Raw genomic sequence first — 55477 nt, 5'->3', positions numbered from 1 at the left:
CATTCGTTTGGACATGGAGCACACCAACTGGACGCCTATTCGCTCCACCCTTGGGGTGAGCCGTTTGGTGAGTTTTGGCAATCGCCCTGCACCCATGTCGGACGATTTAATCCAAGCCTTGCGCAACATGCCTGAACGGGCACCAGAAAAACTTTTGCAACCCGGCCAAGCGGTGCGCATGATTGATGGCCCCCTCAAAGGCTTGGACGCTGTCTATCAACAATCCGATGGCGAGTTACGCGCCATGGTGCTGGTGGATCTGATGAGCAAACAGCATTTGGTTAGCGTGGACTCGCAGCATTTGTTCCCTGTGACCATCTGAGCATGAACACGCATCCACAGCATATTGCGATCATCATGGACGGCAATGGCCGCTGGGCCAAAAAGCGTTTGATGCCGCGTACTGTTGGCCATGCGCGGGGTGCCGCCAATGTTCGCCATATCGTCAAGGCCGCCCACGCCATGGGTTTACCTTACCTCACCTTGTTTGCGTTTAGCTCGGAAAACTGGCGTCGCCCGCCAAATGAGGTGTCGGCCTTGATGGGCTTGTTTTTGCAATACCTTGAGTCTGAAGTGGCTGAAATGAAAGCGGCAGGTATTCGTCTTCGCGTGATTGGCGACCGCAGCGCGTTTGCGCCACTGTTGCAATCTCGCATCGACCAAGCCGAGCAAGATACTGCCCACAACACAGGTTTGAACTTAACGATTGCAGCCAATTACGGAGGGCAATGGGATGTTTTGACGGCAGTACGCGCATGGCAAGCAGCCCATCCCGATCGATCGCTGCAAGACTTAGACCCCGCGGGCCTTGCTGCGCACTTGAGCACTTCTGAATTACCCGACCCCGAGTTGCTCATACGCACAGGTGGGGAGTCGCGCATCAGCAACTTCTTGCTTTGGCAAACCGCTTATACAGAGCTTTATTTCACCGACCTGCATTGGCCCGATTTTGATGACGCTGCTTTGGCCAAAGCCTTGAAATGGTATGGCCAGCGTGTGCGCCGTTTTGGGCGCACAGATGAGCAGGTGCAGCAGCACCCCAGTCTGACTGAGCATACCCCCACCCAAGACCTTGTTATCCAAAGCAACATCAAGATAGGCTAATATTGCGTCTGCAGGCAATTAGCCACATTAGTTTCGAGCGCCTGCAGCTCGTCCGGGCATTGTGTATGCCCCACTTCCTTAGTTTTAAACACATCACCGACAGGTACTCCTAGATGAAGAATGAAAACCGCGCAACGCATCCCCGCAAGGACCATGCTCTGACCCGCAGTGGTCGCTGTATCGCCTTGATCGACAGTAACTACATGGCGTGGTTGCTTAAACAAAGCACCGACAGCGATGCCGAGCCAGAGGCCTATAACCGCCAAGCCCTGATCCCCACCTTGGTGCAGACCTTGAAACAAGCAGGTTTGGGCTTGGATGTTCAACGTGTTTATTGGTATAGCGACAACCCCGACAGCCAATTTGCACAAGACCAAATCGTGCGTGTGCTCGACGTCACCAGCGGCGAACCCAGTGAAGTGGCTTTCAGCGCCATGTCCGCTGACATCGCCCGTTTGTCAGAACGCAAAGCCTGCGAACACCTGTTGATCGCCAGCGATGACGACCGCTTGACCGCCAGCATCGATGAAGCCCAATTGCATGGCCTGAATGTTTACCTGTTGGCCGACGAGTCAGCCCGCCACATGGACCAGTTGATCAACGAAGACCCCGCATGGTGCCGTTTGTTGGCGCAGGCCGATCGCCGTGTGTTGCTCATTGCCCAAGCCGCGCGTGAATTAAGCGCCCAGCCTCGTGCTGCTGCCGCGCCTGCTGCGCCGCAAGACCCTGAACTGGTGCGTACCAAGTTGCAGGAAGTGGTCGATGGTTGGTGGGACGACGAGCCCGAAGACCTGCGCGAAGACTTGCGTGACGAGTTGCGCGGCAGCCATGGCATCCCACAAGAAGTAGATCGTCATATGCTGCTGCGTGTGCGTCGCGCTTTAGACCGTCCTTTGAGCTTTCCCGAGAAAAAAATCTTGCGTGAAATGGTTCGCAACAAAGTCTTGGGTGTTACTGAAGAAAGCTTGCCCGCATGACCGTTTTGGTGACCGGCGGTGCCGGTTTCATCGGGAGCAACTTTGTCCACGCGTGGTTGGCGCACCAAGAGGAAGTGCTGGTCAACCTCGACAAGCTCACCTACGCTGGCAATTTGCGCAATCTCCATGCTTTGGCGGGTGACAGCCGACACCATTTTGTGCAAGGCGACATAGGTGACACCACCTTGGTGAGCCAGTTGTTGGCGACGCACCAACCCCGCGCCGTACTGCATTTCGCCGCCGAGTCTCATGTGGACCGCTCTATCCACGGCCCCATGGATTTCATACAAACCAATGTGGTCGGCACCTTTCAGCTGCTCGAGTCGGTGCGGGCTTATTGGGCGGGGTTGGATGCTCAGGCCAAGCAGGCGTTTCGTTTTTTGCATGTCAGCACCGACGAGGTGTACGGCAGTTTGGCAGCCGATGCACCCGCCTTTAGCGAAACCCACCCCTACGAGCCCAACAGCCCTTACTCGGCCAGCAAAGCCGCTTCTGACCATTTGGTGCGTGCTTGGCACCACACTTACGGCTTGCCGGTGCTTACCACGAATTGCAGCAACAACTACGGCCCCTACCATTTCCCTGAAAAACTCATTCCCTTGGTGATACACAACGCCTTGGCGGGTAAGCCACTGCCCATTTACGGCGACGGTCAGCAGGTGCGCGATTGGTTGTACGTGGAGGACCACTGCAAAGCCATCATGCGGGTGCTGCAAGACGGCCGCTTGGGTGAAACCTACAACGTGGGCGGCTGGAACGAGAAACCCAATATCGAGGTGGTGCGCACCCTGTGTGCTTTGCTTGACGAATTGAAACCCCGTGCCGATGGCCAGTCCTACGCCACGCAGATGACGTTTGTGAAAGACCGCCCCGGGCACGACCGACGCTATGCCATTGATGCGCGTAAATTGGAGCGTGAACTCGGCTGGCGCCCCGAAGAGACCTTCGAAACAGGCTTGCGCAAAACTGTTCAATGGTATTTAAACCATGGCGATTGGGTGCAAGAAGTCACCAGCGGCAGTTACCGCGCTTGGATAGGCCAAAACTATGGCAGCTGATAGCGTTTTGCTCTTCGGGGCGAACGGTCAGTTAGGATACGCTTTGCAGGCAGAGTTGTCCGTTTTAGGGCGCTTGATCCCGCTTACTTTGGTTGATGTGGACATTGGCGACGCAAAGGCTTTGCAAGCGGTGATTCGCCACCACGCGCCGCGCTACATCGTCAATGCGGCTGCCTACACCGCTGTTGATAAAGCCGAGCAAGAGCCTGACTTGGCGCAGGCAATCAATGCCACGGCACCTGGCATCATGGCCGCCGAGGCCAAAGCCTTGGGCGCCACCATGGTGCACTACTCCACCGACTATGTTTTCAATGGACGCTCTCCCAGCCCCTACAAGGAAAGCGACGCCACCGACCCTTTGTCGGTCTATGGACGAAGCAAGCGCGATGGCGATGAGCAAGTGATGGCGCAAGCGGGTACTTTTTTCATCTTCCGAAGTTCTTGGGTGGTGGGTGCACATGGCGGCAATTTTTTGAAAACCATGCTGCGCTTGGCGCAAGAGCGCGACAGCTTGAGCGTGGTGGCCGATCAATACGGTGTGCCCACTTCGGCGCGTTGGATGGCGCAGGTCACCTGTCAGGCCTTGCAAAACCCCCAACACGCGGGTGTGAGTGGGCTTTACCACCTCAGCAATGCTGGGCGCACCACTTGGCATGGTTATGCGCAATATGTGCTGTCGCGAGCCGCGCAAATGGGTTGGCAGCTCAAAATCAAGCCCGAGGATGTCAGGGCGATTGCCACTTCCGATTACCCTTTGCCAGCGCCGCGACCTGCCAACTCCGTGCTTGACACCGGCTTGGTGCAGCAAAGTTTGGGTTTGGTCATTCCCGCTTGGGAGTTTGGCGTGGACGAGGTTTTATCGACTTTAAGAGCGCAAGGCGCTTAAAAGTTTATCAACCGCCGAATAAAAAAATAATATCGGCGGTCAATAAAACTTATTCTGCTGCAGGGATTAGAGCTGACGCCAATGTGCCGGCTGTATTTAAAGCTTGTACCCATTGGGGCATGCGACCGCGACCGGTCCAGGTATTGGCGGAATTAGCAGGGTCACGGTATTTAGGCGCTACTTTTTTACCCGCAGTTGCACGTTTGGCCTTGGGTGCCTTGGCTGCGGTGGTTTTAGAAGTAACTTTTTTGCCTTTGGTTTTGCTGCCCAAAGCAGCGGCAATGTCGGCGGCGCTCAAACCAGCACTGTGGGCGATTTGAACAATTTGTGCCAACGCTTTGGCGTGACCACGCGACATCAAGCGCTGTTCTTCTTTTTCCAGTTTGATTCTGGCGGCGCGGATTTTTTCAAGTTGGTTAATAGGGCTGGTTCGTGCCATTGAATATCTCCAAATAATTCATTAATCAAACTTTATTATAATACAAATATTAATACGAGTATATATTTTTATATCTCTTAATAATAAAAAATATATTGAGCAGATTATCAATTTATTCAAAATACTTTATTCCTTAAGAGGCAGGCTAGCATTAGCCAAGGCAACACGAATGCGGCACAATAGGTCTAACTTATTCAACAACTGCCATGTCCAGTCCACACCCTTTTGCCACAGCCAACAGCGACAAAGCCGACATACTGGCCCGAGCTTTGCCCTATATCCGCAAGTTCCATGGCAAAACCTTGGTGATTAAATACGGTGGCAACGCCATGACTGACCCGCAGTTGCAAGCCGGCTTTGCCCAAGATGTGGTGCTTCTCAAGCTGGTGGGCATGAACCCTGTGGTGGTGCACGGGGGCGGGCCACAAATTGAAAACGCGTTGCAGCGCTTGGGCAAAAAGGGCGAGTTCGTTCAAGGTATGCGGGTGACTGACGCCGAAACCATGGAAGTGGTGGAGTGGGTGTTGGCGGGTGAGGTGCAGCAAGACATCGTGGGCTTGATCAACCAAGCGGGTGGCAAGGCCGTGGGCCTCACAGGGCGTGACGGCGGCATGATCCGAGCGCGTCAATTGAAGATGCAAGACAGCACAGACCCCAGCAAAGAAGTCGATGTAGGGCAGGTAGGCGATATCGTCAGCGTCGACCCCAGCGTGGTCAAGGCACTGCAAGACGACGCCTTCATTCCCGTCATCAGCCCGATTGGCTTTGGTGAAAGTAACGAGAGCTACAACATCAACGCCGATTTGGTGGCTTCCAAACTTGCCACGGTGTTGAAGGCTGAAAAGTTGGTGTTGTTGACCAATACCGAGGGTGTGTTGGACAAAGCTGGCAACCTCTTGCGTGACCTAAGCGCTCGCCAAATTGACGCTTTATTTGCCGACGGCACCCTGAGCGGCGGCATGTTGCCCAAAATCAGCGGTGCGTTGGACGCTGCCAAAAGCGGGGTCAATTCGGTGCATATCATTGATGGACGGGTGCCCCACGCCTTGTTGTTGGAAATCCTCACCGATCAAGCTTTTGGTACCCTGATTCGTTCGCACTGACTTTCAAGGAGTCTTCGATGGCCACAGAGCAGACCAGCAGTTCATCCTCTGATGCACAGGCCACACCACGCAAGCGGCCCAAGCCTGGTGAGCGGCGCATTCAAATCCTGCAAACACTGGCGGCCATGCTCGAGCAGCCAGGGGCTGAGCGCATCACCACCGCCGCACTGGCCGCTCGCTTAGAGGTAAGCGAAGCCGCGCTGTACCGTCATTTCGCCAGCAAGGCGCAGATGTTTGAAGGACTGATCGAATTCATTGAAACCAGCATCTTCAGTTTGCTCAACCAAATCGCTGAGCGAAGCGACGCCTCTGCCGTGAAAGCACGTCACATGGTGACGGTGTTGCTGCAGTTTGCCCAGCGAAACCCCGGCATGGCAAGGGTGATGGTGGGTGACGCCTTGGTGTTTGAAAACGACCGCCTTGAGCAGCGCATGAACCAGTTCTTTGAACGCTTTGAATCCAGCTTGCGCCAAGTCTTGCGAGACCAAGCGCAGTCGCAGTCCTCATTGACACCTACGGTAGAGGCCAATGTGCAGGCCTCGGTTTTGGTGTCATTTGTGGTGGGGCGCTTGCAGCGTTTTGCCCGAAGCGGCTACAAACGCTTGCCCACAGAGCATATGGACGCCAGCTTGGCGCTTCTTACATAACCGCGCCCAGCTGCCACGGCACAAACTCGTTTTGCCCATAGCCGTGCTGCTCGCTTTTGCTGGCCTCACCTGAAGCGCAGGCAATGATGCGCTGAAAAATTTCCTCGCCTTTGGCTTGCACCGTGCTGCCGCCATCGACCACGTCGCCGCAGTTGATGTCCATGTCATCGGTTTGGCGTTGCCACAACGCGGTGTTGGTGGAAAGTTTGAGTGACGGTGAGGGCGCGCAGCCATAGGCCGATCCGCGACCTGTGGTGAAGCAAATCAGGTTGGCGCCGCCCGCGACTTGACCGGTGGCGCTGACGGGATCGTAGCCGGGTGTGTCCATGTAGACAAAGCCATGCGCCTTGACCTTCTCGGCGTACTCGTACACCGCTTGCAAATTGCTGGTGCCGCCTTTGGCCACTGCGCCGAGGGACTTCTCCAAAATGGTGGTCAAGCCCCCCGCTTTGTTGCCAGGGGAGGGGTTGTTGTTCATCTCGCCTTGGTGCATGGCGGTGTAATGCTCCCACCAGCGGATGCGCTCGACCAATTTTTCGCCCACCTCGCGGCGCACTGCGCGGCGCGTCAGCAGGTGCTCGGCACCATAAATTTCAGGCGTTTCGCTCAGAATGGCGGTGCCGCCGTGCGCCACCAGCAAGTCGACCGCCGCGCCCAAGGCTGGGTTGGCGCTGATGCCCGAATAACCGTCTGAGCCGCCACACTGCAGCCCCACGGTGATGTGCGCCACGCTGCACGGCACACGCTGGGACTGGTTCACCGTGGGCAGCATGGCCTTGACCAACTCGATGCCCTTGGCCACCGTCAAACGGGTGCCTCCACTGTCTTGGATGTTGAAGGTTTGCAGCGTGCTGCCCTCGGCCAAGCCGCTGTGCGACATCCACGATTTGAGTTGATTGGCCTCGCAGCCCAAGCCGATGGCCAACACACCCGCGAAATTGGGGTGGGTGGCGTAGCCCGCCATGGTGCGCTCCAGCACCTGCATCCCTAAGCCTTCGGTGTCCATGCCGCAGCCTGTGCCGTGGGTCAGGGCGATGACACCATCCACGTTGGGAAAGTCGGCCAAAGCAGCGGGGTGAATGGTCTTGGAGAAATGGTCAGCGATGGCGCGGGCGACGGTGGCCGAGCAATTCACGCTGGAGAGGATGCCAATGTAGTTGCGCGTGGCCACGCGGCCGTCCGCACGCACATAGCCCATGAACTCGGCGTGGCGAGCCGGGGCCTCGGGTTTGACATCGGCGCAAAACGCATAGTCGCGTGCAAAGTCGCCCTTGTTGGGGCCCATGTCAAGGTTGTGGGTATGCACATGCTCGCCGGGCGCGATGTCTTTGGAGGCAAAGCCAATGATTTGGTTGTAACGGCGCACTGGCGCACCCGTGGCGACGGCGCGGGTGGCGATTTTGTGACCCGGCGGGATCAGGCCACGCACGGCCATGCCCTCCACCATAGCGCCCGAGAGCAGTTGTTGGCGGCTGATGACCACGTCATCGGCGGGATGGAGGCGAATAAAAGTACTCATGAAAAAACCGATATCAAGAAGCCATCAAACGGGGCAGCCAAAGGGAAATACTGGGTACATAGGTGATCAAAATCAAGCTGCCAATCAGCGGCACCAACCACGGCAAGATCGCCATGGTGGTGCGTTCCACACTCAAGTTGGCCACCCGTGCCAGCACGAACAGCACCATGCCCATGGGCGGGTGCAACAAACCAATCATCAGGTTCAAAACCATGACCAATCCGAAGTGAACCAAGTCAATGCCGAGTTGCTGGCAGATGGGAACCAAAATAGGAACCAAAATGGTGATGGCGGCAGTGGGTTCCAAAAAACAACCGACAAACAGCATGAGCAAATTGGCCAGCAACAAAAACTGCCAAGGCTGGTCGGTCACGCCTAAGACCCATTGGCCAATGGCCGCGGTTACGCCAGTGGCTGTCAGCAACCAACCAAAAATGCTGGCAGCTGCCACGATAAAGAGCACTGTGGCGGTGGTCTCTACGGTGTCGAGGCAGATCTTGACAAACAGCTTGAAATGCAAAGTGCGGTACCACAGAAAACCCAAGATCAGTGCCCACACACAGGCGGCAATTGCACCCTCCGTGGGTGTAAAAACGCCCGTGGTCATGCCGCCAATCAGCAGCACAGGCGTCATGATGGGCAGCACCGCTTGAAAGTTAAAGAGCTTGTCCGCGGCAAACAGCAGCACCAAACCGACCAGCACCGTGAGTTGCGCTTGGGTACCGACTTCGGTGACCAACAACCAAATGACCAACGGCCAACTGATGACCACCAAGGTTTCACCCAAGGCTTTCAATAACTTGGGCCACTCAAACTTCACATCGCCACCCCAGCCGTTTTTATGGGCGAAGTAAGCTACGGTAAGCATCATTAACAAGGCCATGACCACGCCTGGAACGATACCGGCCAAAAACAGCGAACCCACCGACACATTGGCCATCATGCCGTAGATGACAAACGGCAGGCTGGGTGGAATGATGGGGCCCAAAGTGGCAGACGCAGCGGTCACACCCACGGCAAATTCGGGGTCGTAGCCATGGTCGGTCATGGCTTTGATTTCGATGGTGCCCAAACCTGCTGCGTCAGCGATTGCCGTGCCACTCATGCCAGCAAACACCACCGAGCCCACCACGTTCACATGGCCCAAACCGCCTTTGAGCCAGCCCACCAATGCCAGCGCATAGCTGTAAATGCGGTGGGTGATACCCGCAGTGTTCATGAGGTTGCCGGCCAAGATGAAAAACGGCACAGCCAGTAAAGGAAAGCTGTCAATGCCGGAGACCATGCGGTGAACCACCACAAAGGGTGGCGAGCTGGGAACAAACAACAAATAGATGAGGGAGGCGGCCGCCATGGCCATGGCCACGGGCAAGCCACCACTGAGTAAAAACAAAAAAATAATTTTTAACATGCTGGCCTTAAAGGTTTTCGGGGCGTTCAAGCACGCTATGGCCTTGTTGCCAGTGACGCCGCATGACCCACACGCTGCGCCATGTCATCAGCACAAACGCCAGTAACACCACGCCGTAGACGATGTTCATGGGCAGGTTGACGATGGTCATTTGGTAGTTACCCATTTTTTGCATCAGCAACCAAGTGAGGTAGCTCGCCGTTGCCAAAAACGCCACCCGCAACACATCAGTCAGCAAAGACAAACTGCGTGCCAAACCACGGGGCATGAAGCGGTAGAAAAAATCAACTTGAATATGGTTGTTTTTGGCCACCCCAATGACCGCGCCCACGAACACCGTGGCAATCAATAGGTAGCGGGCGATTTCTTCGGTCCATGCAGCAGAATCGTTGAACACATAGCGGGTGATGAACTGGTAGAGCACCGTCAAACCTAATGCCCAGAAAAAAAACAATGCAAGCCAAGCTTCGGCAATGGTGCCTGAAAGATCAACCGATTCATCCGCATCGCCAAAGGAGGCGGCCAGCTTATCAAGGTCGGCGCTCATTTGGCTGCTTGAACGCGGTCGTAGTCGGCGCGGGACAAACCCATGCTTTCAACAGGTTTGTTTTTCAGCACGGCGTCTTGAAAACTTTTGCGGTTGACTTCCACCACCTGCAAGCCTTTTTTCTTGAAAGTGTCGATCAATTCGACTTCGCGTTTTTTGATTTTGGCTGTGGCTCTGGCGGCAGCTTCTTGCATTACTTCGGTAAACATTTTTTGCTCAGCAGGGCTGAGTGTGCTCCACACATGGGGCGCAACCATGGTCACCAAGCCGTCAACAATATGCCCCGTCAGCATGATGGCTTTTTGCACTTCAAAGAACTTTTTGGCCTCAATGGTGGTGAGGGGGTTTTCTTGAGCATCCACCGTGCCGTTTTGCAGTGCCAAGTAAACCTCGGCAAAAGCGATGGGCGTGGGGTTGGCGCCGCAGGCTTGCCACGTCGCGGTGTAGGCGGGAGCGTCGGGAACGCGGATTTTCAAACCCTTGATGTCCGCACATTGGCCAAAGGTTTTTTGGGCGGTGGTATGTCTGGCGCCATAGTAGGTGTAGGCGGTGACTTGAATGCCAGTTTTGTTGCGAAATTCGTTGACCATCTCTTGGAATAAAGCGCTTTTGGAGTAAGCCAGCAAATGGTCGCCATCGCGGAAGATGAAGGGGTAGTAGGCGATGCCAAAGCGGGGGTAGCTACGCGCAGCAAAAGAGGGGCCGCTGATGATGATGTCAACCGATCCCAAGGTCAGGCCTTGGTTCAAATCGGTTTCTTTGCCCAAACTAGACGCAGGAAACACCTGAATATCAAACTTGCCATTGCTGCGTTTTTTGATTTCTTCTGCTGCCCAAACCGACTCGGTGTGGTAGGGCTCTGAGGACTCATACACATGGGCCCATTTGAGTTTTTGTTGAGCCAAAGACACGCAAGGCAGGCCAGCACACACGGCCAGCAACACCAAACAAAAGCGGTAAAAAGAGATGAAACGCATGGCGAAAGGCTTTCTGGGGAATTGGGAATACTTGCATGCACCATACCGCTGCGTCAAGTCTTGCCTCATCCGCATAAACCCGTAGCCAAGGGCTTGACTGCGAAGCCCTATCATCCTTGGTTACGCCATGAACCCTATCAATTCAGGAAACCCCATGCGATTACAAGGCAAGCACATACTCATTACCGCCGCTGGGCAGGGCATTGGCAAGGCGACGGTTTTGGCCATGGCAGCCGAGGGCGCAACCGTTTGGGCCACCGACGTTAACCCCGGTTTGCTTGAAGGGTTCAAGGGCATGGCACAGGTGCACACCGCTGTGCTGGACGTGATGGACAAAGCCGCCATCCAAGCGCAGATTGGCGCCATGGACCGTATCGATGGATTGTTCAACTGCGCTGGCTATGTGCACAGTGGTACCGCCTTGACCGCCACCGATGACGACTGGAACTTGGCATTCAACCTGAATGTGCGCTCGCAATTTTGGGCGATTCAAGCAGCCTTGCCCAAGATGATTGCTCAAGGCGGTGGCAGCATCATCAACATGGCCAGTGTGGCCTCTAGCTTGAAAGGCCTGCCCAACCGCTTTGTGTATGGCGCCAGTAAAGCTGCTGTCATTGGTTTGACCAAAGCAGTGGCCGCCGACCATGTGCGCCAAGGAATACGTTGCAATGCAATTTGCCCAGGCACAGTGGATACACCCTCTTTGCAAGACCGCATCGACAGCCAAGCCGATCCGGTGCAAGCTCGCAAAGACTTCATCGCTCGACAACCCATGGGCCGTTTAGCGCAAGCCCATGAAATAGCGCCCATTGTGGTGTTTTTGGCCAGCGACGAGTCGCAATTCACCACCGGTCAGGCCTACTCGGTCGACGGCGGCATGACCATTTGATTTTTTAGGAACAAAGATGAATCAACTCGATATGAAAGGTCGCCACGCAGTGGTGACGGGGGGCGCTAGCGGTTTGGGTTTTGCCATGGTCGAGCGCTTGCTGCGCTCGGGTGCACAAGTGACCGTATGGGACTATGACGCTGCCGGCATGGCCAAGGCCGAAGCAGAGTTTAAAAAAGCGGTGCCTGGCGCGGTGGTGCACAGTGTGAAAGTCGATTTAACCCAGCACGCTGAAGTGGTGGCCGCTGTCAAGCAAAGCATTGCATTGGTGCCTGTGGACGCTTTAGTCAACAGCGCGGGCATTTCCGGCCCGAACATGAAATCGTGGGATTACCCGCTGGCCGATTGGCACAAGGTGTTTGACATCAATGTCAACGGCTTGTTCTACTGCTGCCGCGAACTGGCACCCCACATGAAGGCGCGTAACTATGGGCGCATCGTCAACATTGCCTCAGTGGCAGGCAAAGACGGCAACCCCAATGCCAGCGCTTACAGCGCCAGCAAAGCCGCAGTGATTGCATTGACCAAATCGCTGGGCAAAGAATTGGCTGATACGGGTGTGCGCGTGAACTGCGTCACACCCGCCGCAGTCAAAACCCCCATCTTTGACCAACTCACGCCCGAGCACATACAGTTCATGTTGAGCAAAATTCCCATGGGCCGCTTTGGCACCCCTGATGAAATTGCTGCCATGGTGGCATGGTTGTGCACCGAGGACTGCTCCTTTTCAACAGGTGCAGTGTTCGATTTGTCGGGCGGTCGGTCCACCTATTGATTTTTTTACAGGAGCAAAAATGAAACTTGTGCGCTATGGCCAAATGGGCCGCGAAAAACCCGGCCTCATTGATACAGACGGCAAACTGCGTGACTTAAGCCATGTCATCGCCGATGTTACGCCAGAGCACTTGAGCGACAAAGCCTTGGCCAAACTCGCACGCATCAAAACCGCCACACTTCCTTTGGTCAAGGGCAAGCCTCGCATGGGTTGTCCCATCAGCCATGTGGGTAAATTTATTGCCATTGGTTTGAACTACGCAGACCATGCGGCTGAATCCAATCTGCCAGTGCCCAAAGAGCCGGTGGTGTTCATGAAAGCCAACAGTTGTGTACAAGGCCCCAATGACGACATCATGTTGCCCAAAGGCTCGGTCAAGTCAGACTGGGAAGTCGAGCTTGGCGTAGTGATTGGTACTCGTGCCAGCTATGTGTCGCAAGCGCAAGCCCTGAACTATGTCGCTGGCTATTGCACCATCAACGATGTGTCCGAGCGTGAGTACCAGCTCGAGCGTGGCCTCACCTGGGACAAGGGCAAGGGTTGCGACACCTTTGGCCCCATCGGTCCATGGTTGGTCACGCGTGACGAAGTACCTCAACCCCAGCGCTTGGCTATGTGGCTTGACGTGAATGGCGTTCGTATGCAAACTGGCAACACCAAAACCATGGTGTTTAATGTCGCTAAATTGGTCAGCTACGTCAGCCAGTTCATGACCCTGATGCCTGGCGACGTCATCACCACCGGCACTCCTCCAGGTGTGGGCATGGGCATGAAGAAAAACGGCAAGCCTGCACCTGTTTTCCTTAAGGCGGGTGACACCATGTCCTTGGGTATTGCGGGCTTGGGCGAGCAGCACCAAAAGGTTGTGGCTTACAAAAAGCATTGAAAAAGGTGTGATGTGAAAAAAGCGGTCCTTGTCTTTCTGTCCTTGGTGTTATTGCACGGGACCGCTGTCACACAAACCCCCGCTGACAAAACAGTGGTGCCGCAAGAGGTTTACAGACAGCCGGTGGCAGGTTTGACTTCTAAGCAAATGCAAGTCTTCCTCAAGGGGGAGCGGGTCTTCACCAATTTTTGGATGGCGGTAAACAACCCCGTCATTCCGTTGGTGTGGGATTTGTCTCAACCTGGACCTGCTGGCGGCGAGTGGGGCTTGGGCCCTATGTTTTTGGCGACCAACTGTGCTTCTTGCCACCTCAATGCGGGGCGCGGCAGAGCTTTAGACAACAGCGGCAGTTTGGCTATTCAGCATGTGTTGCGCATCTCGGTGCCAGGTGAGGGACCGCATGGCTCGCCCAAGCCGGACCCCAACTATGGGACAGAGATCCAAATGTTTGACACCATCACCCGCAAAGACACCGAGGTGAGAGCTGGCGAAGCCGAGGTGTATATCGACTGGTCTGCCAAGGCCTTCAGCTTCCCCGATGGTGAGACCTTAGAGCTTAGACAACCCAAGGTAAGGGTTGACAAGCTCAACTTTGGTCCGCTTGCTGACGGTGTGATGCTTTCGCTTCGCAACAGCCAAGCCATGGTGGGCATGGGCTACTTGGAAGCCATTGCGGAAAAAGACATTTTGCACGTCGCACAGCAGCAAAAGGGGCAGGGATTGAATGGCCGTCCCAACTATGTGCGCGACGACATCAACAACAAACAGGCCATGGGGCGTTTTGGCTGGAAGGCTAACCAACCCAGTATCCGACAGCAAATTGCCTCGGCCTTTGGTTCAGACATAGGCGTCACCTCTTCTGTTTACCCTTTCACCAACTGCACGCCTGTGCAGCACGAGTGCTTGGCCGCCATCAAAGCCCCTAAGCCAGAGTTGCGCCCCGATATGTGGGACGCCATCACTTTTTGGACGCAGGCCTTAGAGACACCCGAGCGACGAGACGTCGACAAACCCGAAGTCAAGCGTGGTGAAGCTTTGTTTGCATCCTCTGGGTGCGCCATGTGCCATGTGCCCGAGTGGCGCACCGGCAAGTATGCAGCGGTGCCATCCATCTCTAACCAGCGTATTCGCCCCTATACCGACTTGCTGTTGCACGACATGGGCCCCGATTTAGCCGATGGCCGCCCCGACTTCAAAGCCAGCGGCAACGATTGGCGTACCCCGCCGTTGTGGGGTATAGGTTTGTCCAAGCAGGTGAGTGCCAGCACTTCGTTTTTGCACGATGGACGTGCGCGTAATTTGCTTGAGGCCGTGGTGTGGCATGGCGGCGAAGCGAAGCCTTCGCGCGACAAGTTCACGGCTTTACCGGCCGAGCAGCGCAAAGACTTGATAACTTTTTTAGAGTCGCTTTAACTTAGCTGGTCAGGGTGACCGTTTGTATGCCACTCAGGCCAGGTAGCGCAAAACTCTCAGGGTCAAACGCAGTGTCCCCCTCGGGGTCGGGGACGCCGGTGGTTTTCAAGCCCTGAAAGTCAAACAAGCTGTGGTCCAGCAGGTGAGAGGGTGCCACGTGTTGCAGCGAATTGAACATGATGTCCAACCGCCCTGGGTGTTTTTTCTCCCACTCGCGCAGCATATTGCCCACTTGCTGGCGCTGTAAACCGTCTTGGCTGCCGCACAAGGTGCAAGGAATGATGGGAAACGCGCGGTGCGCGGCCCAGCGCTCTAAATCGCGCTCAGCCACAAAAGCCAAGGGCCGAATCACGATATGGTGGCCTGCGTCACTCACCAACTTCGGCGGCATGCTTTTCAACTTGCCAGCGAAAAACATGTTCAGAAAAAAGGTGTGCAAGATGTCATCGCGGTGATGCCCTAAGGCAATTTTGGTCGCGCCAATTTCATCGGCGACGCGGTACAAAATGCCTCGACGCAACCTGCTGCACAGGCTGCACATGGTTTTGCCCTCGGGAATTTTGCTCTTGACGATGGAGTAAGTGTCTTGGGTTTCGATGCGAAAAGGCACGCCAAGCGTGCTGAGGTAGTCAGGCAACACATGCGCTGGGAAACCGGGTTGTTTTTGGTCTAAGTTGACCGCGATGATGTCAAAGTGAATCGGTGCACGCGCTTTGAGTTTGAGCAAAATGTCGAGCATGCCGTAACTGTCTTTGCCGCCCGACATGCAGACCATGACTTTGTCGCCTTCTTCAATCATGTTGTATTGAACAATGGCTTGGCCAACCTGTCGGCACAGGCGTTTTTCCAGTTTTTGGGTTTCACGTTCAATCTGCATGGTGTTCACCATGATCCAGCCTCCATGCGGATAGCGACTTCGCAGTCGTCAAAAATTTCAAGCTTGGTGATTTTCACCCTGACCGCCTTCACCCCCTGCAGACCCATTAAGCGGTGACAGAGTTTGCCAATCATGGTCTCGAGCAAGCTGACATGTTGTGCAGTGCATTCATCGATGATGATTTGACGTACCAAGCGGTAATCCAACACGCGAGAAATATCGTCATCGGCGGGCAGCAGTGGCTGAGCGCCTAAGCTTAGCTCGGCGTCGACCTGAATGGGTTGGGGTGCTTTTTTCTCATGCGCCAAGATGCCAAGATCCGCGTTAAAACGCAAACCGCTTAAAGTGAGAATTTGGTTGCCGTTGGAGTTCATAGGGTTTTTTACATCAGCGAAAAATCACGCTCAAATTTCATCAGATGCTGGCCACCATCCACCAACAAGCTGGTGCCAGTGACAGAACTGTTGGTTATGGCAAATAACACCGCGGCCACCACATCTTCCACACTGGAGGAGCGTCCTAAAGGGGAGAGTTGATGCAGTTGCTCAAACTTTTCATCGCTGAGCAAGTGACTGGTCAATGTCAGGCCAGGCGCTACGCCCACCACCCGCAATTGAGGTGCCAAGGCTTGTGCCAACATGGTTGTGGCGGCTTGCAGCGCCGCTTTGGAGAGGGTGTAGCTGAAAAAATCGGGGTTGTAGTTCCAAAGCTTTTGGTCCAGCATGTTCACCACCACGCCACTGGTTTGGCGTTGTTTCACATGGGCGTGCAGCAGTTGTGCCAAGACGATAGCTGCCCCAGTGTTGCTGCGCAAATGCTGCTCCATGGGCGCAAAGCCAAAATTTTCTGCGCTGTCGTGTTCGAAAAGCGCTGCGCTGTTGACCACCGCATCCAATTGCCCCATGTTCTGCTGTGCAGCTTCAAACAACGCTCGCACCTGCGTTTCCTCGCTCAAGTCGGCAGAAAAAACGTTTGCGCCTGCGGTAAGTGCAGCACAGTCATGGGCTGTTTGTTGGGCCTCTTGTGCCGAGTGTCTGTAGTGCACTGCCACCCGCCAGCCAGCCCGAGCCAGCCCCAAGGCGATGGCTCGGCCCAAGCGCTTGCCTGCACCGGTAACCAGCACAGCAGGAGTCGAAGCGATCAGGGCAGCAGAGGGCATGGACGACAATCAATCTATGGACACACAGGCAAAGAGTTTAGCGACTGGCTTGCAGGCCTTGATTCGCAAGCGCTTGCAAGCCGATGGCGGTTGGTTAAGCTTTGACCGCTTCATGGCCTTGGCGTTGTACGCGCCTGGGTTGGGTTACTACGCTGCGGGACAAGCTCAGATCGGTCGCATGCCAGCACAGGGCAGTGATTTTGTCACCGCGCCCGAAATATCGGCTTATTTCGGCAAGGCTTTGGCGCGCAGTGTGGCCGAGGCCTTGACGCACACACAAACCCAAGCGGTGTTGGAATTTGGTGCTGGCAACGGCACGCTGGCCGCGCAATTGTTAGAGACCTTGGGGGACTTGGTGCAAAGCTACACCATCGTCGAGGTATCTGGCGCTTTGCGTGAACGCCAAGCCCAAACGCTGGCGGCTTTTGGCCAGCGTGTGCAGTGGCTCAGTGAATTGCCTGAAAGCATCAACGCCGTGGTGGTTGGCAACGAGGTACTCGACGCCATGCCGGTGCGACTTTTGCGGCGTACAGCCGGTAGGTGGCATGAGCGTGGCGTGGCCTGGGATGACGCGTCATGCGCCTTTGCTTGGCACGATTGCGTCACTGATGAACGTCCGCCACTGGACATCGAGGGCAATCACGATTACCTGACCGAAATTCATCCCCAAGGACTGGCATTTATTCGAAGTGTGGGCGAGCGCTTGCGCAGTGGCGCAATGTTCTTGATCGACTACGGCTTTCCTGAGGCTGAGTACTACCATGCTCAACGCCACATGGGAACGATGATGTGCCACCAAGCGCATCAAAGCGATGGCGACCCTTTGCAAAGTGTTGGGTTTAAGGACATCACTGCCCACGTCAATTTCACTGGCGTGGCTTTAGCTGCGCAAGAAGTGGGCTTGGAAGTGCTGGGCTACACCAGCCAAGCACATTTTTTGCTCAACAACGGGTTGATCGGTTTGTTAGAGGACGCATCCTTGCCAGAAAAGGCCATGGCGCAAAAACTCATCACTGAACACGAGATGGGCGAGTTATTCAAAGTCATCGCCTTGGGGCCAGGCAAGGTTTGGGCGCCCTTGGGTTTTGTGCAAGGCGATAGAACACACAGGTTATAGACATATGTTTCGTTGGTTGATTGTGGTTTTCTTGGCCTTGCTGCTGATACAAGGCATTACCCCTTGGCTGGAAAAACTGGGGTTTGGCCGCTTGCCAGGCGACTTGCGCTTTCGTTTGTTTGGCCGTGATTTTTTTCTCCCTTTAACTACCACCATTATTCTCAGCATGGTGTGCGCTGGTTTGTCACGGTTGCTCTAAGGACTTCTGCGACAGTTAACATGAAGCCATGGAAAAGCTGTTCAACCTATTGCGCCCAAGCTCTCAAAGCCAATCTGGCTTAGTCAAGTGGTGGTTGCTGTCACTTTTGGTGGTGGTCGCATTTGCTGCAAGCTGGTTTTACCCAGACATCAAAAACAAGTTAAGCGCTGTCTTGCACGGCGATGAAACGGCTGTGACTGCAGATGCAATCCCCAAGGCTGACAACAGCAAAACAGCCGGTAGCGGCAAAAATTCCAAAGGTGGCAAGGGCGGCTCTGAAGGCTCGCGCAGCACGCCAGTGAGTGTGGGTGAGGTGCGTCTGATGGATATTCGCTACACCGTTCAAGCCGCGGGGACTTTGGTTGCGCTCAACACGGCTGTCGTACGCGCCAAGGTGGATGGTGAACTCAAAGCCTTGCGTTTCACAGAAGGACAGCTTGTGCAAGCTGGACAGGTGTTGGCTGAAATTGATGCCAGGCCGTTTGAAGCGCAACTCAACCAAGCCCAAGGACAGTTTGCCCGAGATGCCGCACTCATGAAAAATGCGGAACTGGATTTGCAACGCTACCAAGACTTGCTGAGCAAGGACGCTATTGCCCGTCAGCAGGTTGAAACACAAGCTGCTTTGGTGCGTCAATTGCAAGGCACGGTACAAGCCGATCAAGCGCAAATCGACATGGCCAAACTGCAACTTTCCTACACCCGCGTTAACGCGCCCATCAGTGGGCGTTTGGGCTTAAAGCAAGTCGAGTTGGGCAGTTTGGTGCGCTCTAGCGACCCCAATGGCTTGGTCAACATCACGCAAACCCAGCCTATGTCAGTGGTGTTTTCAGTGCCCGAGATGCATGTTCCCTTGATCATGCGCAAATTGAAAGCGGGTCAAGCCCTTCCCGTCCAAGCGTGGGACCGTGAGCAAAAAGTACGCTTGGCCCAAGGGCGGGTCAGCACCACTGACAACGCCATTGATGTGGCCACCAGCACCTTGCGTTTGAAAGCCACCTTGGACAACCGCGACGGCAGTTTGTTTCCCAACCAGTTTGCCAACATTCGTTTACAACTCGATACCTTTAAGAATGTGGTGGCCGTGCCTTCACAAGCGGTTCAACGCGGCGCGGCAGGCACCTTTGTGTATGTGGTTCAAGCGGACAACACGGTACAAGTGCAAGCCGTGCAACTCGAGGCAGTCGAGGGCGATTGGCAAGCCGTGAAAGCAGAGCTCAAAGCCGGTCAACAAGTCGTCACGGATGGCGCTGACCGTTTGCGCAGCGGCAGTGTGGTGGAGGTGGTGAAAGCGCCCAAACCATGAACCTGTCGCGGCTGTTCATTCTGCGACCGGTGGCCACTTCGTTGACGATGTTGGCTTTGTTGCTGTGCGGTGCTTTGGCTTACCGGTTTTTACCCGTGGCTTCATTGCCGCAAATTGATTACCCCACGGTTCAGGTGAGCACCCTTTACCCGGGCGCAAGCCCCGAGGTGATGACCGCAACAGTCACCGCACCCCTTGAGCGACAACTCGGGCAAATGCCAGGCTTGGACCAAATGACCTCAGTCAGCTCTGGTGGCGCCTCGGTCATTACTTTGCGCTTCTCGCTGAAGTTGCCCCTGGATGTGGCAGAGCAACAGGTGCAAGCCGCCATCAATGCCGCTGCGGGGGTGTTACCCGCAGACTTGCCTATGCCGCCCGCTTATAGCAAGGTCAACCCAGCTGATGCACCTGTGTTGACCTTGGCCATCAGCTCGCCGTCGCTACCTATCACGCGTGTGCATGACATGGTGGAAAACCGCTTGGCCATGCGTTTATCGCAAGTCGCTGGCGTGGGCTTGGTCAGCATCGCTGGTGCTCAGCGTCCCTCGGTGCGGGTGCAAGTCAACAGCCAAGCTTTGAGCGCTGCAGGTTTTTCGTTGGAGGACGTTCGTACTGCCATTAACCAAGCCAATGTGAGTATGGCCAAGGGCAGTTTGGATGGCCCCGCCCGCGCTTCCAGTTTGGATGCGAATGACCAAATGCAATCGGCGCAAGACTATGCCAATTTGGTGTTGGCCTATAAAAACGGCAACCCTTTGCGCCTACGCGATGTGGCCATCATCAATGACGCGCCTGAGAACAACCGTTTGTCGGCATGGGCCAATGCGCAGCCTGCCATTGTGTTGAATATTCAGCGTCAACCCGGTGCGAATGTGATTGACACAGTGCAAAGGGTGCAGGCCTTGCTTCCTGCTTTACGTGCGGCTTTGCCAGCGAGTTTGGATGTGCAGGTCATGACCGACCGCACCACCACCATCCGTGCCTCGGTGCGGGACGTGCAATTCGAGCTGCTGTTGTCGGTGGCCTTGGTGGTGATGGTTATTTTTGTATTTCTGCGCAGTGCATCTGCCACCTTGATTCCTGCGGTGGTCGTGCCCTTGTCACTGGTGGGTACTTTTGCGGTCATGTACTTGGCAGGTTTTTCGGTCAACAACCTCACCTTGATGGCGCTCACAGTGGCCACAGGCTTTGTGGTGGACGACGCCATCGTCATGATCGAAAACATAGCTCGCTTTTTACAAGACCCAGAGCAGCCACGAACTCCTGAGCAAGCGGCCATTGAAGGCGCCCAGCAAATTGGTTTCACCATTGTGTCGCTGACTTTCTCGCTGATTGCTGTTTTGATTCCCTTGCTGTTCATGGGCGATGTGGTGGGTCGCTTGTTTCATGAGTTTGCTATCACCTTGGCTGTGTCGATTTTGATTTCAGCCTTCGTCTCTCTAACCCTCACCCCCATGCTATGTGCTCATGTGTTGCGGGCGCAAAAGAATGAGCAAGATACCTTGGACTCGGGTGTTTGGTTGAAACAACTGATCGCCATCTATGGGAAGGGTTTGAATTGGGTGCTGGACCGACCTTTGGCCACCTTGGCCACATTTGCTTTGACGGTGGTGCTGACCGTTGCCGCTTACCTGATCAGCCCCAAAGGATTTTTCCCTTTGCAAGACACGGGGGCGGTACAAGTCATCACTGAGGGCACTCAGTCGACATCATTTGAGGCGATGTCCGAGCGTCAACAAGCTTTAGCGCGATTACTGCTGAAAGACCCTGCGGTGCAAAGTCTCACCTCGTTCATTGGTGTTGATGGACCCAACGCCAGTTTAAATGCGGGTCGCATGACTTTGAACTTGGTGCCTAAGGCTCAGCGTCCCGAAGGCTTACCAACCACCTTAGAGCGTCTTCAGTTGCTGAGCCAGCAAATCTCTGGCTTGCAGGTTTATCTTCAACCTCTGCAAGATTTAAGTTTGGAAGACCGAGTGACGCGCAATCCGTTTCGTTTTTTGCTCAGCGGCCCCGATGGCGAGGCTCTGGGATATTGGGCCAAGCGTCTGCAAGAGCGTGCACGCTTAGACCCTGCTCTCGCTGATGTGGCAAGCGATTACCAAGACCAAGGCTTGCAAGCCTATGTACGCATAGACCGTGAGGCTGCAGCACGTTTAGGTGTGTCGGTGATGGCAATTGACAATGCGCTCTACAACGCGTTTGGGCAACGCTTGGTGTCGACCATCTTCACCCAAAGCAACCAGTACCGCGTGGTGCTTGAGGTGCAAGGCCAAGACCGCATGGGCATAGCTGCTTTGACGGATTTGCGAGTGCCTTCCGTCTTTGGTGCGCAAGTGCCTTTGAGCAGTGTGGCCAAGGTGGAGGAGCGCCAAGCATTGCTCAGCATCTTGCATGTGGCGCAGTTACCTGCAGTCACTTTGTCCTTTAAGCCAGCCACAAGTGCTTCTTTGGGTGAGGCGGTGCAAGCCATGGAGCGCCATTGGCAAGCCATGCGAGCCGAGGAAGAAGTTCCCGCTTCTATCGAAACGCGGTTTGAAGGTGCCGCTTTGGCTTTTCAAGCCTCCTTGCTCAACAGCCTTTGGTTGGTATTGGCCGCCGTGGTCACCATGTACATTGTCTTGGGCGTGCTTTACGAGAGCTATGTCCACCCCATCACGATTTTGTCGACCCTGCCTTCGGCGGCGTTGGGGGCGTTATTGGCGTTATTGGCTGCGCGTATCGAGTTGGGACTCATCGCCGTCATCGGCATTGTCTTGTTGATTGGTATTGTCAAGAAGAACGCCATCATGATGATTGACTTTGCGCTCGATGCCCAGCGTCACCAAGGTATGCCCCCGCGCCAAGCCATCACCCAAGCTTGTTTGTTGCGCTTTCGTCCGATTTTGATGACCACCATGTGTGCATTGCTCGGTGCCTTGCCGCTGATGCTGGGCAGTGGGGTGGGCAGTGAATTACGCCACCCCTTGGGCGTGACTTTGGTGGGCGGCTTGATTTTGAGTCAATGGCTGACCTTGTTCACCACGCCGGTGATTTACTTGCAACTTGACGCTTGGGCAAAGCGGCGCGGGGCAATACCATGAACATGTCTGCCCCCTTTATCGCCAGACCCGTGGCCACCACTTTGCTGAGCATTGGCATGGCCTTGGCAGGTGCCTTGGCCTATGTACAGTTGCCGGTGGCACCTTTGCCGCAGGTGGATTTCCCCACCATTTCGGTGCAGGCCAATTTGCCTGGTGCCAGCCCTGAGACCATGGCAGCTACAGTCGCCACGCCGCTGGAGAGGGTTCTGGGCAATATTGCTGGCGTGACCGAAATGACGTCCAGTTCTTCGCAAGGTAGCACGCGCGTTACCCTGCAGTTTGAACTCCAACGCGATATCAACGGTGCGGCGCGTGAAGTGCAAGCGGCCATCAACACCGCTCAGCCTTTGTTGCCGACGGGGATGCCAAACCGTCCAACTTACAAAAAGGTCAACCCAGCAGACAGCCCGATGTTGGTCTTGGCCTTGACCTCTGACTCTTACACCCGTGGCCAGATGTACGACATGGCCTCCACCACTTTGGCGCAGCGTTTGGCGCAAGTCGATGGTGTGGGGCAGGTCACCATTGGCGGTGGCGCCTTGCCTGCGGTTCGCATAGCGTTAGACCCCAACAAACTCAGTGCCGCTGGTATTTCGCTGGAGATGGTGCGCCAAGCCGTCGTGGCCAATAACGCCCATCGACCTAAAGGCGTGGTGGAGGACCAAGCCCAAGCTTGGCAAATCGAAGCCAATGACCAAGCCCGCACTGCGCAAGACTATGCCCCTTTGATCTTGCGCTATCTGAATGGTCAGGCTTTGCGTTTACAAGATGTAGCGCAGGTACAGGACTCGGTGCAAGACGTTCGCACCGACGGTGTGTCCCAAGGTCAACCCGCTGTGCTGTTGGTGCTGAACCTGCAACCGGGCGGCAATGTGATCGAAACCGTTGACAGGGTGCGCCACATCTTGCCTATGTTGCAAGAAGGCTTGCCTGCCGCTGTACAAATGGCGGTGGTGTTGGATCGCTCGCCTACTGTGCGTGCTTCTTTGCTGGAGATACAAAAGTCGCTGGTGCTGTCCATGGCGTTGGTGATTTTGGTGGTGGCTTTGTTTTTAAAGCGTTGGCAAACCTCGCTCATTCCCGCTGTCGCTCTGCCGTTGTCATTGGCGGGTACTTGTGTGGTGATGTACCTGATGGGATTGAGTTTGAACAACCTCACTCTCATGGCACTGACGATTGCCACCGGTTTTGTGGTCGATGATGCGATCGTGGTCTTGGAAAACATCACCCGACAGCGCGAACGGGGTGTGCCGCTGCTGCAAGCGTGTTTGCAGGGGTCGCGTGAAATTGGCTTTACCGTGGTCGCCATCAGCATTTCGTTGGTGGCGGTTTTTATCCCGATTTTGTTCATGGGCGGGGTATTAGGGCGTTTGTTCCGCGAATTTGCCGTGGTGATGACCGCTGCCATCTTGGTGTCTATGCTGGTGTCTTTGACCACCACGCCCATGATGTGTGCTGCTTTGTTGTCCCCACACTCAAGTACGCGGCGCCAGCCTCGCCGTAGCAAGTGGTTACGCTTTTACAGACAAGGCTTGGCGTGGGCTTTGCGCCACCAATGGCTGATGTGGTTGGTGTTGCTGGCGGCCATCGCCCTGAATGTCACCCTGTACCGCGCTATACCCAAGGGCTTCTTCCCCCAGCAAGACACGGGCCGTATCAATGGCTATATACGTGCCGACCAAAGTTCTTCCTTCCAAGCCATGCAACAGCGTTTGCACACCATGCTTGCTATCGTTCAGGCCGATCCTGCGGTGGAAACGGTGACGGGATTCACCGGTGAGGGGCAACGCAATGCAGCCCGTATGTTCCTGACTCTCAAGCCGCGCGATCAGCGCGACGCCAGTGCTGAACAAGTGGTGGCACGATTGCGCAAGCAACTGTCCAAGGAAGCGGGTGCGCGGTTGTTTTTGACGCCGGTGCAAGACATACGCGTGGGTGGGCGCGTGTCAAACTCAGAGTATGAGTTCAGTATCAAAGCCGATGACTTGGCGTTGCTGCGGGAGTGGGAACCCAAGTTGCGCCGTGCCTTAGCCAAACTCAAAGAATTAGAAGATGTCAGCAGTGATTACGAGGAGCGCGGCTTGCAAACCTCGGTGGTGATAGACCGCGACGCGGCAGCGAGACTGGGCTTGTCGGTGCGTGCCATCGACACGGTCCTGAGCAATGCTTTCAGCCAACGGCAAATTGGGGTGATTTACAACCCGCTGAACCAATACCGCGTGGTGATGGAACTCGCTCCCCCGTATTTGCAAAACGCCGAAGCCTTGCGGCGTTTGCAGTTCATAAATGAGCGTGGCCAAGCTGTACCTTTTACCAATTTTGCTCGCATAGAACTTACCAACACGTCGTTGTCGGTGTCACATGAAGGCGGCGTGCCGTCAGACACCTTCAGCTTCAGCTTAGCCCCAGGCGTGTCGCTGTCCCAAGCGACACAGGCCATCGAGGCAACAGTGGCGCAACTCAATTTGCCGGTGTCGGTGCGAGGCAGTTTTGCGGGTACCGCTAACGCTTTTCAGCGCTCCTTGGAAACCCAGCCCTTGTTGATACTTTCAGCCTTGCTGACCTTGTACTTGGTGTTGGGAATCCTCTATGAAAACCTGTTGCACCCTCTCACCATATTGTCCACCCTGCCTTCTGCTGGACTGGGTGCATTGCTGACCCTGATGACCATGGGCACCGAGTTCAGCATCATTGCCATGATTGGTGTGATCTTGCTGATTGGCATCGTGAAAAAGAATGCCATCTTGATGATTGATTTAGCTTTGCAAAAACAGCGCCTTGGACGCAGCCCAGCCCAAGCGATATACCTTGCTGCGCTGCTGCGCTTACGACCCATCCTCATGACCACGGCAGCGGCCATGTTGGGCGCGATTCCCTTGGCTTTGGCCTATGGTGTGGGTGCGGAGTTGCGCCAACCCTTGGGACTGGCGGTGCTGGGTGGCTTGGTGCTGAGCCAACTCTTGACCTTGTTCACCACACCGATTGTGTTTGTGGGCTTGGAGGCGTTGCGCAGTCGTTGGCTGGCTTGGCGTGGCACACCTTCCATCGTGCTAAGTTCTGCGGTTTCAGGCAAGGGGTTGGCATGACTATGCAGCGGTCAAGACAGGCAAAAGCGTTTTCAGCAATAGCGCTGTGCTTGATGCTCGCAGGCTGTGCCAGCTGGTTCCAAAAACCCATTTTGACGAAACCCACGGCTCGTGCACCCGAAAGTTTTGGTTCGCCACAAACAGCCAATGCGGCGGGTGATGCGGTAGACCGTGCGTGGTGGACATTGTTTCAAGACCCTGTGCTCAATGGTTTGCAAGCGCAACTTGAAACAGGTAATTTGAATTTGCAACTCTTGTCAGCCAAAGTCCGCCAAGCCCAAGCCAGTGTGGCTGCGGCCCAAGCGAGTTTGTGGCCCACTGTGGCAGTAAGCGCTGGTGCGGGTCGATCAGTCAGCAGCGCAGGGGGAGCAGCATCCAACAGCGCAAATATCAGCTTACCCTTGACCTGGGAGATCGATGTTTGGGGTCGCATCGACTTGCAAGCCCAAGCGGCGCAGGCCAACGCCTTGGCGAGTCAAGAAGATTTGGCACTGGCTCGCTTGTCGGCGCAAGCGACCTTGGTGCAAACCTATATCGCCTTGCGTACCGCCGAGCGGCAGCAAGCGGTGGTAGAGAAAGCGCAAGCGGCTTATGAGCGAGCCTTCACCTTGACACGCTATCGCTACGAGGCTGGTGTGGTGTCTGCGGCAGATGTGGCGCTGGCCGAGTCGCAATGGCAAAGCACGGTAGCGCAACGTATCGATGTGGAAACTACCCGCCAACAACTGGCCCACAGCTTGGCTGTGTTGCTGGGTCAAGCGCCATCAGCTTTGCAACTGACCGCATCACAAGCTTTGCCTGCACTGCCTGCCTTGCCCAAGGTGTTACCTGCATCCTTGCTGCAACGGCGTCCCGATATTCGTGCGGCAGAAATGCGGATCATGGCCGCTCAAGCACAACTGGGGGTAGCGCAGACCGCGTTCTTTCCTACTTTCAGTTTTGCAGCCAGCACGGGTTACAAAAGCACCGAGTTAGCGAGCTTGTTCAATGCCTCTTCGCGCCTGTGGTCTTTAGGGCCGTCCTTGGCCTTGTCTTTGTTCGATGGCGGACAGCGCCAAGCTGCCAAGGACGATGCCCGCGCCGCCTTGGAAGTGGCCCTGCTCAACTACCAACAAACCGTGCTGTCCACCTTGCAAGAAGTGGAAGACAACTTGGTGGCGACCCACCAACTGCAAGCGCAAGAGGCAGCGCAAGCACAGGCCTTGCAAGCCGCTGAGCGCAATTTGCGTATCGCCCAAGCGCAGTACGCGGCTGGAACAATCAGTTACTTGAATGTGGTCACTGCCCAAGCCAGTGCGCTTGCCGCACAGCGTAATTTGCTCGATGTGCAAAGCCGCCGTGCCTTGGCTGTCACTCAGTTGCTGAAGAATCTGGCAGGGCGTTGGGACGCACAAGCGGTTTCTAAATGATCAGTTAGCCATGGCCGCTTTGAGGGCAAGGACGCGGGCGGCATCAATGTGCTGGCCAATGTGCGGACCTTTCAAACCTTGTTGCATGGCTTGGTCAGACAGTTCGGCGGTATCCACCGATAAGGCGGCTTTGAGCAAACCGCGCAGGTGTGCGGCTTGCGGGTAGGCGCGTTCTTGCAATCCCAGTCGCCCTCGGGCATCGCATTCACAGGCTTGCAACACCTGTGCAAAACGCTCGGGGCGGCGCAGGGCATCGCAGCGCACCAGCAAGCGCAACACGGCTTCAGCACTCAAACCCAAGCAGCCATGGATATGCCCGTGTTCACGCGCCACCACCTCGGCCAGTTCTTTGCAGTGTTGCGGCACCCGCAAACGCTCGCAGACACCACGCAGCAGTTTGACGCTGCGTCCCTCATGGCCAATGTGGCGTGGCAAGGCGCTGGGGTGAGTGTTGCCCTTGCCTAAATCGTGACAAAGCGCTGCAAAACGCACCTCCAGCGGCATATTCATGCGAGCGCATTCGTCAAGCACCATCTCTAGGTGTACGCCGGTGTCCACCTCCGGGTGGTGTTCCACGGGTTGCGGCACGCCATACAAGCGAGCCACTTCAGGCAACAAGATTTGTAAAGCGCCGCAGTCTCGCAATACCTGCAACATGCGTGAGGGTTGGTGGCCCATCAAGCCTTTGGCCAATTCCTGCCACACACGTTCGGCCACCAGTGCCTTGACCTCGCCGGCTTGCACCATCTCGACCATCAAAGCTTGGGTTTCAGATGCGACCCCAAAGTGGGGGAAACGTGCTGCAAATCGCGCTAAACGCAATATGCGCACAGGGTCTTCACGAAAGGCCAAGCTGACATGGCGCAGCACACCTTGTTTTAAATCGCGCTCGCCGCCATAGGGGTCTGTCAGCTGACCTTGTGCGTCTTGGGCAATGGCGTTGATGGTCAAGTCACGCCGTGCCAAGTCTTGGGCTAGCGTGACATCAGGTGCTGCGTGAATGACAAAGCCTTTGTAGCCCGGTGCGGTTTTGCGTTCCGTTCTTGCCAGTGCGTATTCGTCTTTGTTATGGGGATGCAAAAACACCGGAAAGTCTTTGCCCACAGGAACAAAACCTTTGGCGAGCATTTCTTCGGGCGTGCTGCCTACCACCACCCAGTCGCGGTCGCTTCCGCTGATACCCAGCAATGCGTCCCGTACCGCGCCGCCCACAAGATAGGTTTGCATGGTCTTTACGGCAAAGTAAACACGCTGGCCAAGCTCGCCGGTGTTTGCACACCCAAGTCGCTCAAACCCAGAGCAGCACCGCTGGCCACGTTATCGACTTTCATAGAAGCCACGTTGTCGCGACTCATCAAGGTTGGGCCTGGCAAGTGTTCCATCACCCAAGCTTGCATATAGGCCAGCGAATTCGGCAAAGGAATGACCCAGCGCGGATGTTGCGCCCATATGCCTGCGTGTTCGACCAACTGCTGCAAGGTAAAGATTTGTGGTCCGGCGAGTTCGTAGTTGTGGCCTGCTGTGGCTGGGTGCATCAGCGCATACACCACAGCTTGCGCCACATCGTGAACCCATACTGGCTGAAAACGGGTGTGTGCGCCTGCCAGCGGCACCACCGGTGCCAAGGCTTGTAACTTGGCAAACACATTCATGAAGGCGTCGTCTTCGCCAAAGATCACGCTAGGGCGCAAAACCGTTAATGCCAAACCTTTGGCCACATGGTCTTGCAAGACCTGTTCACCCCGCGCCTTACTGCGTTGGTATATGGATGGTGCATTCACATCAGCACCCAAAGCACTGATATGCACCAACCGATGAACGTCTGCTGCCAAACATGCCTTGGCCAACAGCGTGGGCAGTTGCACATGGGCTTTATCGAATTGCGCTTCGCTGCCGTGCAAGATGGCAATCAGGTTGATCACGGCATCGTGGCCGGGCAGCAAGGCCGCCAATTGCGCGGGGTCATGCACATCGGCTTGCACCACCGACACCATGGGCAGCATTTGCACCGAACGTGCTGGCAAGCGACGTGTGGGCACCGTGATGTGAACACCTGCGCGGTTCAAAGCCTCGCACACATGACGCCCCACAAAACCACTTCCACCCAAGACCACAATGTTTTTCATAAGTCAGACTGTAGCGGTATTACTGTTCAGGGTTAAGTCAACGACACAACGGGCCTGAAAGTGATAATGCCGTGATGAACCAACTCGATGCTTTAAAGCAATTCACCACCGTGGTGGCCGACACCGGCGACTTCAACCAAATTGCCCAATTTCAGCCCACAGACGCCACCACCAATCCCTCGCTCATCCTCAAAGCGGTGCAAATGCCCGTCTACCGAGCGCTGTTGGATGAGATTGTGTCGCTGCATCCCAAGGCCGCTCTTGATGAAAATATAGACCGCTTGCTGGTGCGATTTGGGTGCGAGATTTTGTCTTTATTGCCCGGGCGTGTGTCCACCGAAGTCGATGCCCGTTTGAGCTTTGACACCGATGCCACCCTTTCTAGGGCGCGGCGCATCACCCAACTCTACCAAGCGCAGGGCATAGACACACAAAAGCGTGTGCTCATCAAAATTGCTGCCACGTGGGAGGGCATACAAGCCGCGGCGGTGCTTGAACGCGAAGGCATTCACACCAACCTCACGTTGTTGTTTGCGTTTGCGCAAGCCGTGGCTTGCGCCCATGCGGGGGTGAAACTCATTTCCCCGTTTGTGGGGCGTATTTACGACTGGCACAAAAAGGCCGCAGGTGCGGCATGGAATGAGGTGGCAAGTACCGGAGTGAATGACCCTGGGGTGCAAAGCGTCAGCCATATTTACAACTACTACAAGCAGCATGGCATTGCCACCGAGGTCATGGGTGCGAGTTTTCGCAATATCGGGCAAATCACTGCCTTGGCAGGCTGCGATTTGCTCACCATTGCGCCTGAGTTGTTGGCGCAGTTGCAAGCGCAGACTGCGCCGCTTGCTTCTGCTCTGAGTGTGGCGCAGGCACAAGCGATGCCCATTAAGCGTGTCACGCTGAACGAGATACAGTTTCGTTTTGCCCTGAATGAAGATGCCATGGCCTGCGACAAACTGGCCGAAGGCATTCGCGCTTTTTGCGCCGATGCGCGAAAACTCGATGCCTTGATACAGACTTAAGCGTAGCGGTCGACGGCCACACCCTTGTCAAAGCGCAGCGGCGGGTGCTTGACGCGGCGCGGCTCTTGGCCAGGGTAAGCGGCTGGCATGGCGTGCTGAGGTCCCCAAGCAAAACCCCGCACGCAGCCGCTGTCTTGCCGGCTGGGCGTTTTCAAGGTCTGTAGCGACCGGATTTCTTTGAGTACGATGGGTCTCATCAACATTCGATGCGAATTAAAGTACTCAAATATTAATCGATAAACACCTTAAATTAATTATTTAATAGTTAATTTTTATAATTTTGTGTATTTTTATCCACACAAAGTATTCATTTTTTGTGTAACTGTACGCACGGGTTGTCTCTGGACTGCGGCGGTGTTAGCCAGACATAGTCGGCTTGAGGCGCCAGTTCAGTCAAAAAGGCCTGTTTTTCTTGTAGGGGGCGGCTGTCGTCCCACTCCATGAACAGCACGCTCAGCGCCTGCAAGTGCGGTGATGTTTTGTTCACAACAAAGGGCACGCCCAAGTGCTTCCAAGCATGGCCATTGCCTGCCAACACAAGGCTTGGCAGGTGTGCGAGTGCAACGTCGGCCATGGCTGCGTCGCGCCCGCGTTGCACCGCCGCCATGCCCTCGAACATGCTGGCTGGCATGGCGCCGCAGTGTCCTTGGTCGATTTCCTCGGCCAATGCTTTGCGTTGCGCCTCGTCAAATGGGGCTTGGGCCAGCAGCACCCGAACGGGTTCGGGCAAGCTTTGGCCGCGGGTTTTGAAGACTTCCTTGATGGAGTCGCCTGGCAAATTACCACCTATGAGGGGCATCTGCATCACAGTGACCGCTTCAAACAAGGCTTGGTGCAGCGGCCAGCCCCAGCCTTGCGCGTCAAACCCAGCGGCTTGTAGAGCTGTCACTAACTCGACTTGGGGAGTAAAACGCTGGCGCCAGCTCAAATGTTCCGCCACCACTGTTTTACTCGCAGCTGGTAATTGACGCAGCAAGTCGCCACGCAGTTGGTGGTGGTGCGGGTTGTCGTGGACTTCGCCAAGCACAGCGACATCCGAGCTCAGAACAGCTTGAACCAACTGTGCAACGCTGATGTCTGCCATGTCCGCCAGCCGCACAATGGGCCCCGTGACTGGGAGTGGGTTCAAGCCCCAAGCCGTAGGCAAGAACAACAGGCTGCCCAAGCCACAAAGGGCCAACCTAAGGAGTTTTTTGAGCAGCGGCCAAATTGGCAGGGACAGTGGAAATTTCATAAATGATGTTTTTAGCAAGTTCGGGGTAATCGGGCAACATGCTGACACCATACATCGGTTTATAGGCACCTTTGTGGCAGGTGGCGCAACCGACCTTCGGAAAGTCGCCTTCTTCACTTAAGCGGTAGGGGGGGAACAGGGGAGCTAACTCGGTCAGGTAATTGCTATTGATATCTCGCACCATGCGGATGCCATGCCACGCTGTCACTCGTTGTGGGGTGCTGACATTCCAGTCTCCCATGGCCCGAGTGTTGTGGCAGTAAGTGCAGTTGACACCTAAGGCGGTGGACATGTACATCATCAACCCGTAGGTGTGTTCTGCTTGTTTGATAGAGCGGCGGTTTTCACCCGCCAACGCCTGTTTGCCTTGAATGCGGATGTTGTGGTCACCATTGACCAAGTAAGTGCTAAGGGGGTTGAATGGCAAGGAGGAGTTGGCCACTTCAGACATGGTGGGCGTGTTTTGACCCGCTTTGTCACCCAGCATGTTTCCCTGCGAATGCGGCAAACCCGGGTTGTTGAACCAGTCGCCGCTGGGCACCGCTTGACCTCGGTGGCAGGTCCAGCAGGTCACGCCGGTTTCTTTGACATGGGTTTTCCACTGGTTGTTCAAATTGCGCGTCATTTGCAACATGCGTCTGGCCACCACCTTGGTGTACTTTTCATCAGAGGCCAAGTTTTTGGTGTTGTGGCAGAACTTGCAACCCTCTTCAGGCGCGACCCAAGTGGCCATGGCGGCCATCAAGCGGGAAAACTCCAACGCTGATAAGTCATTGAGCACTTGAACATTTTCGTAAAGTTCATTAACAGATTGGGCATCGGGCTCGGGTGGGTCGACTGGCTCAGGTTCGGGGATGTCATGAATGGCAGCGTTGGCAGTCAGCACACTGGGTTTGTAAATTTGCAGCATGCTGGTGCCACGGTAACCGCGCTGAACCGAGGTGGGTAACTCGCACGCCGACAAAAGAAAAACTAAGCTGATCCAAAAACAAAGACGCAGGGGAATGCCACATAGCGAACAAGCTTTGCCGAGACGATTGAACATGGACACTCCCTGCGGATTGGCATATGAATGAAAACAAGAGAATTCATAAATAAACTATGTGTCATGATAAGTTGACACTTTATATAGTCAATATGTAATTTATGAATATAAATTGATTATTTATATGGGGATGGGCTAAATATTCAATATCTCGGCCACCCCCAGCAGTTGGGGGCAGCCAATGCGGTCTGCCCTCAGGCGGCAGATTTGTTGAGCTTGAAGTTTTTGCACCAGCCACCAGCAGGCACGATGCGACCGCCGTAAAAAGAGCACTCTCCCTCGGTGGCATTGCCTTCGTAGAGTTGGCATCTGCTGCAGTATTGCTCAGTGGTGTGTCGTGGATAACGGGTGTTATCTACGTTTTTGGACTCCAATTTGAAACCCATAGACTTGGGATATGAATCAGCTTCGGAGAGTCTTTCACCAGGCGCTGCAGCTTTCATTTTCTTTTCGGATGCGGATGCCTGAGTGGCTAAAGTAGCGCCTGTCAGTGCAGCTGAATGAATCAAAAAGATGCGTCGATTGAGATTTTTCATTTGGATGTAGAAGTGAGGGTTAGTGAAGTTTCCGAACCAATCGCACAAAATACGATTCTTCGGGATGCTTTAGCGCAACACCAGAGAAGCCAAAATCCATGGTGAACACATGTGGATCAAAGTCATTGACGATGCGTGTGTAACGGCTCCAAAAAACACCAGGGGGAAAGTTTGGGAACAATTCCATCCTGACGCGTGGATTGCGGCAGTGCTGCTCTGCAATGAAAGCCAAATCTTTGAGATGAGGAATCTTCCAGTCATTGAATCCGTCAATACTTTGACGATTTAACTCGGCAACAGTGCTGACAGCCTGAAAATAAGTCATGGCTTGAGCTTTGCCGACGCATTGCTGATTTACCCAAGTTTGTCCAATCGCACACCTTTGCCACTGCAGTCGTGCTCGGTAATCAAAGACCCAACCTCGTTCATCTGCCTGAATGTGCAAAGGAATGTCAGTAAATGGTTGATCACAGACCTGCTGAGCAAAAACCAAGTTACCCCAACAAAGTAAAGATGCGCAAAAAGCATTGAGCGAATATGCGCAAAATACTTTGATGGGGTTCTTGGAAGGGTGCAAGACTATGAACTTTGGGTTTTACTTGATGTCAAAACCAATGCCAGAGGGCTTGCTTGGAAAACCTTTACCGTAATCAACTTTGACCGGTCTGGTTTGACGACTGGCAAGACCTGGTTCAATGGGTAATCCACGATGCAGATTAAAGGCGTAGGCTTCAATGGCAAGCATTTCAGGCCCGCTCACGTCCAATGCCTTGCCACCTTGGGGGTTTTGGATGCACCAATTCGCCATTTCACGCCAAGTGACCACTCTGTCGAAGGCAGTGTGGTATTTGGGGAAGGTTTGTGGGTTTGAAGCAGCAGCATCTGGATGACAGTTGCCACAAGCCAAGCCATTGTTTTGCGTCGTTGGGTTACTGCCGTGCCATATGTTGTAACCCTCTTCTACTGCTGCAAGTAGCTTTTTTTCTTGTGCTTTGAGTTCCTCTTTGGTGAAAGGTTCTCTCGCGCTGGCTTGAAAATACACTGATGATGAAGCAATCGTTAACAGGATGGAACCAGTTAAAGATTTCAGGATAATATTTTTTTTCATGAACGCATCCTTCTATGGGTTAAGCGAAATTAAATTCTTATGCCATTCTTGAGGAATGGCGTCAGTGAGTCAGCAAAAGGCAAGTGCTGTGCTTTGCCACCGCTTGCACTGAATGAAGCTTGCAAAGTTCCCATTCCGTCTTGTTCGTTGCCTGGGTCAGCACGGTATTGCTGGCTTTCAGGGTACTTAACGTTGATAGGCGGATAAGGCCATGGCCATGAAGTGCTCATGGCACCAATGGAGGTCATGTTGCCGATTTTGTTGTAAATGGTTTGATGGACATGGCCGTGGAACGACGTCACATTCACAAACTTAGACAAAATCTTGCGAATTTCAGGTGCGTCAGAAGTTTGGAAATTCCAACGGGGGTAGTAGTCCCACAGCGGTGAATGACTGAAGGTGACAACCGGTGTGTCTGGTGACAAATTTGCCACATCCTTTTTCAGCCATTCCAATTGTTCGGCTTGAATTCCCCACAGACCGCCAATGGGACCTTCGAGCATTTCCATGGCTTCCATGCGTTGCTTGTTGGTAAGACCCTTGTCGCTCCAGAAGTCCTTGACCAAAATGGAATTGAAGCCGATGAAATGGACGCCTTTGTGATCAAAAGACCAGAAGTCCCGACCAAACATGCCTCTCCAAGCTGCACCCATGTCCAGATACCAGTCGTGCTCACCAGGAATGACCATCATCTTGGGTTTCAGATTGGCCAAGATTTTTTTACCCTTGGCTAATTGGTCCTCTGTGCCGTTTTGGGCTATATCACCACCGTAGAGCACAAAGTCAGGTTGGATTTCTAATGCATTGACCTGAGCGACGGCATCTTCAAGTTGCAAGTCGAATTTGTGGCCATCTTGACTGTATAAATGAGAGTCACTGATCATGGCCATTCTGAAAGGTGTCACATTTTTGGATCCGGCGTGGACCAAATCGATAACACCTAGGTTGATGCCAGCTGCGCTGGCCACCAAGGTTGAAAAACCGGCTTTACCCGTGAGACCTAAAAAATCTCGTCTGCTGTGTTTTGTGAATCTTGTCATATTGTCTCCAAGGTTAAAAAAACCCTTTGGCCAGACATGTTGCGATGGGCTGACCTCAGTAGGGAGTCAGATGGTATGTACAAATAAAGAAATAATAAAATTGAATATTTCGGTTGATTAATAATAAAAAATAAATATCATTAGCCGAAATACTTGTTATAAGTAAGCTTATGTCACTGCAAAAATCTGCCAATATCAAACAGTTGCTGACTTTTCAAAAAGTAGCGCGGCTAGGTAATGTCAGCCTAGCGGCGTCAGAGCTGTTTTTGAGCCAATCGGCGACCTCAATTCAGTTGGCCAATTTGGAAGTGGCCGTGGGCACGAAATTGCTCAATCGAACCGGCCGCGGCATTCGACTGACCACGGCAGGTCAAAAGTTATTGTCTTTAAGCGAACGGATGCTGATCGTGTGGCAAGAAATCAGCGATGAAATGGAGTCGTATTTAGGGGACTTTTCAGGCACCTTGCGCATAGGCGCGGTGACCACGGCCGAATATTGGTTGCCGCATGTTTTGGTCAATTTTGTCAACAGGCATCCCAATGTGAAACTGAAGTTGCAAGTGGCCAATAAAGAAGAGATTGTGCGCAGTATGGCCGCAGATGAAATCGATTTGGCAGTCATGGGAAACCCTCCCGAGGACATCAAAGTGATGGCCCAAAGTTTCGCCAATAACCCGACGGCCTTTTTAGCCTCGCCTCATCACCCTTTGATGAAGAACGCGCAGGTCAGCATGGCGATGCTGGCCAATGCACGGATGTTGGTGCGGGAAAAGGGCTCAGGTGCGCGAGCATCGCTGGAGCATATTTTCAAAGCCGAAAGCTTGAAGCTTCAAATTGGGTCTGAACTCTCAAGCAACGAGTCCATCAAACAAATGTGCATTGCTGGCTTGGCGCCAGCCTACTTGTCTTTGCATTCATGTGCGCTTGAAATGCGTGCGGGCTTGCTGGCGGTGGTACCCATGCTGAACAACCCCTTGAATCGCCGTTGGTTTGTGGTGCACACACAAAGCAAGGCGCTTTCGCGGGTGGCTTCTGTTTTCATGGCGCATTTGATTGAACATGGCGAAAGAGAAATTGACCAGCAGCTGCAGCAAATTTCTCAAATGCCTTTGGAGAGCTTGGCGGGCTGGCGCATTCCATCATCCGCGTCGGTTTTGTCTTGAATGACTCATCAAAAAACCCCGCAAGGCGCGAACCTTGCGGGGTTGAGGCAATTGCAACGGCGCCTTGAGAGCGCCTGGCAACAAGAGGCAATTACATGCCCATGCCACCCATGCCGCCCATGCCACCCATGTCACCACCACCCATGCCGCCCATAGGAGCGTCGTCTTTGGGTGCTTCAGCGATCATGGCTTCGGTGGTCAACATCAGTGAAGCCACAGAGGCTGCGTTTTGCAGCGCGGTGCGGGTCACTTTGGTGGGGTCCAAGATACCCATTTCGATCATGTCGCCGTAGGTGTCATTGGCAGCATTGAAGCCGTAGTTACCTTTGCCAGCCAACACAGCGTTGACGACCACTGAAGGCTCGCCACCAGCGTTGTAGACGATTTCGCGCAAGGGAGACTCGACCGCTTTCAACACCAGCTTGATGCCAGCGTCTTGGTCAGGGTTGTCACCTTTGATGGTGCCTGCCGCTTGACGGGCACGCAACAGCGCCACGCCACCGCCAGCCACGATGCCTTCTTCGACGGCCGCGCGGGTAGCGTGCAATGCATCTTCCACGCGGGCTTTTTTCTCTTTCATTTCGACTTCAGTGGCAGCACCTACTTTGATCACGGCAACACCGCCAGCCAACTTGGCCACGCGCTCTTGCAGTTTTTCGCGGTCGTAGTCGCTGGTCGCTTCTTCGATTTGGATGCGGATTTGTTTGACACGTGCTTCGATGTCGGCAGCAGCACCAGCGCCATCGATGATGGTGGTGTTTTCTTTGCCCACTTCGATGCGCTTGGCAGAACCCAGGTCCGCCAAAGTGACTTTTTCCAAGGTCAGGCCAATTTCTTCGGCGATGACTTTGCCACCGGTCAGGATGGCGATGTCTTCCAACATGGCTTTGCGGCGATCACCAAAGCCAGGGGCTTTAACGGCAACCACTTTCAAGATGCCACGGATGGTATTGACCACCAAAGTTGCCAGCGCTTCGCCATCAACTTCTTCGGCAATGATGAGCAATGGACGACCGGCTTTGGCAACGGCTTCCAAAGTGGGGAGCAGTTCGCGGATGTTGCTGATCTTTTTGTCAAACAGCAGCACAAAGGGGTTGTCCAACAAGGCGACTTGTTTGTCGGGGTTGTTGATGAAGTAGGGCGACAAATAGCCGCGGTCAAACTGCATGCCTTCGACGACGTCGAGTTCGTTTTGCAGTGACTTGCCATCTTCCACAGTGATCACGCCTTCTTTGCCGACTTTGTCCATGGCGTTGGCGATGATTTCACCGATGCTGGTGTCAGAGTTGGCAGAGATGGAGCCGACTTGGGCGATCTCTTTGCTGGTGGTGGTGGTGCGGGACGCTTTTTGCAACTCGGCGATCAAAGCAGTCACTGCCTTGTCGATGCCGCGCTTCAAGTCCATGGGGTTCATGCCAGCGGCCACATATTTCATGCCTTCGCGCACGATGGCTTGGGCCAACACGGTGGCGGTAGTGGTGCCGTCGCCAGCGTTGTCAGAGGTTTTGGAAGCCACTTCCTTGACCATCTGCGCACCCATGTTTTGCAGTTTGTCTTTGAGTTCGATTTCCTTGGCCACGGACACACCGTCCTTGGTCACGGTGGGGGCGCCGAAAGAGCGCTCCAAAACCACATTGCGGCCTTTGGGGCCTAAAGTTACTTTGACCGCGTTGGCCAAAATGTTCACGCCTTCAACCATGCGTGCGCGGGCTTCGCCGCCGAAAATTACGTCTTTTGCTGCCATGTTTTAGCTCCTAAATTATTTCTCAACGACTGCGAACAGGTCTTCTTCTTTCATGACGAGCAGTTCTTCGCCGTCAACTTTGACCGTTTGGCCACTGTATTTGCCGAACAACACGCGGTCACCTACCTTGACACCAACGGCGGCGAGTTCGCCTTTGTCGTTTTTCTTGCCTGGGCCGACGGCCAAGATTTCGCCTTGGTCGGGTTTTTCTGCGGCGTTGTCAGGGATGACGATGCCAGAGGCTGTTTTGGTTTCGCTTTCGATGCGTTTGACGATCACACGATCGTGCAAAGGACGAAGTTTCATGGGTTCTCCTAGGTGAAACTTAATGTGGATACAGATGCACAAGATGTGCGGGCTACCTGCCTAGCTCGGACGTTATTAGCACTCGCTAGACTAGAGTGCTAATGATAGGGCTAAATTGTCAAAATTCAATGTGCAGCTGAAAATAATCGCTCAAAAGAGTATTAAATGACTCCTATTTGAGGGGTGAGTTAATCAACTTGGACCCTCAAGAAACCAACAGGCCGGCCCTGAGCAGCATCCACTCTGCGCTGTCATTCCAAACATCCATTTGAACGATCAGGCCGTCCTTGACCACATAGCGGTCCACATAGCGGTTGCCTTCAAAAGCCGTGCCGTCAGGCCAAGCGCCGTAAAGCGTGCCAATGTTGTAAACAATGGCATGGCTGATGCTGCCGCCTTCAACCACGTCGGTTTGCTCGAACTTCTTTTTCACCCAAGCATAGCGTGAGGCGTTGAACGCGCTGCATTCGCTGGGGTCCTTCATTTCACGCCCGCCGGTGAAGCGGATGCGCAAATCGGGCGACACATAGGCGCGGGCCGCGACAGGGTCGGGGATCATGATGGTTCGTAAAAAGGTTTCAACCAAGTCTTTGGGGGAAAAATCGTGCGTCATAAACCACCTAAAACAACCATTCTCGGCCCATTGGCCGCTAATTCACCCCGATTGGCAGGGGAAATAGAGGGATTTTCGCAACAATACAAAGCAGTACGGCAAACTTCAAACAACAACTTCAAGCTCGATATGAAAAAGTCCTCAATAGCTGTTGGCCTGCTCTTATGGGCGCTGAACACCCCTGTATGGGCGGGTGACGCTATCACTGGGATAGAGGTAACGCCCCCCGAAATTGACTTTGACGTCATTACAAGGTTGTGGGGTTTTGTGAAAAAAACCACCCATGCGCCCGCCGATTTACCGCCTCCTCCCTTGGTGCTCGATTGGCATGTACCACCTTTTGCGCGTATGGGGTTTCAATACCCTACCCCCCAATTCCCTGACAACATCATGCAAATCAGCATCGCCCCCCGCACCATCGAGGGCTATAGCAAAGAGATGGTCACTTGGGGCGTGGGCCACGAATTGGTGCATTACGCCTTCATCATGCGAGAGAACCTTTGGCAAAACCGCCGCGCCACCTTTGCTGACAGCTTAAAACACCATTGCGACTTGGAGTTCAAGCAAATCACCCGCGCCATTGCCGACGAGATCTGGAAGATTTACCACAGCGACACCCAACGCGCCGCCATGTACGACGAGGTGGAAAAAAGCTGTTTCAATGAACCTAACCAGTAAGCCCTTTATCTGCTGGGGTCTTATTGCAATAAAGCCACAATGGCGGTGTGGTTCCCCTGTTCGGCCATTTGCAAAGCGCTCAAGCCTCGCTCGTCTTTCAAAGACTTGTTAGCCCCTTTGGCCAGCAGCAATTTGACAGTGTCGGTATGACCTTGGCCAGCCGCCCACATCAGCGGGGTCAATGCATCCACCGGGGCTTGGTCGATAGGCGCACCGGCTTGCAGCAGGCGTTCAACCACCGCGCTGTGCCCCATGCCCGCTGCATAAACCAGCGCCGACTTGTGCAAACGGTCAGTAGGTTCGTGCTTGGCACCGTGCTTGAGCAGTAAATCGACAAAAGGCGCGCTTCCCGCGTAACTGGCGGCAATCAGCGGGGTGACCTTCTCCAATGAGGGCATGTTCACGTCCGCACCCGCATCAATCAGCATCTTGGCGATATCGATACGGTTTTTTTCAATCGAGATGTACAGCGAGGTTTTCCCCAGACGGTTGCGGGAGTTGGGGGCCGCTCCACGGTCCAAGCTCTTTTTCACCGCCTCTGCGTCTGTATTGCGAGCCGCCACCAGTAACTGTGCGTTCACGCTGGGGTTGGACTCAGACTGCGCCAAGGCTGGGTGAGCCAGGCCTGCGAGGCAGACAAAAAGAAAAGCGAGCAATCGATTGGGAAAAGGCGTTAAACACTGTTTGTATGTGCTTTTCATATTCATATCTTTAGGCTGTTGAGGTCTTAAGGGGTTTCCCTAGGTAGGTCTTTACGCTATGACATTTAACTTCAAGCGTGATTAAGATCGGCATATGGGAAATTTTCCTTGTGGGTGCGTTGTGTTCTCAGAGCACAAGGTTATCGCAAATGAAATGCCCAGACTTTCTAAGTGTGAATTTGAACAAGTTTCTCTTTTTACATTTAGTTTTTCAATCATTGGCCATCAGGCTCAAGGAGTTCTCAATGCAACAAATCGGAAAGAAAATTTCCCTCACGCTGGCCAGCTTGGCCATCGGCGTGTTGACTGCCGGTGTAGCCCAAGCGGATACAGGTAAAGCGGTTGCTGTTTCTCAGTCTCAGCTGACAGCTGCTGACAAGGACGGTAACAACTTCCTGCACTCCAACGGCAGTTACGCGCAAACACGTTACTACCCCAGCAAGCAAATCAACACAGGCAACGTCAAAAACCTGCGTCCTGCTTTCACTTTTCAAACTGAAGTGTTGGAGTCCATGGAAACCGCTCCCATCGTGATCGATGGCGTGATGTACCTGACCACCTCCTACAACCATGTGTACGCCATCGACGCAGTCACTGGCAAACAATTCTGGCATTACAAACACAAAATGGGTCCCGTCACCACCTACTGCTGCGGTCCTAACAACCGTGGTGTAGCCATCATGGGCGGACACGTTTTCATGGGTACTTTGGATGCCAAACTCGTTGCTTTAGATGCCAAAACCGGCAAGTTGGCTTGGGAAACCCAAATCGCCGACCCCGAGTTGGGCTACTCTGAAACCATGGCACCTGTGGCTGTCAATGGTCGCATCCTGATCGGCACCAACGGTGGCGAATACGGTATCCGCGGTTTCGTGAAATCCTTTGACGCCAAAACCGGCGCTTTGCAATGGACTTTCCACACCATCCCTGAAAAAGGCCATGAAGGCGTTTGGGCTGTCAACGATGCCACTAACCGCAACATGTTGCGCGACATCAACGCAGAAAAAGCACAGTTGGCCAAGCAAGGCGGCGATTTCTACAAAACCTTGGGCGGTGGCGTATGGATGGCACCTGCTGTTGACCTCGAAACCAATTCCGTCATCTTCGTGGTGGGTAACCCCTCACCCGACTTGTACGGCGCTGAGCGTCCTGGCGACAACCTCTACACCGACTCCATTGTCTCTGTGGACCTGAACACCGGTGCCTACAAATGGCACTACCAGTACGTCGCTCACGATGTATGGGACTTGGATGCTGTGTCACCTCCTATCCTGACCGAAGCCAAAGGCAAAGACGGCAAGATGACCAAAGTGGCCATCCACGCTGGCAAAACCGGCCATGTCTATGTACATGACCGTGCCACTGGCGAACTGATCCGCTTCTCTGAAGCCATGGTTCCCCAAGACGGTATGTGGACATTGCCCACCAAAGAAGGCGCCAAGATGATGTTGGGTGCCAATGGTGGTGTGGAGTGGAGCCCCATGGCTATCAACCCCGAAGCTCGTTTGGCTTATGCAGCCAACTTGTTGCAACCCATGACCTACCACGTTGAAGCTTCCAAGTACCCCGGCGGCAAGCTGTGGTTGGGCGGTGCGTTCAAAACCATCCCTAGCGAAAAGCAAACTGGTCGTTTGTCTGCTGTCAACCTTGACACCGGCAAAGTGGCATGGAAATTTGACACAGATGAGCCTTTGATTGGTGGTGTTTTGGCCACCGCCGGTGACTTGGTGTTCAACGGTGAAGCCAACGGTTTGTTCCGCGCATTCGATGCCAAAAACGGCAAAAAATTGTGGGAATACCAAACTGGCGCCGGCGTGAATGCGCCTGCTGTGTCATATTCAGTAGGCGGCAAGCAGTACGTTGCCGTGGCCTCTGGTGGTAACAACCAGATCGATGCCAAGCGTGGTAACTCTGTGGTGGTGTTCGCACTGCCCTGAGCTTCCTGAAGCTCTGAGCCCAAAGGCCTGTGGCGCACGTAAGTGCCCTCAGGCCTTTTTTTTAGATGTCGGATGAAGGTGTATGAAAAATTTTTTTGCTTTGATTGTTTCTGTCCTGCTAATGAACGGGGCTACTTGGGCCGCCGATGAAATGCCTGCCAAGGCTGCCATGTGTTTGGGTTGCCACGGTGTGAACGGTAATTCCACCATGCCTGGCACGCCCAGTTTGGCGGCTCAAAACGCCCGCTATATTTATTTGCAACTGCGTGACTTCCAAGAAGGGCGCCGTGAAAACCCCATCATGTCGCCCATGACCGCAGGCCTCACCAAGCCCGAAATGCAAGAGTTGGCCAACTATTTTTCCAAGCAAAAGCTCAGCAGCAAGGGTTTTAAAGCTGACCCTGACAAAGCCACATTGGGTAAAGCCAAAGCTGATGAAACTCTTTGTGCCATGTGCCATTTGGGCGAGTTCATTGGTCAAAACGAAATCCCCAAAGTCGCGGGGCAAAACTTCGACTATGTGGTGAAAACCTTGAAAGACTTCAAAGCCAAGAACCGCACCAACGACGCTGGCAACATGACCAGCGTGGCCAGCACTTTGAGCGAGCAAGACATTGAGAACCTAGGCCACTACATTGCCGGTCTGAACTGAACGTAGTGACAGCCAACACTTTGCCCCCGCCTGAGGCCTACCGCGACCCCAAGCGCTGGGTATGGTGGTTTTCTTTGGCTGTTCCCGCCCTGATTGGCCTGGGGCCCTTGCTAATGCTTTGGCAGGGCGACCCCTTGATGCTTTTGTGGCCCTTGATTTTTTTGTATGTGGCTGTGCCTTTGGCAGACGCCTTGCTTGGCGAAGAACGCAGCAACCCGCCCGAGTCGGCGGTGGCGCAGTTAGAAGCCGATACCTATTACCGCCACATCACCTATGCGCTGGTGCCAGTGCTGTGGGGTGCGTTTGTGTTTGCCGCTTGGTTTGTTGCCAGCCATGACTTGCCTTGGTATGCGTGCTTGGCCATGGTGCTCAACACCGGTGCAGTGGGCGGTTTTGGCATCAACCTTGGCCATGAGATGGGGCATAAACACCATCGCTTAGAACGTTGGTTGGCCTTGGTCACTTTGGCGCCCTCAGGCTATGGCCATTTCACCATTGAGCACAACCGCGGCCACCACGCCGAGGTGGCCACACTGAACGACTGCGCATCCTCGCGCATGGGCGAGTCGATTTGGCGCTTTGTGTGGCGTGAAATGCCCGGTGGTGCTGTGCGTGCTTGGCAGTTGGAGTCGCAACGGCTGCGCGATCAGGGACTCTGCGTTTGGGGCTCACAAAACCAAATTTTGCAGGGACTGGCCATCACCTTTTCGCTGTGGGCCGTGTTGGTGCTGTGGCTGGGTTGGCAGGTCTTGCCTTTCTTGTTGGCTGCATCGTTGTGGACCAATTTCCAGCTCACCTCGGCCAACTATGTAGAGCATTACGGTTTGCTTCGCCTTAAAGAAGCCGACGGTCGCTATGAGCGTTGCCAGCCACGCCATTCTTGGAACAGCAACCATGTGGTGTCTAACTGGATGTTGTTCCATTTGCAGCGCCACGCCGATCACCACGCCCACGCAGCCAGGCGCTACCAAGCGCTGCGGCATTTTGACGATGCGCCGCAGTTGCCCAGCGGTTATGCAGGCATGTTTTTGCTAGCCTATGTGCCACCGCTGTGGTTCGCGGTGATGAACCCAAGACTGCTTGATGCTGTGGGGCATGACCCAGCGCGTATCAATTTCGCGCCAAGTCAGCGCGAGGCGCTGTGCCGTCAGTACGGTTTGCGCCTGCGCTGAGCAGGGCTGTTTATTTCAAGCCTGCAGCTGCTTTGAGGGCGGCAGCCTTGTCGGTGCGCTCCCAAGTGAAGTCGGGCTCGTTGCGACCAAAGTGGCCGTAAGCAGCGGTCTTCTCATAGATGGGGCGCAGCAAGTCCAACATTTGAATGATGCCTTTGGGGCGCAGGTCGAAATGCTCGTTCACCAGTGCGGCGATTTTGTCGTCAGCGATGACGCCTGTGCCGTGGGTGTTGATGGTGATGTTCATGGGACGTGCCACGCCAATCGCATAAGCCACTTGCACTTGGCACTGTGTGGCCAGTCCAGCCGCGACCACGTTTTTGGCCACATAGCGGGCGGCATAAGCGGCCGAGCGGTCGACCTTGGAGGGGTCTTTGCCGGAGAACGCGCCACCACCGTGGGGGCAGGCGCCACCATAGGTGTCGACAATGATCTTGCGACCGGTCAGGCCACAGTCGCCCTGCGGGCCACCCACCACAAAGCGGCCGGTGGGGTTGATCAGGTATTTGGTGTCTTTGAGCCACTCTTTGGGCAGCACGGGCTTGATGATTTCTTCGATGATGGCCTCGTTGAAAGACGCTTTCATCTTGGTTTGTGACTCGGATTGGTCTGGGCTGTGCTGGGTAGACAGCACCACCGTGTCGATGCTGTGGGGCTTGCCATCGACATAGCGCATGGTCACTTGGCTTTTGGCGTCAGGGCGCAAAAAAGGCAAGCGGCCATCGCGGCGCAGTTGGGCTTGGCGCTCCATCAAGCGGTGGGCGTAGTAAATAGGCGCGGGCATCAGTTCAGGTGTTTCTTGACAGGCGAAGCCAAACATCAAACCTTGGTCACCTGCACCGGTGTTCAAGTGGTCGTCAGATGCTTGATCCACCCCTTGGGCGATGTCGTTGGATTGCTTGTCGTAGCAAACCATGACCGCACAGCCTTTGTAGTCGATGCCGTACTCGGTGTTGTCGTAGCCAATGCGCTTGATGGTGTCGCGCGCAACCTGGATGTAGTCCACATGGGCGTTGGTGGTGATTTCACCCGCCAACACCACCAAACCAGTGTTGGTCAGGGTTTCGGCGGCGACGCGGCTGCGTGGGTCTTGTTTGAAGATGGCATCCAAAATCGCATCCGAGACTTGGTCAGCAACCTTGTCGGGGTGACCTTCAGAGACGGATTCGGATGTAAAGAGATAATCGTTCGCCATAAAAATGCTCCTGTGTTTGTTGGATGCGTTGCCAAAACAAGGAGTCCGGCGAACGCTTTAGCAGATGGCTGAAAACCAGCCGACTCTTTCGAGTGTGTCGCCCTGCAAGTTGCTTCATTAACTCAGCGACAATGGGCATTCTAACTAAATGCACAGAGTTTTTCGCGGTCTTGTGCGCCAAAACGCATTTGCATATTCAATGACAAGTTTGTTTCGTTTTCTGGCCTTGGTACCTTTGCGATGGATGCAAGGCTTGGGCGCTGTCTTGGGTTGGGTGGTGTGGTTTGTGTCCCCAGCCTACCGACGACAGTTCCAACACCAAATACGCGCAGCAGGTTTGACATGGGCGCAAACCCGTGCAGCTGTGTCGGCGACCGGAATGATGGTGGCAGAGTTGCCATGGCTGTGGGCCAGAGCGCAGGGCCAATCGGTGTTGCCGCGTGTGCAATGGACAGGTCTTGGTTATTTCGAAGAGGCCATGCAAGCAGCTAAGGGCGTGATTTTGTTGTCCCCTCATTTAGGCTGCTGGGAGATGGGTGGACAAGCCTTGGCAGAAAAACTCGGTCCTGCGCATGGCGACTTGTTGGCTTTATACAGACCCCCGCGCAAAGCGTGGTTGCAAGAGGTGGTGGGACTGTCAAGACAGCGTACGTATTTCAAAACCGCCAGCGCTTCTTTGCGTGGTGTACGTGCCTTGGTCAAGCATTTGCACAAGGGAGGCTACACCGCCATCTTGCCCGACCAAGTGCCACCCGAGGGCCAAGGTATTTGGGCGTCGTTTTTTGGTCGATCCGTCTACACCATGACCCTGTTGCCCAAACTCGCTCAGCAAACCGGTGCTACGGTGTTGCTGGCATGGTGCGAGCGCTTAGATGCGGGTCGTTATGTGTTTCATGTCTTGCCGCCCAGTTTGCAGGCTTTGAACCATGCAGACACCACAGCCGAACAAGCCGCCTTGCTGATGAACCAAGCCATCGAGCGTATGGTCTTGTCGCGCCCCGACCAGTACCTGTGGGGCTATGCGCGGGACAAACAACCTCGCGCTGGCACTTGACCATGGATGCATTGGTGCGCTGGTTCATGCTGGCTTTGCGACGTTTGCCATTGCCGCTGCTGCGTGGCTTGGGTTTTGTGCTGGGCAATTTGCTTTGGTGGCTGGCCGCTAAGCGGCGCAAAGTGGTACTGACCAACTTGGCCTTGTGCTTTCCTGCCGTTGGCGCAAAAGAGCAGCAACGGATGGGGCGAGACCATATGGTGTTGTTTGCCCAAGCTTGGTTGGACCGCGCTTGGTTGTGGCATGGCAGCCCTGATTTGGTTGCCAGTCGCTTGCAATTGGTAGGCGAGGTGCAGGCTTTGCAGCAAGGCAATGGGGCGGTGTTGTTTGCCCCCCATTTTGTAGGTCTGGACGCGGGATGGACCGCGCTGTGTTTACATCTGCAACGCAAATTCACTACCGTCTACACGCCTCAGCGTTCGGCGGGCATCGATGAATGGGTGCTGCTCGGGCGGCAACGCTTTGGGCGGGTGCGTTTGTTTCGCCGTGAGGATGGTTTCAAAGCCATTGTCAGCACCTTGCGTAAAGGGGATTTGCTTTACCTCTTGCCCGATATGAACTTCCGTTTGGAAGAATCTATTTTTGTGCCGTTTTATGGTGTGTCTGCTGCGACGGTGACTTCGCTGCCACGCTTGTCACGATTGGGCCAAGTGCCTGTGGTGCCTGTCACCACCCGCTTGACCGCTAACGGCTACGAGGTGCAGGTGCATCCCGCATGGACTGATTACCCTACAGACGATGTGCCAGCCGACACCGCCTTGATGAACCAGCGCTTGCAAGTCTGGATTGATCAAATGCCCACACAGTATTACTGGGTGCATAAGCGCTTTAAGTCTCGCCCCAACGACGAGGCCTCACTGTACCCGCCAGGTACGGATTAAGTTTTGTGTAAAAAAGTCTGCAGGTGCTGTGCCACCAAAGCGGGCTGCTCATGCACCAACCAATGGCTGCCATCGGCGATGCGATGCAAGCTCAAGTCGGGGATGTAGTCTTCCAAGCCCTCGACCAAGCCTGGTGGCAAGGCGATGTCTTGCATGCCCCACAACACCAAGGTGGGCACCAAAATAGCCAGCATGGATTTGGGCAAAGTGATGGCCGCAGCAGCTGCATCGGCTTGACGCGGCGGGCGCAGCGGTGAGGCGCGGTAGTAGTTCAGCGCACCGGTCAGTCCTTGCGACCACACCTCTCGGTACTGCGCTTTCACGCTGTCGGTGAGCCATGCATAGGGGCCGTCCACCGCGCCCATGTTGGTGAAAAAAGCCCATAAACGGCGGTAATCATCCTCGGCCAGCAAACTTTCCGCATCGGGTCGAATCAGGAAGTTCATATAGGCGCTGGCAGCTTGTTGCTCGGGGCTGGACTGCAACTCACGCAAAAACGTGCCTGGGTGAGGTGAGTTGATGATGGCCAATTGGCGCATTAATTCAGGGTGTTGGTTGGCCATGTTCCATGCCACCGCGCCGCCCCAGTCATGGGCGACCAAACAAGCCAAGGGCTGTTGTGGCGACAGTAGTTCTTTCAAAGCGACCAGGTCTTGCACCAAATGTTTGGCGCGGTAGGCGGCAACGTCACTGGGAGCGCTAGACCCTGCATAACCACGCAGATTGGGCGCCACGCAAAGGTAGCCGCCATGCTCGGGCGCTGAGAAAAACGCCAACATTGCGTCCCAGACAAAGGCTGCTTCGGGGAAACCATGCAAAAACAGCATCACTGGCTGGCCTTCAACACCAGCGATGCGGCAATTTAAGTTAATGCCGTTGGAGAGGTTCAGGCGTTGTTGATTCATGCGGCGGGTGTGGGGGCGGGTATTGGCTCGGGTATTGGCTCGGGGGTGGGGGCAGGGTGCGTCCAACCATAAAGCTCCAGGCTCACGGCTTCAACGCCTTGTTTTTTCAAGGATGAAAACAAATGTGCTTGCCCCCCACCAGACTGCAGTTTGGCAATCGACAAAGCTTTTTGGCCTTCGCTGCGGTTGAGTTTGTCAGCCTTGGTGAGCAGCATCAAAAACTTCAAACCCTCTTGCACTTTGGGGCGAATGACTTCCAGCAAAATTTCATCGAGTTCGGTTAAACCTAGGCGGGGGTCACACAACAGCACCACGCCTTTCAAGTTGTCCCGTGTCATTAAATAATTTGCCATGACGCGCTGCCAGCGCACTTTGTCGGCCTTGGGCACGGCGGCATAGCCATAGCCGGGCAAGTCGGCCAGGACAGCGTCGGTAAGGTTTTGCCGACCCAGCGCAAACAGGTTGATATGTTGGGTGCGACCCGGTGTTTTAGAGGCATAGGCCAGTTGCCGTTGCTGGGTCAGCACATTGATGCAGGTGGATTTACCCGCGTTAGAGCGCCCAACAAACGCAATTTCAGGTTGCTCGTAAGCAGGTAGGTGGTGCAGTTGAGCGGCAGTGGTCAAAAAGCGAGCGGTATGCAACCAGCCCACGGCCTGTTTGATGCGCTGCGCCTGTGCGTCGTCCAGCGGTGGTGAGCTTGAGGCCAAAGGGTTTCTTCCAGAACGCCCAAAGAGGCGATTAGGGGTGCATTGTAGAATCACCGTCAGAATTGATAACCCCTACAAGCCATGACTTTTTTTGCCCGATTGCTGATTGCTACCTGTGCATTGGCTGCTAGCAGCCTAGCGCTTGCCAACGACCCCCCCGCTGCTCCCGCCAAAGCTGATGCTGCCAAAGGCGGCGCTTTGTACGGCGCTGTTTGCACCTCTTGCCATGGCGCTGATGGCAATTCAGGCGCGCCCATTTACCCCAAACTCGCTCAGCAACACCCTGAATACCTCGCCAAGCAATTGGGCGAATACAAATCAGGCAAGCGCGCCAACGCCATCATGTCTGGCATGGCCGCCTCCTTGAGCGAAGACGATGCGCGCAACATCGCTGCTTTTCTTTCCAGTAAAACCGCCAAGCCTGGCTTTGCCAAAGACAAAGACCTCGCTACCTTGGGTGAAAAAATCTACCGTGGTGGCATTGCCGATCGCCAAATCCCTGCCTGCGCAGGTTGTCACAGCCCCACAGGCGCAGGCATTCCCTCACAGTACCCGCGCTTGGCTGGTCAGCATGCCGAGTACACCATCTCCCAGCTCACCCAGTTCCGTGACGGTGTGCGCCTCAACAGCCTGCAAATGGGCCAAGTGGCGGCCAAACTCAATGACAAGGAAATTAAAGCCTTGGCAGACTACATTGCCGGTTTGAACTAAACTTTTTGTTTTCACTCAACTGCACAAGGGTTGATGTGATGTCGGCCCTTTTTGTTTGGAGACATTGTTTATGTTGATTCGCATTGCCCCTGACGCTGTCTGCGCCGATTTGCCCAGCGAGATCACGCCACACTCGGCTTATTTGAATCGCCGCCAGTTGATGGCGCACAGCGTGGCTGTGGGCTTACTTGGTAGCGGACTCCATGCAGCTTGGGCGCAAGCAACGCCAGCGCCCACCGTGGTGCCCGCCAAATTGCCAGCCTTGCCCAGCAAGCGCTCTGCGCTTGAAAACGCCTTGGCGATGGATGTTCCCACCGCCTATACCTACGCCAGTACCTACAACAACTACTACGAGTTCGGTACCGACAAGTCTGAACCTGCACGCAATGCCAACACCTTGAAGACCAAGCCATGGACTTTGGAGATTGAGGGCTTGGTGAAAAAACCTATGCGCTTGGGATTGGAAGAGGTGATGAAGTTAGGCGCCATGGAAGAGCGGATCTACCGTATGCGGTGTGTAGAGGGGTGGTCTATGGTCATTCCGTGGATAGGTTTTTCTTTGTCCACCCTTATCAAACATGTCGACCCCTTGGGCAGCGCCAAGTTCATTGAGTTTGTGACGTTGGCCGACCCCAAGACCATGCCCAATGTAGGCTCACGTGTGCTGGACTGGCCTTATGTGGAGGGCCTGCGCATGGACGAAGCCATGCACCCCCTGACCCTGCTGACCTTTGGCATGTACGGCGAGATACTGCCCAATCAAAATGGTGCGCCCATTCGCTTGAATGTGCCATGGAAATACGGTTTTAAAAACGCCAAGAGCATTGTAAAAATCCGTTTCACCGAAAAACAGCCCGCCACAGCATGGAACAAGGCCGCCGCAAATGAATATGGGTTTTATTCCAATGTGAACCCGAATGTGGACCATCCTCGCTGGAGTCAAGCCACCGAGCGGCGCATTGGCGAGGACGGCCTGTTCAACAAAAAGCGTAAAACCTTGATGTTCAACGGCTATGAGGCGCAGGTTGCGTCTTTGTACAGTGGCTTGGATTTAAGCAAGAATTTTTGAAACCATCAGGGACAGACATGAATGTGCGCCAGCGCCTGTTGTCGCCCTGGGCCAAGCCCTTTGTGTGGCTACTGCTTGCCTTGCCTGGGGTTTGGTTAACCTATGCGGCCTTCAATGATCTGCTGGGTGCCAACCCCGCCGAGTTCTTAACGCGCAGGACTGGCGACTGGACCTTGCGTGGTCTGTGCGTGGTGTTGGCCGTCACACCTTTGCGAGAACTCACAGGCACACCGGCGTTGCTGCGCTTTCGACGAAGCTTGGGTGTGGGCACCTTTATTTATGCGTGTTTGCATATGCTTTGCTACGCTTGGTTTGACCAAGGCCTGGTGTTCAATGACATTTGGCGAGACATTCTCAAGCGACCTTTTATATGGCTGGGTTTTGGCGGACTGGTTTGCATGTTGCCGCTGGCCCTGACCTCGTTCAATGCAGCCATTCGCTTCTTGGGTGTGAAGCGCTGGCAAAGCCTTCACCGCTTGGTGTACGCAGTGGCCGTATTGGCAGTCTTGCATTTTTTTTGGATGCGAGCGGGTAAAAACGACTTCGCTGAAGTGGGTGTCTATGCGGCAGTTTTGGGCACCCTTTTGGCTTGGCGGGTGTGGAAAGCTGTTCAGAGTCGCTGATCAAACCAATCTCTCTGCACGCATTTGGTCTTGCGCGGTCTCGCGCTCGCGAATGATGTGCACTTTGTCACCATCGACCAACACCTCGGTTGCACGTCCGCGTGTGTTGTAGTTGCTGGCCATGCTCATGCAGTAGGCGCCTGCCGACATCACCGCCACATGGTCACCCGCCTGCACGGCCAGCGAGCGGTCGCGGCCTATCCAGTCGCCGCTTTCGCACACGGGGCCGACCACGTCATACACCGTGGCGGCGGATCCGCGTTGGGCCAAGGGCTCGATGCGGTGAAACGCTTGGTACATCGCTGGGCGCGGCAAGTCGTTCATGGCCGCGTCAATGATGCAAAAGTTTTTTTGCTCGCCGGGTTTCAAATAAAGCACCTCGGTCAGGCACACACCGGCATTGCCCACCAATGAACGCCCTGGCTCGATCATCAAGCGGCGACCGCCAAAACCACGCGCATCCAAGCGGGCCAGCAGTTGCGCCCACAGCGCATCGGCGGCAGGCGGCGTGTCGCCGTTGTAATTGATGCCCAAGCCCCCGCCAAAGTCGAGGTGGTGAATGGGCACGCCAGCCGCTTCGATCGCTTGCACCAAGTCCAGAACTTTATCGAGGGCGTCCACATAAGGCCCCGCGCTGGTGATTTGTGAGCCAATGTGGCAATCGATGCCCACCACCTTCAAGCCCTTCAAGGCCGCTGCATGCAAATAACAGCGCAAGGTGTCTTCGTGGGCGATGCCAAATTTGTTGCCTTTCAAGCCGGTGGAGATATAGGGGTGGGTTTGCGGGTCTACATTGGGGTTGACGCGGATGCTGACTGGCGCGACTTTGCCGCACGACAGCGCCACTTCACTGAGAACATCAAGTTCCGCCTCGCTCTCTACATTGAAGCAAGCGATACCTGCATCGAGCGCTTGGCGCATTTCGGCGCGGGTTTTGCCCACACCCGAAAAAATCACTTTGCCCGCTTGGCCGCCAGCAGCGAGCACGCGGCTGAGCTCACCCCCCGACACAATGTCAAAGCCGCAGCCCGCTTGGGCAAACACTTGCAACACGCCCAAGGAGGAATTGGCTTTCATCGCGTAATGCACCTGCGCGTCTCGCCCTGCAAAGGCCCTTTGGTAAGGGGCCAAAGCACCCAGCATGGCGGCCTTGGAGTACACAAACAAGGGTGTGCCGTGCTGCTCGGCTAAAGCTTGCAAAGCCAGTTCTTCACAAAAAAGCACGCCTTCGCGGCGTGAAAAATAGGGAGCACCAGGCAAGGTAAGAGAGGTCATAAAGATAAGCTAAAGCGGCTGACGCTCAGGGCTGCGAAGAAGAGGGGGGCGCAGGTCGGATGTCGGGTACCAAGACTTGGGGGAACACGGCTCGCTCACTTGCTTGCGGGTCGGTGGGGATAAAGAGAGCGCCCTTTTGGCCACACGCCACCAAGCCAAAAGCCATGCTGAGTGCGAGGAGGGTGCGTCTGCCTAGAATCTGCATTGTCATGGTTGAAATTGTAGCCATCCCCCTTAACCTCCACGAACGCGACGCCTAACCCAATGACCGATCAGGAATTTTTGAACCAAGCCGAAGCCTTGCTGCTGCGGCTAGAGCAGTGTTGTGACCACTTGAACGACAGCACCGAGGCCGATATCGATAGCCAGCGCAGTGGGGGCATGGTGACTTTGACTTTCACCAACCGCAGTCAAATCGTGGTCAATTTGCAAAAGCCTTTGCAAGAAGTGTGGCTGGCGGCCCGCAGTGGTGGCTACCACTTTCGTTTTGATGGACAGCATTGGCAAGACACCAAAGGCCAAGGCGAGTTTTGGCAGCGACTCAGCACAGATGCCTGCGAACAATCAGGCTTGGCTTTGGTATTTTTGTAAGAAGCAGCACTTTTATTCTTTGAACATATCGAGAATTTTTTTCTTCTCGGCGTCTGCACCTGCTTCTCCTGTGGCGTCATGCCCTTCGATACCCAAGTGGGTCACGCCAGTGGCGTGGGTGAATTCTTGGAAAAACCAGTCGCCGCCTTCAAACACCACGCCAGCAGGTACGGGCAAAGGGGTGACAGGCGTATTTTTCAAAGCGTTTTGCATATAGCTGATCCATACCGGCAGGCTAAGTCCGCCACCGGTCTCGCGGTCACCCAGTTTGCGCGGGGTGTCGTAACCAATCCAGGTCACTGCGGTGAGTGTGGGGTGGTAACCAGCAAACCACGCGTCCATGGAGTCGTTGGTGGTGCCGGTTTTGCCATAAATATCGTTGCGCTTTAACACCTGTTGGGCGCGCATGGCAGTTCCAACGCGTGTGACTTCTTGCAGCAAATAGCTCATCACAAATGCATTGCGGGGTTCAACGGCGCGTGAGCGCTCATCGAGTTCAATCGGGGTGTACTGTGACAGCACTTTGCCCAAGGGGTCGGTTACTTTTGAAATCAAATAGGGCTTGACCAAATAGCCACCATTGGCGAATACCGAATAGCCCAAGGCCACTTGCAAGGGTGTCACTGATCCTGCTCCCAAAGCCATCGTCAAATAAGCTGGATGGCGCTCGGGTTCAAAACCAAAACGGCTGATCCAGTTTTGTGCTTCTTTGGGCCCCACCGCTTGCAAGATGCGAATAGACACCATGTTTTTGGATTTGGCCAATGCGGTTTTGAGCGGCATAACACCTTCGAATTTGCCGTCGTAATTTTTGGGCTCCCAGGCTTGGCTGCCGGTCACGCTGGCATCAAAAAACAGCGGCGCATCATTGACCTGCGTGGCAGGTGTAAAGCCTTTTTCCAGTGCCGCCGAGTAAATGAAGGGCTTGAAACTCGATCCAGGCTGACGCCAAGCTTGGGTGACATGGTTGAACTTGTTTTTATCGAAATCAAAACCGCCAATCAGCGAGCGGATGGCGCCGTCGGTGGGGTCGAGCGCCACAAATGCACCTTCAACTTCTGGTAACTGCGTCAATCCCCAGTCACCTTTGGCGTTTTTAGCTAAACGAACAATCGCACCAGTGCGCAGTTTGATGTTGGGCGGTGCCTTATCAGACAAACCCGATTGCACCGGTTTCAATCCATCGCCCGTGATATCCAACACATCGCTGTTTTGCCGCATGACGCGCACTTTTTTCGGTGCAACTTCCAAAACCACGGCGGCCAGCAAATCGCCTTTGTCACCGGCGTCGATCAAGGCCTCATCGATAGCGTCCTCTTGCTCGCGCGGGTCACTGGGCAAGTTGATGAATTTTTCAGGTCCACGGTACACCTGTCTTAACTCGAAGTCCATTATGCCGCGGCGCAGCGCTTGGTAGGCAACCTCTTGGTCGTCGGCCTTGATGGTGGTGTAGACGTTCAAGCCACGGGTGTAACTGTCAGGGCCGTATTGCGCAAACATGAGTTGACGCGCCATCTCGGCAACGTAGTCGGCATGGGTGGTGTTGGGTGCAGTGACGCTGCGAATTTTCAGTTCTTCGACTTTAGCGCTTTCAGCCTGCGCCTTGGTGATAAAGCCGTTTTCTTGCATACGCTCGATGATGTAGAGCTGGCGTGAACGTGCGCGTTTGGGGTTGTTGATGGGGTTATAAGCCGAGGGCGCTTTGGGCAAACCCGCGAGCATGGCGGCCTCGGCAATGCTCAGGTTTTGGATGGGTTTGCCAAAATAGGTTTCTGCTGCTGCAGCAAAACCGTAGGCGCGGTGGCCCAAGAAAATTTGGTTCAAATAAATTTCAAAAATCTGGTCTTTGCTGAGCAAGTGCTCAAGCTTATAGGTCAGTAGCAGCTCGTAAATTTTGCGGGTAAAGGTTTTTTCAGAGGACAAATACACATTGCGCGCCACCTGCATAGTGATGGTGGAAGCGCCTTGGCTCTTGGCGCGACCCACATTGGCCAAGCTCGCTCGCGCTAAACCAATGTAATCGACCCCGCCGTGTTGGTAAAAACGCGCATCCTCTATCGATAACACAGCTTGTTTGACGACATCGGGGATGTCTTTGAAGGGCACCAATTTGCGCCGCTCTTCGCCAAACTCGCCAATCACTTTGCCCTCGGCGGAAAAAACCCGCATCGACAACTTGGGGCGGTAGTCGGCCAAATCGGTGATGTCAGGCAACTGGGGATAGGCCATGGCAAGGGCGACGCCTACAAGCAAAATCAAGCTGACCAAGCCCGCTACACCCAACCCCGTGCCCCAGACAAAGAAGCTGCCCAGCACTTGCCACAAGCTGGATGGGTTGGGGGGCTTGACCGATTCGGCGCGAGGACTTTCGGAAGGCTTTGAGGGTGGGGGCATGGGGATGGGGTGCCGCTGGCGGGCGTTCAAGGGAGTAAGTGCATTGTAAAAACTTCGCCAGTCCAGCTTAACCCAAGGCCTTGAGGCCAGATTTACAACCTCCTTCCATCTTTGATAAGGAGGAT

The 55477-nt window shown here is 54.7% G+C and carries 56 protein-coding genes (1 of these 56 cut by a window edge); 29 read left to right on the top strand and 27 right to left on the bottom strand.

The genetic code is table 11. The features are described from left to right. The 5 genes from rfaH to rfbD form a co-directional block, all read left to right on the top strand. Nucleotides 1-322 carry the 3' portion of a transcription/translation regulatory transformer protein RfaH gene (gene rfaH, locus AC9UEO_RS03880; protein WP_509530107.1) on the top strand. It extends 164 nt beyond the left edge of the window, so 322 of the gene's 486 nt are visible here — the last part of the coding sequence; the start codon falls outside the window, past its left edge; it ends in the stop codon at nt 320-322. Nucleotides 323-324: 2 nt separating this feature from the next. Then, nucleotides 325-1104, top strand: coding sequence for a polyprenyl diphosphate synthase (uppS, locus tag AC9UEO_RS03875; RefSeq protein WP_509530105.1), 780 nt, complete (start codon nt 325-327; stop codon nt 1102-1104). Nucleotides 1105-1217: 113 nt separating this feature from the next. Further along, nucleotides 1218-2081: a hypothetical protein gene (locus AC9UEO_RS03870; protein WP_509530102.1), complete on the top strand. Its 864-nt coding sequence runs from the start codon at nt 1218-1220 to the stop codon at nt 2079-2081. Beyond that, the gene (gene rfbB / locus AC9UEO_RS03865; protein ID WP_509530099.1) at nt 2078-3139 is read left to right on the top strand and encodes a dTDP-glucose 4,6-dehydratase; all 1062 of its coding nucleotides are present in this window, start codon (nt 2078-2080) and stop codon (nt 3137-3139) included. The genes AC9UEO_RS03870 and rfbB overlap by 4 nt, the downstream gene beginning before the upstream one ends. Further along, entirely contained in the window at nt 3129-4025 is an 897-nt protein-coding gene (rfbD, locus tag AC9UEO_RS03860; RefSeq protein ID WP_509530096.1) for a dTDP-4-dehydrorhamnose reductase, read from the top strand. The genes rfbB and rfbD overlap by 11 nt, the downstream gene beginning before the upstream one ends. A gap of 49 nt (nt 4026-4074) precedes the next feature. Here rfbD and AC9UEO_RS03855 read toward each other — a convergent pair whose 3' ends face one another. Next, nucleotides 4075-4464, bottom strand: a complete 390-nt coding sequence (locus tag AC9UEO_RS03855; protein WP_509530093.1) for an H-NS histone family protein — start codon at nt 4462-4464, stop codon at nt 4075-4077. 206 nt (nt 4465-4670) lie between these two features. Between AC9UEO_RS03855 and argB the strand changes: the two genes are divergently transcribed. Then, nucleotides 4671-5567 carry an acetylglutamate kinase gene (gene argB / locus AC9UEO_RS03850; RefSeq protein WP_509530090.1) on the top strand — a complete coding sequence of 299 codons (897 nt, stop codon included), beginning with the start codon at nt 4671-4673 and terminating at the stop codon, nt 5565-5567. A gap of 17 nt (nt 5568-5584) precedes the next feature. Next, nucleotides 5585-6214: a nucleoid occlusion factor SlmA gene (gene slmA, locus AC9UEO_RS03845; protein WP_509530087.1), complete on the top strand. Its 630-nt coding sequence runs from the start codon at nt 5585-5587 to the stop codon at nt 6212-6214. Here slmA and AC9UEO_RS03840 read toward each other — a convergent pair. The 4 genes from AC9UEO_RS03840 to AC9UEO_RS03825 are packed head-to-tail and all read right to left on the bottom strand — an operon-like array spanning nt 6207 to nt 10668. Next, on the bottom strand, nt 6207-7733 hold the full coding sequence (locus AC9UEO_RS03840) for a UxaA family hydrolase (protein WP_509530084.1): 1527 nt from the start codon (nt 7731-7733) through the stop codon (nt 6207-6209). The two genes, slmA and AC9UEO_RS03840, sit on opposite strands and share 8 nt — an antisense overlap. Before the next feature lie 13 nt (nt 7734-7746). Next, nucleotides 7747-9144 (bottom strand): TRAP transporter large permease, encoded by a 1398-nt coding sequence (locus AC9UEO_RS03835; RefSeq protein WP_509530081.1) that lies wholly within the window; start codon nt 9142-9144, stop codon nt 7747-7749. A gap of 7 nt (nt 9145-9151) precedes the next feature. After that, a complete protein-coding gene (locus tag AC9UEO_RS03830) occupies nt 9152-9691 on the bottom strand; it encodes a TRAP transporter small permease (RefSeq protein WP_509530078.1) in 540 nt (179 codons plus the stop codon). Beyond that, nucleotides 9688-10668 carry a sialic acid TRAP transporter substrate-binding protein SiaP gene (locus tag AC9UEO_RS03825; RefSeq protein ID WP_509530075.1) on the bottom strand — a complete coding sequence of 327 codons (981 nt, stop codon included), beginning with the start codon at nt 10666-10668 and terminating at the stop codon, nt 9688-9690. Before AC9UEO_RS03825 ends, AC9UEO_RS03830 begins: the two co-directional genes overlap by 4 nt. A gap of 154 nt (nt 10669-10822) precedes the next feature. Between AC9UEO_RS03825 and AC9UEO_RS03820 the strand changes: the two genes are divergently transcribed. From AC9UEO_RS03820 to AC9UEO_RS03805, 4 genes are read left to right on the top strand one after another with little or no spacing between them, the layout of a single operon-like run. After that, nucleotides 10823-11557, top strand: a complete 735-nt coding sequence (locus tag AC9UEO_RS03820) for an SDR family oxidoreductase (RefSeq protein ID WP_509530206.1) — start codon at nt 10823-10825, stop codon at nt 11555-11557. Between the two features lie 16 nt (nt 11558-11573). Beyond that, the gene (locus tag AC9UEO_RS03815) at nt 11574-12332 is read left to right on the top strand and encodes an SDR family NAD(P)-dependent oxidoreductase (protein WP_509530072.1); all 759 of its coding nucleotides are present in this window, start codon (nt 11574-11576) and stop codon (nt 12330-12332) included. Nucleotides 12333-12351: 19 nt separating this feature from the next. Next, nucleotides 12352-13218: a fumarylacetoacetate hydrolase family protein gene (locus AC9UEO_RS03810; RefSeq protein WP_509530069.1), complete on the top strand. Its 867-nt coding sequence runs from the start codon at nt 12352-12354 to the stop codon at nt 13216-13218. A gap of 12 nt (nt 13219-13230) precedes the next feature. Continuing rightward, the gene (locus tag AC9UEO_RS03805; protein WP_509530066.1) at nt 13231-14631 is read left to right on the top strand and encodes a di-heme oxidoreductase family protein; all 1401 of its coding nucleotides are present in this window, start codon (nt 13231-13233) and stop codon (nt 14629-14631) included. 1 nt (nt 14632) lies between these two features. On the opposite strand, the gene ttcA is transcribed toward AC9UEO_RS03805, so the two are convergent. From ttcA to AC9UEO_RS03790, 3 genes are read right to left on the bottom strand one after another with little or no spacing between them, the layout of a single operon-like run. Then, nucleotides 14633-15520 carry a tRNA 2-thiocytidine(32) synthetase TtcA gene (gene ttcA / locus AC9UEO_RS03800; protein ID WP_509530064.1) on the bottom strand — a complete coding sequence of 296 codons (888 nt, stop codon included), beginning with the start codon at nt 15518-15520 and terminating at the stop codon, nt 14633-14635. Further along, a complete protein-coding gene (locus tag AC9UEO_RS03795; RefSeq protein WP_509530061.1) occupies nt 15514-15882 on the bottom strand; it encodes a dihydroneopterin aldolase in 369 nt (122 codons plus the stop codon). Before AC9UEO_RS03795 ends, ttcA begins: the two co-directional genes overlap by 7 nt. Nucleotides 15883-15890: 8 nt before the next feature. Continuing rightward, nucleotides 15891-16667 (bottom strand): SDR family oxidoreductase, encoded by a 777-nt coding sequence (locus AC9UEO_RS03790; protein WP_509530058.1) that lies wholly within the window; start codon nt 16665-16667, stop codon nt 15891-15893. On the opposite strand from AC9UEO_RS03790, the gene AC9UEO_RS03785 reads away from it, so the two are divergent. Genes AC9UEO_RS03785 through AC9UEO_RS03760 form a run of 6 tightly spaced genes read left to right on the top strand, consistent with a single transcriptional unit; the run spans nt 16666 to nt 26867 of the window. Next, nucleotides 16666-17784: a class I SAM-dependent methyltransferase gene (locus AC9UEO_RS03785; RefSeq protein WP_509530055.1), complete on the top strand. Its 1119-nt coding sequence runs from the start codon at nt 16666-16668 to the stop codon at nt 17782-17784. The two genes, AC9UEO_RS03790 and AC9UEO_RS03785, sit on opposite strands and share 2 nt — an antisense overlap. Nucleotides 17785-17788: 4 nt before the next feature. Next, nucleotides 17789-17983 (top strand): DUF2905 domain-containing protein, encoded by a 195-nt coding sequence (locus tag AC9UEO_RS03780; RefSeq protein ID WP_509530053.1) that lies wholly within the window; start codon nt 17789-17791, stop codon nt 17981-17983. A 28-nt stretch (nt 17984-18011) separates the two neighbouring features. Then, the gene (locus AC9UEO_RS03775) at nt 18012-19289 is read left to right on the top strand and encodes an efflux RND transporter periplasmic adaptor subunit (RefSeq protein WP_509530050.1); all 1278 of its coding nucleotides are present in this window, start codon (nt 18012-18014) and stop codon (nt 19287-19289) included. Next, complete coding sequence (locus tag AC9UEO_RS03770; RefSeq protein ID WP_509530047.1) at nt 19286-22372, top strand: efflux RND transporter permease subunit; 3087 nt, start codon at nt 19286-19288, stop codon at nt 22370-22372. Before AC9UEO_RS03775 ends, AC9UEO_RS03770 begins: the two co-directional genes overlap by 4 nt. After that, nucleotides 22369-25458: an efflux RND transporter permease subunit gene (locus tag AC9UEO_RS03765; RefSeq protein WP_509530045.1), complete on the top strand. Its 3090-nt coding sequence runs from the start codon at nt 22369-22371 to the stop codon at nt 25456-25458. The genes AC9UEO_RS03770 and AC9UEO_RS03765 overlap by 4 nt, the downstream gene beginning before the upstream one ends. Further along, complete coding sequence (locus AC9UEO_RS03760) at nt 25455-26867, top strand: efflux transporter outer membrane subunit (RefSeq protein ID WP_509530042.1); 1413 nt, start codon at nt 25455-25457, stop codon at nt 26865-26867. Before AC9UEO_RS03765 ends, AC9UEO_RS03760 begins: the two co-directional genes overlap by 4 nt. On the opposite strand, the gene AC9UEO_RS03755 is transcribed toward AC9UEO_RS03760, so the two are convergent. Next, entirely contained in the window at nt 26868-28094 is a 1227-nt protein-coding gene (locus AC9UEO_RS03755) for a multifunctional CCA addition/repair protein (RefSeq protein WP_509530039.1), read from the bottom strand. Between the two features lie 5 nt (nt 28095-28099). Continuing rightward, nucleotides 28100-28993, bottom strand: coding sequence for a complex I NDUFA9 subunit family protein (locus tag AC9UEO_RS03750; protein WP_509530037.1), 894 nt, complete (start codon nt 28991-28993; stop codon nt 28100-28102). A 74-nt stretch (nt 28994-29067) separates the two neighbouring features. On the opposite strand from AC9UEO_RS03750, the gene tal reads away from it, so the two are divergent. Beyond that, a complete protein-coding gene (gene tal, locus AC9UEO_RS03745; protein WP_509530035.1) occupies nt 29068-30015 on the top strand; it encodes a transaldolase in 948 nt (315 codons plus the stop codon). On the opposite strand, the gene AC9UEO_RS03740 is transcribed toward tal, so the two are convergent. The 7 genes from AC9UEO_RS03740 to AC9UEO_RS03710 form a co-directional block, all read right to left on the bottom strand. Next, nucleotides 30012-30170 (bottom strand): hypothetical protein, encoded by a 159-nt coding sequence (locus tag AC9UEO_RS03740; protein WP_509530032.1) that lies wholly within the window; start codon nt 30168-30170, stop codon nt 30012-30014. The genes tal and AC9UEO_RS03740 overlap by 4 nt on opposite strands. A gap of 152 nt (nt 30171-30322) precedes the next feature. Continuing rightward, the gene (locus AC9UEO_RS03735; RefSeq protein ID WP_509530029.1) at nt 30323-31249 is read right to left on the bottom strand and encodes a ChaN family lipoprotein; all 927 of its coding nucleotides are present in this window, start codon (nt 31247-31249) and stop codon (nt 30323-30325) included. Then, nucleotides 31197-32294 carry a photosynthetic reaction center cytochrome PufC gene (gene pufC, locus AC9UEO_RS03730; RefSeq protein WP_509530026.1) on the bottom strand — a complete coding sequence of 366 codons (1098 nt, stop codon included), beginning with the start codon at nt 32292-32294 and terminating at the stop codon, nt 31197-31199. The genes AC9UEO_RS03735 and pufC overlap by 53 nt, the downstream gene beginning before the upstream one ends. A gap of 194 nt (nt 32295-32488) precedes the next feature. Next, entirely contained in the window at nt 32489-32830 is a 342-nt protein-coding gene (locus tag AC9UEO_RS03725) for a high-potential iron-sulfur protein (protein ID WP_509530022.1), read from the bottom strand. A 19-nt stretch (nt 32831-32849) separates the two neighbouring features. Next, the gene (locus tag AC9UEO_RS03720) at nt 32850-33323 is read right to left on the bottom strand and encodes an Lcl C-terminal domain-containing protein (protein ID WP_509530019.1); all 474 of its coding nucleotides are present in this window, start codon (nt 33321-33323) and stop codon (nt 32850-32852) included. Between the two features lie 102 nt (nt 33324-33425). After that, entirely contained in the window at nt 33426-33938 is a 513-nt protein-coding gene (locus tag AC9UEO_RS03715) for a c-type cytochrome (RefSeq protein ID WP_509530016.1), read from the bottom strand. A 29-nt stretch (nt 33939-33967) separates the two neighbouring features. Continuing rightward, nucleotides 33968-34978: a metallophosphoesterase family protein gene (locus AC9UEO_RS03710; protein ID WP_509530013.1), complete on the bottom strand. Its 1011-nt coding sequence runs from the start codon at nt 34976-34978 to the stop codon at nt 33968-33970. Nucleotides 34979-35148: 170 nt separating this feature from the next. Here AC9UEO_RS03710 and AC9UEO_RS03705 point away from each other — a divergent pair, with 170 nt between their 5' ends. After that, a complete protein-coding gene (locus tag AC9UEO_RS03705) occupies nt 35149-36141 on the top strand; it encodes a LysR family transcriptional regulator (RefSeq protein ID WP_509530011.1) in 993 nt (330 codons plus the stop codon). Nucleotides 36142-36232: 91 nt separating this feature from the next. On the opposite strand, the gene groL is transcribed toward AC9UEO_RS03705, so the two are convergent. From groL to AC9UEO_RS03690, 3 genes are all read right to left on the bottom strand, one after another. After that, complete coding sequence (groL, locus tag AC9UEO_RS03700; RefSeq protein ID WP_509530008.1) at nt 36233-37885, bottom strand: chaperonin GroEL; 1653 nt, start codon at nt 37883-37885, stop codon at nt 36233-36235. Between the two features lie 15 nt (nt 37886-37900). Then, nucleotides 37901-38191 (bottom strand): co-chaperone GroES, encoded by a 291-nt coding sequence (locus tag AC9UEO_RS03695; protein ID WP_509530005.1) that lies wholly within the window; start codon nt 38189-38191, stop codon nt 37901-37903. A 205-nt stretch (nt 38192-38396) separates the two neighbouring features. Further along, nucleotides 38397-38804, bottom strand: a complete 408-nt coding sequence (locus tag AC9UEO_RS03690; RefSeq protein ID WP_509530002.1) for a nuclear transport factor 2-like protein — start codon at nt 38802-38804, stop codon at nt 38397-38399. Between the two features lie 129 nt (nt 38805-38933). Between AC9UEO_RS03690 and AC9UEO_RS03685 the strand changes: the two genes are divergently transcribed. Continuing rightward, complete coding sequence (locus AC9UEO_RS03685; RefSeq protein ID WP_509529999.1) at nt 38934-39482, top strand: hypothetical protein; 549 nt, start codon at nt 38934-38936, stop codon at nt 39480-39482. 20 nt (nt 39483-39502) lie between these two features. Here AC9UEO_RS03685 and AC9UEO_RS03680 read toward each other — a convergent pair whose 3' ends face one another. After that, nucleotides 39503-40183 carry an ankyrin repeat domain-containing protein gene (locus AC9UEO_RS03680; RefSeq protein ID WP_509529996.1) on the bottom strand — a complete coding sequence of 227 codons (681 nt, stop codon included), beginning with the start codon at nt 40181-40183 and terminating at the stop codon, nt 39503-39505. Nucleotides 40184-40428: 245 nt separating this feature from the next. Between AC9UEO_RS03680 and AC9UEO_RS03675 the strand changes: the two genes are divergently transcribed. The 3 genes from AC9UEO_RS03675 to AC9UEO_RS03665 all read left to right on the top strand — a co-directional run bounded on the left by AC9UEO_RS03675 (nt 40429) and on the right by AC9UEO_RS03665 (nt 43944). Then, entirely contained in the window at nt 40429-42120 is a 1692-nt protein-coding gene (locus AC9UEO_RS03675; RefSeq protein ID WP_509529993.1) for a pyrroloquinoline quinone-dependent dehydrogenase, read from the top strand. Nucleotides 42121-42202: 82 nt separating this feature from the next. Then, complete coding sequence (locus tag AC9UEO_RS03670) at nt 42203-42772, top strand: c-type cytochrome (RefSeq protein ID WP_509529990.1); 570 nt, start codon at nt 42203-42205, stop codon at nt 42770-42772. Between the two features lie 5 nt (nt 42773-42777). After that, nucleotides 42778-43944: an alkane 1-monooxygenase gene (locus tag AC9UEO_RS03665; protein ID WP_509529987.1), complete on the top strand. Its 1167-nt coding sequence runs from the start codon at nt 42778-42780 to the stop codon at nt 43942-43944. A gap of 10 nt (nt 43945-43954) precedes the next feature. On the opposite strand, the gene metK is transcribed toward AC9UEO_RS03665, so the two are convergent. Beyond that, nucleotides 43955-45139 (bottom strand): methionine adenosyltransferase, encoded by a 1185-nt coding sequence (gene metK, locus AC9UEO_RS03660; protein ID WP_509529984.1) that lies wholly within the window; start codon nt 45137-45139, stop codon nt 43955-43957. A 199-nt stretch (nt 45140-45338) separates the two neighbouring features. On the opposite strand from metK, the gene AC9UEO_RS03655 reads away from it, so the two are divergent. Together AC9UEO_RS03655 and AC9UEO_RS03650 are read left to right on the top strand one after the other, a co-directional pair. Then, entirely contained in the window at nt 45339-46193 is an 855-nt protein-coding gene (locus AC9UEO_RS03655; RefSeq protein WP_509529981.1) for an LpxL/LpxP family acyltransferase, read from the top strand. 2 nt (nt 46194-46195) lie between these two features. Further along, nucleotides 46196-47074, top strand: coding sequence for a lysophospholipid acyltransferase family protein (locus AC9UEO_RS03650; protein ID WP_509529978.1), 879 nt, complete (start codon nt 46196-46198; stop codon nt 47072-47074). Here AC9UEO_RS03650 and AC9UEO_RS03645 read toward each other — a convergent pair. Then, on the bottom strand, nt 47071-47979 hold the full coding sequence (locus AC9UEO_RS03645; RefSeq protein WP_509529975.1) for an alpha/beta fold hydrolase: 909 nt from the start codon (nt 47977-47979) through the stop codon (nt 47071-47073). The two genes, AC9UEO_RS03650 and AC9UEO_RS03645, sit on opposite strands and share 4 nt — an antisense overlap. After that, nucleotides 47976-48689: a ribosome biogenesis GTP-binding protein YihA/YsxC gene (gene yihA, locus AC9UEO_RS03640; RefSeq protein ID WP_509529972.1), complete on the bottom strand. Its 714-nt coding sequence runs from the start codon at nt 48687-48689 to the stop codon at nt 47976-47978. Before yihA ends, AC9UEO_RS03645 begins: the two co-directional genes overlap by 4 nt. Before the next feature lie 81 nt (nt 48690-48770). Here yihA and AC9UEO_RS03635 point away from each other — a divergent pair, with 81 nt between their 5' ends. The 3 genes from AC9UEO_RS03635 (at nt 48771) to msrQ (ending at nt 51092) form a co-directional block, all read left to right on the top strand. After that, nucleotides 48771-49400 (top strand): c-type cytochrome, encoded by a 630-nt coding sequence (locus tag AC9UEO_RS03635; protein ID WP_509529970.1) that lies wholly within the window; start codon nt 48771-48773, stop codon nt 49398-49400. A 70-nt stretch (nt 49401-49470) separates the two neighbouring features. Then, nucleotides 49471-50469, top strand: coding sequence for a protein-methionine-sulfoxide reductase catalytic subunit MsrP (gene msrP / locus AC9UEO_RS03630; RefSeq protein ID WP_509529967.1), 999 nt, complete (start codon nt 49471-49473; stop codon nt 50467-50469). 23 nt (nt 50470-50492) lie between these two features. Further along, nucleotides 50493-51092 (top strand): protein-methionine-sulfoxide reductase heme-binding subunit MsrQ, encoded by a 600-nt coding sequence (gene msrQ, locus AC9UEO_RS03625; protein WP_509530204.1) that lies wholly within the window; start codon nt 50493-50495, stop codon nt 51090-51092. Here msrQ and lysA read toward each other — a convergent pair whose 3' ends face one another. Next, nucleotides 51093-52367, bottom strand: coding sequence for a diaminopimelate decarboxylase (gene lysA / locus AC9UEO_RS03620; RefSeq protein ID WP_509529965.1), 1275 nt, complete (start codon nt 52365-52367; stop codon nt 51093-51095). A 25-nt stretch (nt 52368-52392) separates the two neighbouring features. Next, nucleotides 52393-52578, bottom strand: a complete 186-nt coding sequence (gene lptM, locus AC9UEO_RS03615; RefSeq protein ID WP_509529962.1) for an LPS translocon maturation chaperone LptM — start codon at nt 52576-52578, stop codon at nt 52393-52395. 53 nt (nt 52579-52631) lie between these two features. On the opposite strand from lptM, the gene cyaY reads away from it, so the two are divergent. Next, on the top strand, nt 52632-52958 hold the full coding sequence (gene cyaY / locus AC9UEO_RS03610; protein ID WP_509529959.1) for an iron donor protein CyaY: 327 nt from the start codon (nt 52632-52634) through the stop codon (nt 52956-52958). A gap of 12 nt (nt 52959-52970) precedes the next feature. On the opposite strand, the gene AC9UEO_RS03605 is transcribed toward cyaY, so the two are convergent. After that, nucleotides 52971-55352 (bottom strand): penicillin-binding protein 1A, encoded by a 2382-nt coding sequence (locus AC9UEO_RS03605; RefSeq protein WP_509529955.1) that lies wholly within the window; start codon nt 55350-55352, stop codon nt 52971-52973. Between the last annotated feature and the right edge of the window lie 125 nt (nt 55353-55477).

It is taken from the genome of Limnohabitans sp. (assembly GCF_040401495.1).
Lineage (GTDB): Bacteria > Pseudomonadota > Gammaproteobacteria > Burkholderiales > Burkholderiaceae_C > Limnohabitans.
Note: the sequence above shows the minus strand (reverse complement) of the source record. Positions and strands in the feature narration are given on the sequence as shown.

Excerpts from the sequence above, each read along its gene's own strand:
- uppS (WP_509530105.1), top strand. The coding sequence starts at position 325 with ATGAACACGCATCCACAGCATATTGCGATCATCATGGACGGCAATGGC.
- AC9UEO_RS03870 (WP_509530102.1), top strand. The coding sequence starts at position 1,218 with ATGAAGAATGAAAACCGCGCAACGCATCCCCGCAAGGACCATGCTCTG.
- rfbB (WP_509530099.1), top strand. The coding sequence starts at position 2,078 with ATGACCGTTTTGGTGACCGGCGGTGCCGGTTTCATCGGGAGCAACTTT.
- rfbD (WP_509530096.1), top strand. The coding sequence starts at position 3,129 with ATGGCAGCTGATAGCGTTTTGCTCTTCGGGGCGAACGGTCAGTTAGGA.
- AC9UEO_RS03855 (WP_509530093.1), bottom strand. The coding sequence starts at position 4,464 with ATGGCACGAACCAGCCCTATTAACCAACTTGAAAAAATCCGCGCCGCC.
- argB (WP_509530090.1), top strand. The coding sequence starts at position 4,671 with ATGTCCAGTCCACACCCTTTTGCCACAGCCAACAGCGACAAAGCCGAC.
- slmA (WP_509530087.1), top strand. The coding sequence starts at position 5,585 with ATGGCCACAGAGCAGACCAGCAGTTCATCCTCTGATGCACAGGCCACA.
- AC9UEO_RS03840 (WP_509530084.1), bottom strand. The coding sequence starts at position 7,733 with ATGAGTACTTTTATTCGCCTCCATCCCGCCGATGACGTGGTCATCAGC.
- AC9UEO_RS03835 (WP_509530081.1), bottom strand. The coding sequence starts at position 9,144 with ATGTTAAAAATTATTTTTTTGTTTTTACTCAGTGGTGGCTTGCCCGTG.
- AC9UEO_RS03830 (WP_509530078.1), bottom strand. The coding sequence starts at position 9,691 with ATGAGCGCCGACCTTGATAAGCTGGCCGCCTCCTTTGGCGATGCGGAT.
- AC9UEO_RS03825 (WP_509530075.1), bottom strand. The coding sequence starts at position 10,668 with ATGCGTTTCATCTCTTTTTACCGCTTTTGTTTGGTGTTGCTGGCCGTG.
- AC9UEO_RS03820 (WP_509530206.1), top strand. The coding sequence starts at position 10,823 with ATGCGATTACAAGGCAAGCACATACTCATTACCGCCGCTGGGCAGGGC.
- AC9UEO_RS03815 (WP_509530072.1), top strand. The coding sequence starts at position 11,574 with ATGAATCAACTCGATATGAAAGGTCGCCACGCAGTGGTGACGGGGGGC.
- AC9UEO_RS03810 (WP_509530069.1), top strand. The coding sequence starts at position 12,352 with ATGAAACTTGTGCGCTATGGCCAAATGGGCCGCGAAAAACCCGGCCTC.
- ttcA (WP_509530064.1), bottom strand. The coding sequence starts at position 15,520 with ATGGTGAACACCATGCAGATTGAACGTGAAACCCAAAAACTGGAAAAA.
- AC9UEO_RS03795 (WP_509530061.1), bottom strand. The coding sequence starts at position 15,882 with ATGAACTCCAACGGCAACCAAATTCTCACTTTAAGCGGTTTGCGTTTT.
- AC9UEO_RS03785 (WP_509530055.1), top strand. The coding sequence starts at position 16,666 with ATGGACGACAATCAATCTATGGACACACAGGCAAAGAGTTTAGCGACT.
- AC9UEO_RS03790 (WP_509530058.1), bottom strand. The coding sequence starts at position 16,667 with ATGCCCTCTGCTGCCCTGATCGCTTCGACTCCTGCTGTGCTGGTTACC.
- AC9UEO_RS03780 (WP_509530053.1), top strand. The coding sequence starts at position 17,789 with ATGTTTCGTTGGTTGATTGTGGTTTTCTTGGCCTTGCTGCTGATACAA.
- AC9UEO_RS03775 (WP_509530050.1), top strand. The coding sequence starts at position 18,012 with ATGGAAAAGCTGTTCAACCTATTGCGCCCAAGCTCTCAAAGCCAATCT.
- AC9UEO_RS03770 (WP_509530047.1), top strand. The coding sequence starts at position 19,286 with ATGAACCTGTCGCGGCTGTTCATTCTGCGACCGGTGGCCACTTCGTTG.
- AC9UEO_RS03765 (WP_509530045.1), top strand. The coding sequence starts at position 22,369 with ATGAACATGTCTGCCCCCTTTATCGCCAGACCCGTGGCCACCACTTTG.
- AC9UEO_RS03760 (WP_509530042.1), top strand. The coding sequence starts at position 25,455 with ATGACTATGCAGCGGTCAAGACAGGCAAAAGCGTTTTCAGCAATAGCG.
- AC9UEO_RS03755 (WP_509530039.1), bottom strand. The coding sequence starts at position 28,094 with ATGCAAACCTATCTTGTGGGCGGCGCGGTACGGGACGCATTGCTGGGT.
- AC9UEO_RS03750 (WP_509530037.1), bottom strand. The coding sequence starts at position 28,993 with ATGAAAAACATTGTGGTCTTGGGTGGAAGTGGTTTTGTGGGGCGTCAT.
- tal (WP_509530035.1), top strand. The coding sequence starts at position 29,068 with ATGAACCAACTCGATGCTTTAAAGCAATTCACCACCGTGGTGGCCGAC.
- AC9UEO_RS03735 (WP_509530029.1), bottom strand. The coding sequence starts at position 31,249 with ATGAAATTTCCACTGTCCCTGCCAATTTGGCCGCTGCTCAAAAAACTC.
- pufC (WP_509530026.1), bottom strand. The coding sequence starts at position 32,294 with ATGTTCAATCGTCTCGGCAAAGCTTGTTCGCTATGTGGCATTCCCCTG.
- AC9UEO_RS03725 (WP_509530022.1), bottom strand. The coding sequence starts at position 32,830 with ATGAAAAATCTCAATCGACGCATCTTTTTGATTCATTCAGCTGCACTG.
- AC9UEO_RS03715 (WP_509530016.1), bottom strand. The coding sequence starts at position 33,938 with ATGAAAAAAAATATTATCCTGAAATCTTTAACTGGTTCCATCCTGTTA.
- AC9UEO_RS03710 (WP_509530013.1), bottom strand. The coding sequence starts at position 34,978 with ATGACAAGATTCACAAAACACAGCAGACGAGATTTTTTAGGTCTCACG.
- AC9UEO_RS03705 (WP_509530011.1), top strand. The coding sequence starts at position 35,149 with ATGTCACTGCAAAAATCTGCCAATATCAAACAGTTGCTGACTTTTCAA.
- groL (WP_509530008.1), bottom strand. The coding sequence starts at position 37,885 with ATGGCAGCAAAAGACGTAATTTTCGGCGGCGAAGCCCGCGCACGCATG.
- AC9UEO_RS03695 (WP_509530005.1), bottom strand. The coding sequence starts at position 38,191 with ATGAAACTTCGTCCTTTGCACGATCGTGTGATCGTCAAACGCATCGAA.
- AC9UEO_RS03690 (WP_509530002.1), bottom strand. The coding sequence starts at position 38,804 with ATGACGCACGATTTTTCCCCCAAAGACTTGGTTGAAACCTTTTTACGA.
- AC9UEO_RS03685 (WP_509529999.1), top strand. The coding sequence starts at position 38,934 with ATGAAAAAGTCCTCAATAGCTGTTGGCCTGCTCTTATGGGCGCTGAAC.
- AC9UEO_RS03680 (WP_509529996.1), bottom strand. The coding sequence starts at position 40,183 with ATGAAAAGCACATACAAACAGTGTTTAACGCCTTTTCCCAATCGATTG.
- AC9UEO_RS03675 (WP_509529993.1), top strand. The coding sequence starts at position 40,429 with ATGCAACAAATCGGAAAGAAAATTTCCCTCACGCTGGCCAGCTTGGCC.
- AC9UEO_RS03670 (WP_509529990.1), top strand. The coding sequence starts at position 42,203 with ATGAAAAATTTTTTTGCTTTGATTGTTTCTGTCCTGCTAATGAACGGG.
- metK (WP_509529984.1), bottom strand. The coding sequence starts at position 45,139 with ATGGCGAACGATTATCTCTTTACATCCGAATCCGTCTCTGAAGGTCAC.
- AC9UEO_RS03655 (WP_509529981.1), top strand. The coding sequence starts at position 45,339 with ATGACAAGTTTGTTTCGTTTTCTGGCCTTGGTACCTTTGCGATGGATG.
- AC9UEO_RS03650 (WP_509529978.1), top strand. The coding sequence starts at position 46,196 with ATGGATGCATTGGTGCGCTGGTTCATGCTGGCTTTGCGACGTTTGCCA.
- AC9UEO_RS03645 (WP_509529975.1), bottom strand. The coding sequence starts at position 47,979 with ATGAATCAACAACGCCTGAACCTCTCCAACGGCATTAACTTAAATTGC.
- AC9UEO_RS03635 (WP_509529970.1), top strand. The coding sequence starts at position 48,771 with ATGACTTTTTTTGCCCGATTGCTGATTGCTACCTGTGCATTGGCTGCT.
- msrP (WP_509529967.1), top strand. The coding sequence starts at position 49,471 with ATGTTGATTCGCATTGCCCCTGACGCTGTCTGCGCCGATTTGCCCAGC.
- lysA (WP_509529965.1), bottom strand. The coding sequence starts at position 52,367 with ATGACCTCTCTTACCTTGCCTGGTGCTCCCTATTTTTCACGCCGCGAA.
- lptM (WP_509529962.1), bottom strand. The coding sequence starts at position 52,578 with ATGACAATGCAGATTCTAGGCAGACGCACCCTCCTCGCACTCAGCATG.
- cyaY (WP_509529959.1), top strand. The coding sequence starts at position 52,632 with ATGACCGATCAGGAATTTTTGAACCAAGCCGAAGCCTTGCTGCTGCGG.
- AC9UEO_RS03605 (WP_509529955.1), bottom strand. The coding sequence starts at position 55,352 with ATGCCCCCACCCTCAAAGCCTTCCGAAAGTCCTCGCGCCGAATCGGTC.